Source organism: Trichocoleus sp. DQ-A2 (assembly GCF_039961915.1).
Taxonomy (GTDB): Bacteria; Cyanobacteriota; Cyanobacteriia; order Cyanobacteriales; family FACHB-T130; genus FACHB-T130.
In genome coordinates this window covers 115344-172414 of record NZ_JAMPKD010000012.1, presented here as the reverse complement: position 1 = coordinate 172414, position 57071 = coordinate 115344, and the positions used below count along the sequence as shown (strand labels likewise).

55 protein-coding genes, 1 other RNA gene and 4 pseudogenes (2 of these 60 cut by a window edge) are annotated in these 57071 nt (G+C 48.4%); 34 read left to right on the top strand and 26 right to left on the bottom strand.

Annotated features, from left to right (window positions below; translation table 11 throughout):
• Together NC997_RS14370 and rlmN are read left to right on the top strand one after the other, a co-directional pair.
• On the top strand, nt 1-2749 hold the 3' portion of the coding sequence (locus NC997_RS14370) for an ATP-binding protein (protein WP_190527718.1). The gene continues 161 nt to the left of window position 1, outside the view; only the last 2749 of its 2910 coding nucleotides appear in the window; its start codon lies off the left edge, out of view; its stop codon occupies nt 2747-2749.
• A gap of 28 nt (nt 2750-2777) precedes the next feature.
• Nucleotides 2778-3905 carry a 23S rRNA (adenine(2503)-C(2))-methyltransferase RlmN gene (rlmN, locus tag NC997_RS14365; RefSeq protein WP_190527720.1) on the top strand — a complete coding sequence of 376 codons (1128 nt, stop codon included), beginning with the start codon at nt 2778-2780 and terminating at the stop codon, nt 3903-3905.
• A 31-nt stretch (nt 3906-3936) separates the two neighbouring features.
• Here the strand turns inward: rlmN and NC997_RS14360 are convergent, their stop codons facing one another.
• A complete protein-coding gene (locus tag NC997_RS14360) occupies nt 3937-4119 on the bottom strand; it encodes a replication restart DNA helicase PriA (RefSeq protein ID WP_190414604.1) in 183 nt (60 codons plus the stop codon).
• A 693-nt stretch (nt 4120-4812) separates the two neighbouring features.
• Nucleotides 4813-7149, bottom strand: a complete 2337-nt coding sequence (locus NC997_RS14355) for a glycoside hydrolase family 31 protein (RefSeq protein WP_190527722.1) — start codon at nt 7147-7149, stop codon at nt 4813-4815.
• Between the two features lie 452 nt (nt 7150-7601).
• On the opposite strand from NC997_RS14355, the gene NC997_RS14350 reads away from it, so the two are divergent.
• The 3 genes from NC997_RS14350 to NC997_RS14340 all read left to right on the top strand — a co-directional run bounded on the left by NC997_RS14350 (nt 7602) and on the right by NC997_RS14340 (nt 9703).
• The gene (locus NC997_RS14350) at nt 7602-8438 is read left to right on the top strand and encodes a dienelactone hydrolase family protein (RefSeq protein ID WP_190527757.1); all 837 of its coding nucleotides are present in this window, start codon (nt 7602-7604) and stop codon (nt 8436-8438) included.
• A 305-nt stretch (nt 8439-8743) separates the two neighbouring features.
• The gene (locus tag NC997_RS14345; protein ID WP_190527724.1) at nt 8744-9226 is read left to right on the top strand and encodes a flavin reductase family protein; all 483 of its coding nucleotides are present in this window, start codon (nt 8744-8746) and stop codon (nt 9224-9226) included.
• A gap of 123 nt (nt 9227-9349) precedes the next feature.
• Nucleotides 9350-9703 carry a phenylpyruvate tautomerase MIF-related protein gene (locus tag NC997_RS14340; RefSeq protein ID WP_190435216.1) on the top strand — a complete coding sequence of 118 codons (354 nt, stop codon included), beginning with the start codon at nt 9350-9352 and terminating at the stop codon, nt 9701-9703.
• 221 nt (nt 9704-9924) lie between these two features.
• Here NC997_RS14340 and NC997_RS14335 read toward each other — a convergent pair whose 3' ends face one another.
• Both NC997_RS14335 and NC997_RS14330 read right to left on the bottom strand, forming a co-directional pair.
• Complete coding sequence (locus NC997_RS14335; protein ID WP_190527726.1) at nt 9925-11115, bottom strand: pentapeptide repeat-containing protein; 1191 nt, start codon at nt 11113-11115, stop codon at nt 9925-9927.
• Between the two features lie 4 nt (nt 11116-11119).
• Nucleotides 11120-12076 (bottom strand): type II secretion system F family protein, encoded by a 957-nt coding sequence (locus NC997_RS14330; protein WP_190527728.1) that lies wholly within the window; start codon nt 12074-12076, stop codon nt 11120-11122.
• 284 nt (nt 12077-12360) lie between these two features.
• On the opposite strand from NC997_RS14330, the gene coaD reads away from it, so the two are divergent.
• Both coaD and NC997_RS14320 read left to right on the top strand, forming a co-directional pair.
• On the top strand, nt 12361-12912 hold the full coding sequence (gene coaD / locus NC997_RS14325; protein ID WP_190414577.1) for a pantetheine-phosphate adenylyltransferase: 552 nt from the start codon (nt 12361-12363) through the stop codon (nt 12910-12912).
• Nucleotides 12822-13532, top strand: a complete 711-nt coding sequence (locus NC997_RS14320; protein ID WP_242031383.1) for a DivIVA domain-containing protein — start codon at nt 12822-12824, stop codon at nt 13530-13532. The genes coaD and NC997_RS14320 overlap by 91 nt, the downstream gene beginning before the upstream one ends.
• A 190-nt stretch (nt 13533-13722) precedes the next feature.
• Here the strand turns inward: NC997_RS14320 and cysC are convergent.
• A pseudogene (cysC, locus tag NC997_RS14315) lies at nt 13723-14255 on the bottom strand (adenylyl-sulfate kinase).
• Between the two features lie 121 nt (nt 14256-14376).
• Here cysC and gor point away from each other — a divergent pair.
• From gor to NC997_RS14290, 5 genes are all read left to right on the top strand, one after another.
• The gene (gor, locus tag NC997_RS14310; RefSeq protein WP_190527730.1) at nt 14377-15777 is read left to right on the top strand and encodes a glutathione-disulfide reductase; all 1401 of its coding nucleotides are present in this window, start codon (nt 14377-14379) and stop codon (nt 15775-15777) included.
• A gap of 292 nt (nt 15778-16069) precedes the next feature.
• Nucleotides 16070-16651 (top strand): sigma-70 family RNA polymerase sigma factor, encoded by a 582-nt coding sequence (locus NC997_RS14305; RefSeq protein ID WP_190527759.1) that lies wholly within the window; start codon nt 16070-16072, stop codon nt 16649-16651.
• Entirely contained in the window at nt 16648-17010 is a 363-nt protein-coding gene (locus NC997_RS14300; protein ID WP_190527732.1) for a hypothetical protein, read from the top strand. Before NC997_RS14305 ends, NC997_RS14300 begins: the two co-directional genes overlap by 4 nt.
• 129 nt (nt 17011-17139) lie before the next feature.
• Nucleotides 17140-17652: a Spy/CpxP family protein refolding chaperone gene (locus NC997_RS14295; protein WP_190414573.1), complete on the top strand. Its 513-nt coding sequence runs from the start codon at nt 17140-17142 to the stop codon at nt 17650-17652.
• Between the two features lie 33 nt (nt 17653-17685).
• On the top strand, nt 17686-18318 hold the full coding sequence (locus tag NC997_RS14290) for a YqiA/YcfP family alpha/beta fold hydrolase (RefSeq protein WP_190527734.1): 633 nt from the start codon (nt 17686-17688) through the stop codon (nt 18316-18318).
• Between the two features lie 580 nt (nt 18319-18898).
• On the opposite strand, the gene NC997_RS14285 is transcribed toward NC997_RS14290, so the two are convergent.
• From NC997_RS14285 to NC997_RS14255, 7 genes are all read right to left on the bottom strand, one after another.
• The gene (locus tag NC997_RS14285; RefSeq protein WP_190527735.1) at nt 18899-19921 is read right to left on the bottom strand and encodes a hypothetical protein; all 1023 of its coding nucleotides are present in this window, start codon (nt 19919-19921) and stop codon (nt 18899-18901) included.
• Between the two features lie 866 nt (nt 19922-20787).
• Nucleotides 20788-21609, bottom strand: a complete 822-nt coding sequence (locus NC997_RS14280; protein ID WP_190527738.1) for a peptidoglycan-binding protein — start codon at nt 21607-21609, stop codon at nt 20788-20790.
• 150 nt (nt 21610-21759) lie between these two features.
• A complete protein-coding gene (locus tag NC997_RS14275; RefSeq protein ID WP_190527740.1) occupies nt 21760-23040 on the bottom strand; it encodes a pitrilysin family protein in 1281 nt (426 codons plus the stop codon).
• A 111-nt stretch (nt 23041-23151) separates the two neighbouring features.
• Nucleotides 23152-24420, bottom strand: coding sequence for a pitrilysin family protein (locus NC997_RS14270; protein WP_348257798.1), 1269 nt, complete (start codon nt 24418-24420; stop codon nt 23152-23154).
• Nucleotides 24421-24616: 196 nt separating this feature from the next.
• Nucleotides 24617-24798, bottom strand: a non-coding RNA gene (gene ssrS, locus NC997_RS14265) — 6S RNA.
• Nucleotides 24799-24879: 81 nt separating this feature from the next.
• Nucleotides 24880-26043: a 5-(carboxyamino)imidazole ribonucleotide synthase gene (locus tag NC997_RS14260; RefSeq protein WP_190526378.1), complete on the bottom strand. Its 1164-nt coding sequence runs from the start codon at nt 26041-26043 to the stop codon at nt 24880-24882.
• Nucleotides 26040-26531, bottom strand: coding sequence for a pentapeptide repeat-containing protein (locus NC997_RS14255; protein WP_190526379.1), 492 nt, complete (start codon nt 26529-26531; stop codon nt 26040-26042). Before NC997_RS14255 ends, NC997_RS14260 begins: the two co-directional genes overlap by 4 nt.
• Nucleotides 26532-26652: 121 nt before the next feature.
• On the opposite strand from NC997_RS14255, the gene NC997_RS14250 reads away from it, so the two are divergent.
• Nucleotides 26653-27003, top strand: a complete 351-nt coding sequence (locus NC997_RS14250; protein WP_190412944.1) for a phage holin family protein — start codon at nt 26653-26655, stop codon at nt 27001-27003.
• A gap of 1 nt (nt 27004) precedes the next feature.
• Here the strand turns inward: NC997_RS14250 and cobJ are convergent, their stop codons facing one another.
• From cobJ to NC997_RS14230, 4 genes are all read right to left on the bottom strand, one after another.
• A complete protein-coding gene (cobJ, locus tag NC997_RS14245; protein WP_190526381.1) occupies nt 27005-28957 on the bottom strand; it encodes a precorrin-3B C(17)-methyltransferase in 1953 nt (650 codons plus the stop codon).
• An 89-nt stretch (nt 28958-29046) separates the two neighbouring features.
• Entirely contained in the window at nt 29047-30390 is a 1344-nt protein-coding gene (locus NC997_RS14240) for a C1 family peptidase (protein ID WP_190526383.1), read from the bottom strand.
• Between the two features lie 275 nt (nt 30391-30665).
• A complete protein-coding gene (locus NC997_RS14235; RefSeq protein ID WP_190412947.1) occupies nt 30666-32282 on the bottom strand; it encodes an NAD(P)H-quinone oxidoreductase subunit N in 1617 nt (538 codons plus the stop codon).
• A gap of 83 nt (nt 32283-32365) precedes the next feature.
• On the bottom strand, nt 32366-32563 hold the full coding sequence (locus NC997_RS14230; RefSeq protein ID WP_348257797.1) for a hypothetical protein: 198 nt from the start codon (nt 32561-32563) through the stop codon (nt 32366-32368).
• A 6-nt stretch (nt 32564-32569) separates the two neighbouring features.
• Between NC997_RS14230 and NC997_RS14225 the strand changes: the two genes are divergently transcribed.
• Nucleotides 32570-33130, top strand: coding sequence for a Uma2 family endonuclease (locus tag NC997_RS14225; protein ID WP_190526385.1), 561 nt, complete (start codon nt 32570-32572; stop codon nt 33128-33130).
• A gap of 85 nt (nt 33131-33215) precedes the next feature.
• Here NC997_RS14225 and NC997_RS14220 read toward each other — a convergent pair whose 3' ends face one another.
• From NC997_RS14220 to NC997_RS14210, 3 genes are read right to left on the bottom strand one after another with little or no spacing between them, the layout of a single operon-like run.
• Entirely contained in the window at nt 33216-34565 is a 1350-nt protein-coding gene (locus tag NC997_RS14220) for a GGDEF domain-containing protein (protein WP_190526387.1), read from the bottom strand.
• A 20-nt stretch (nt 34566-34585) separates the two neighbouring features.
• Nucleotides 34586-34714, bottom strand: coding sequence for a hypothetical protein (locus NC997_RS14215; protein WP_277878246.1), 129 nt, complete (start codon nt 34712-34714; stop codon nt 34586-34588).
• Nucleotides 34701-35012, bottom strand: coding sequence for a hypothetical protein (locus NC997_RS14210; RefSeq protein ID WP_190526389.1), 312 nt, complete (start codon nt 35010-35012; stop codon nt 34701-34703). Before NC997_RS14210 ends, NC997_RS14215 begins: the two co-directional genes overlap by 14 nt.
• Before the next feature lie 371 nt (nt 35013-35383).
• Here NC997_RS14210 and topA point away from each other — a divergent pair, with 371 nt between their 5' ends.
• The 3 genes from topA to NC997_RS14195 all read left to right on the top strand — a co-directional run bounded on the left by topA (nt 35384) and on the right by NC997_RS14195 (nt 39256).
• Nucleotides 35384-38053, top strand: a complete 2670-nt coding sequence (gene topA, locus NC997_RS14205; protein WP_348257796.1) for a type I DNA topoisomerase — start codon at nt 35384-35386, stop codon at nt 38051-38053.
• A gap of 316 nt (nt 38054-38369) precedes the next feature.
• On the top strand, nt 38370-38498 hold the full coding sequence (locus NC997_RS14200; RefSeq protein WP_348257795.1) for a hypothetical protein: 129 nt from the start codon (nt 38370-38372) through the stop codon (nt 38496-38498).
• 350 nt (nt 38499-38848) lie between these two features.
• Complete coding sequence (locus tag NC997_RS14195) at nt 38849-39256, top strand: hypothetical protein (RefSeq protein ID WP_190529273.1); 408 nt, start codon at nt 38849-38851, stop codon at nt 39254-39256.
• Nucleotides 39257-39485: 229 nt separating this feature from the next.
• On the opposite strand, the pseudogene NC997_RS14190 reads toward NC997_RS14195, so the two are convergent.
• The 3 genes and pseudogenes from NC997_RS14190 to NC997_RS14180 form a co-directional block, all read right to left on the bottom strand.
• Nucleotides 39486-39893: pseudogene (locus NC997_RS14190) on the bottom strand (branched-chain amino acid ABC transporter permease); the annotation flags it as partial.
• A gap of 11 nt (nt 39894-39904) precedes the next feature.
• The gene (locus tag NC997_RS14185) at nt 39905-41566 is read right to left on the bottom strand and encodes an ATP-binding protein (RefSeq protein WP_242031463.1); all 1662 of its coding nucleotides are present in this window, start codon (nt 41564-41566) and stop codon (nt 39905-39907) included.
• Between the two features lie 143 nt (nt 41567-41709).
• Nucleotides 41710-42684 carry an ABC transporter substrate-binding protein gene (locus tag NC997_RS14180; RefSeq protein WP_190529271.1) on the bottom strand — a complete coding sequence of 325 codons (975 nt, stop codon included), beginning with the start codon at nt 42682-42684 and terminating at the stop codon, nt 41710-41712.
• A 125-nt stretch (nt 42685-42809) separates the two neighbouring features.
• On the opposite strand from NC997_RS14180, the gene NC997_RS14175 reads away from it, so the two are divergent.
• Entirely contained in the window at nt 42810-43022 is a 213-nt protein-coding gene (locus tag NC997_RS14175) for a hypothetical protein (protein ID WP_190529269.1), read from the top strand.
• Here NC997_RS14175 and NC997_RS14170 read toward each other — a convergent pair.
• Nucleotides 42980-43505: pseudogene (locus NC997_RS14170) on the bottom strand (hypothetical protein). The gene NC997_RS14175 and the pseudogene NC997_RS14170 overlap by 43 nt on opposite strands.
• 102 nt (nt 43506-43607) lie before the next feature.
• The gene (locus NC997_RS14165) at nt 43608-44717 is read right to left on the bottom strand and encodes an ATP-binding protein (RefSeq protein ID WP_347276154.1); all 1110 of its coding nucleotides are present in this window, start codon (nt 44715-44717) and stop codon (nt 43608-43610) included.
• A 312-nt stretch (nt 44718-45029) separates the two neighbouring features.
• Here NC997_RS14165 and NC997_RS14160 point away from each other — a divergent pair, with 312 nt between their 5' ends.
• From NC997_RS14160 to NC997_RS14130, 7 genes are read left to right on the top strand one after another with little or no spacing between them, the layout of a single operon-like run.
• Nucleotides 45030-45365 (top strand): NADH-quinone oxidoreductase subunit K, encoded by a 336-nt coding sequence (locus NC997_RS14160; protein ID WP_190500058.1) that lies wholly within the window; start codon nt 45030-45032, stop codon nt 45363-45365.
• Nucleotides 45362-46795, top strand: a complete 1434-nt coding sequence (locus NC997_RS14155; RefSeq protein WP_190529265.1) for a cation:proton antiporter — start codon at nt 45362-45364, stop codon at nt 46793-46795. The genes NC997_RS14160 and NC997_RS14155 overlap by 4 nt, the downstream gene beginning before the upstream one ends.
• Nucleotides 46792-47181, top strand: coding sequence for a Na+/H+ antiporter subunit E (locus NC997_RS14150; protein ID WP_190435138.1), 390 nt, complete (start codon nt 46792-46794; stop codon nt 47179-47181). Before NC997_RS14155 ends, NC997_RS14150 begins: the two co-directional genes overlap by 4 nt.
• An 8-nt stretch (nt 47182-47189) precedes the next feature.
• Nucleotides 47190-47441, top strand: coding sequence for a hypothetical protein (locus NC997_RS14145; RefSeq protein WP_190435332.1), 252 nt, complete (start codon nt 47190-47192; stop codon nt 47439-47441).
• The gene (locus NC997_RS14140; protein WP_190529263.1) at nt 47438-47719 is read left to right on the top strand and encodes a monovalent cation/H(+) antiporter subunit G; all 282 of its coding nucleotides are present in this window, start codon (nt 47438-47440) and stop codon (nt 47717-47719) included. Before NC997_RS14145 ends, NC997_RS14140 begins: the two co-directional genes overlap by 4 nt.
• Nucleotides 47712-48326: a DUF4040 domain-containing protein gene (locus NC997_RS14135; protein WP_190529261.1), complete on the top strand. Its 615-nt coding sequence runs from the start codon at nt 47712-47714 to the stop codon at nt 48324-48326. The genes NC997_RS14140 and NC997_RS14135 overlap by 8 nt, the downstream gene beginning before the upstream one ends.
• Entirely contained in the window at nt 48323-48982 is a 660-nt protein-coding gene (locus NC997_RS14130) for a Na(+)/H(+) antiporter subunit B (protein ID WP_190529259.1), read from the top strand. The genes NC997_RS14135 and NC997_RS14130 overlap by 4 nt, the downstream gene beginning before the upstream one ends.
• 12 nt (nt 48983-48994) lie before the next feature.
• Here the strand turns inward: NC997_RS14130 and NC997_RS14125 are convergent, their stop codons facing one another.
• Nucleotides 48995-49726, bottom strand: coding sequence for a cytochrome b/b6 domain-containing protein (locus NC997_RS14125; RefSeq protein ID WP_242031462.1), 732 nt, complete (start codon nt 49724-49726; stop codon nt 48995-48997).
• Between the two features lie 232 nt (nt 49727-49958).
• Here NC997_RS14125 and NC997_RS14120 point away from each other — a divergent pair.
• From NC997_RS14120 to NC997_RS14110, 3 genes and pseudogenes are all read left to right on the top strand, one after another.
• Nucleotides 49959-50686: pseudogene (locus NC997_RS14120) on the top strand (STAS domain-containing protein); the annotation flags it as partial.
• A 119-nt stretch (nt 50687-50805) separates the two neighbouring features.
• A complete protein-coding gene (locus NC997_RS14115; RefSeq protein ID WP_190529256.1) occupies nt 50806-52242 on the top strand; it encodes a cation:proton antiporter in 1437 nt (478 codons plus the stop codon).
• Nucleotides 52220-52348: a hypothetical protein gene (locus NC997_RS14110; RefSeq protein WP_277878942.1), complete on the top strand. Its 129-nt coding sequence runs from the start codon at nt 52220-52222 to the stop codon at nt 52346-52348. The genes NC997_RS14115 and NC997_RS14110 overlap by 23 nt, the downstream gene beginning before the upstream one ends.
• Here the strand turns inward: NC997_RS14110 and ald are convergent.
• Nucleotides 52337-53425, bottom strand: coding sequence for an alanine dehydrogenase (ald, locus tag NC997_RS14105; RefSeq protein WP_190410949.1), 1089 nt, complete (start codon nt 53423-53425; stop codon nt 52337-52339). The genes NC997_RS14110 and ald overlap by 12 nt on opposite strands.
• A gap of 381 nt (nt 53426-53806) precedes the next feature.
• Between ald and NC997_RS14100 the strand changes: the two genes are divergently transcribed.
• The 6 genes from NC997_RS14100 to NC997_RS14075 form a co-directional block, all read left to right on the top strand.
• Nucleotides 53807-54025: a TOBE domain-containing protein gene (locus NC997_RS14100; RefSeq protein ID WP_190410950.1), complete on the top strand. Its 219-nt coding sequence runs from the start codon at nt 53807-53809 to the stop codon at nt 54023-54025.
• A 104-nt stretch (nt 54026-54129) separates the two neighbouring features.
• A complete protein-coding gene (locus NC997_RS14095) occupies nt 54130-54300 on the top strand; it encodes a hypothetical protein (RefSeq protein WP_190410951.1) in 171 nt (56 codons plus the stop codon).
• A gap of 247 nt (nt 54301-54547) precedes the next feature.
• Nucleotides 54548-54841, top strand: coding sequence for a hypothetical protein (locus NC997_RS14090; protein WP_190529254.1), 294 nt, complete (start codon nt 54548-54550; stop codon nt 54839-54841).
• A 27-nt stretch (nt 54842-54868) separates the two neighbouring features.
• Nucleotides 54869-55303 carry a heavy metal-responsive transcriptional regulator gene (locus tag NC997_RS14085; protein ID WP_190410953.1) on the top strand — a complete coding sequence of 145 codons (435 nt, stop codon included), beginning with the start codon at nt 54869-54871 and terminating at the stop codon, nt 55301-55303.
• Nucleotides 55300-56394: a WD40 repeat domain-containing protein gene (locus NC997_RS14080; protein WP_190529252.1), complete on the top strand. Its 1095-nt coding sequence runs from the start codon at nt 55300-55302 to the stop codon at nt 56392-56394. The genes NC997_RS14085 and NC997_RS14080 overlap by 4 nt, the downstream gene beginning before the upstream one ends.
• A gap of 92 nt (nt 56395-56486) precedes the next feature.
• Nucleotides 56487-57071 carry the beginning of a PAS domain S-box protein gene (locus NC997_RS14075; protein ID WP_190529250.1) on the top strand. Its footprint extends 5283 nt past the window's final position, so the window shows 585 of its 5868 coding nt (coding positions 1-585); its start codon is at nt 56487-56489; the stop codon falls past the right edge of the window.

Sequence of the window (57071 nt, the reverse complement as noted above, 5' to 3'; positions counted from 1 at the left end):
TCATGCAGCATTAGGAGCATCTGCCATCTTTGTGTGGTTGCCCGCAGCGATTGTGGGCATGCTGCTGAATCTGCAAGTGAAACGCTTAGGAGAACACTGGCCTGAAATATCGGGAGGAACTCCAAATTACACGACTAAGTTACTCAAAAACTATCCCGGTCTAGCTCGTTATGCGGCGATCGCGTACTTCATCGGCTGGGCAGGATATCTGCCAATCAACCCAATTATCCTGACGAATCTCATCAAGACTAATCTAGAACCTTTAGGGATTGATTGTCCAGAAACGGCTCTGAAAATAGGATTCACGCTGATTGCTTATATTGTCGCGTTCAGCGGCACGCGAGCTTTAGCAATCTTGCACACGTTTTTCATTCTTCCAGCAGTCGGATTCTTATTGGTGTTTTGTCTTCAAGGTCTAGGATGGTTAGCCTTCTCGCCCGCGAGTCCCGGATTTTTTCCTAGCACCTGGTCAACCTTAAACTTTGTGGATTGGGCAAAGTGGTCTTTTTTCGCAATCTACATTGCCTACGCCTGCGAGACAGCCTCCGCATTTGTCGCCGACAGCCGACGCCCTGGAGAAACGCTGCGATTTCTCAGCTTGGCAGCTTGGCTAATGCCGCCGGTCATTCTGGGCGGTTCTTGGGTACTCATGCGCTTGGCAACTGTACCAGACTTGGGCGAAGACACGTTCTTGAACTTTTTCACAGCAGCAAAGCCCTTCTGGGGCGAGTCAGCTTCCTTAATCGTGACCCTCCTGATCGTCTCTAGCTGCCTTCTCGCTTGCGCGACTGCGGTTTCTAATTCTCCCCGCATTTTGTACCAACTTGCCCTAGACGGACACCTTTCACCCGTCTTCGCGGTCGTCTCCCGGCAAGGCGTTCTGCAACCTGCCCTAATATTTTCCCTTGGCATCAGCTTGATCTATTTGCTTTGGGGAGATATTTCTCGAATTGTGGTAGTAACGGGTACTGGCTATCTTGTCGCCATTATGTCAATCCAGCTGGGCTTGTGGTTGCAGCGAGGCAAACCCGAAGTGCGCTGGCCTTGGTGGTCGCTGGGCTTCTTCGCCCTCGAGGCGGTTGTTCTGGTAGTGGGGGGTTTAAGTTGGAGCTGGCAAGATGTGCTAGTTGGGCTGCTGTCTCCCATCGCTGTTTTGGCTTGTGATGCAGCGATTCGTCGGATCGCATTTGAGCCTTTCCACCCAGCCTGGTGGATTGAGCGTTACCGGGTGAAAAGCTTTCAGGTCAAAGATTTTGTTGCCTTTCAGGTGATCGTCCTGATTCTATTGGTTTGTAGTGCGACGGCGATCGCCTGGGTGCTTCGGAACGGGATTGGGCAGATTTCTGGGAATGCCAGTAACAATCTTTTAGTCATTTTGCTGATGACGCTCGCTTTTGTAGCGATCGCAGTTGCCTGCTGGACTAGCTTGCCTCAAGTGGCTGCGATCGCTGAAGCACGGGAACACGCGGAAAATCTTTTTATCACTGCCCTAGACACGGTTCCGGATACCATTCTCGTTTTGGATGAGGGCGGCGCGATTCGTCAAGCCAACCCAGCCGCTGTTGCCCTTTTCGAGATGGACGCTCATCAGCTGATTGGGCGTCGCCTCAACGATTTCCTCCCTGGGTTAGCTGGGTCGCCTGAGATTTGGCAAAGTCGCAGCGAACAGACATTCCGGCAGGATGAAACAAGCTTACGCACGATCGAGGTGACGCTTTCCCACCGCTCAAATCGCCAACTTCAAGAATATATTGTCATCCTACGCGACATCACGGAGCGCAAGCTCTCAGAAGAAACATTGCAGCAATCGGAAGAGACTGCTAGAAAGCAAGCGATCGCTCTAGAACAAACCCTGCGAGACCTGCGGCAAACCCAAGCTCAATTAATTCAAACTGAGAAAATGTCTAGCCTCGGTCAACTCGTTGCGGGTGTTGCCCATGAGATTAATAACCCTGTCAACTTCATCTACGGAAACCTGACCCATGTGGGTAACTACACTCAGGATCTTCTCGGTTTAGTTAACTTTTACCAGCAGGGTTATTCCTACACTGATCCAAACATTCAAGGCTTGGTTGAAGAGATCGATCTTGATTTTCTAATTGAGGATTTGCCGAAAACTTTGTCTTCGATGAAAGTAGGGGCAAACCGCATTCGGGAGATTGTTCTGACTTTGCGTAACTTTTCTCGGTTAGATGAAGCCGAGATGAAACCTGTCAACATTCATGAGGGAATCGATAGTACCCTCGTGATTTTGCACAATCGCCTCAAGCATAAACCAGAGTTTCCGGCTATTCAGGTTATCAAGCAATATGGCAACTTGCCGCTGGTGGAATGTTATGCCGGACAAATGAATCAGGTATTTATGAATATCTTGAATAATTCGATTGATGCTTTGCAGGAGCAAGATAAAGCGCGAAGCTCAGAAGAAATTAAAAAGAAACCCAGCACTTTAACAATTTCTACCCAACTTTTAGACAAGAATTGGGTGAGAATCGGGATTAAAGATAATGGGCCGGGGATGAGTGCAAGTGTCCTAGGGCAACTGTTTGACCCGTTCTTTACAACAAAACCAGTCGGTCAAGGCACTGGACTGGGTTTATCGATTAGCTATCAAATTGTTGTAGAAAAGCATGGCGGAAAGATGAAGTGTCTATCTCGACCTGGGGAAGGTGCAGAGTTTCAAATTGAGATTCCGATCGGGCAAACTTATAAAGTGAACCCCAGCGTCGATCGAGAGGTTCTAGGATAGAGATCCTAGCGAAAACTTTTGATTATTTATGTCTGCTACGTCCCGCTCTCAGGTTCAGTCTTCTACAGACAGTCAGCATCAAAATCAGTTTGATGAAACTGCGCCCGTTGCTAAACAGGGGGTAACGAATAAAAACCCAGCCAGAACGATTCCTCCTCTTTTAGGGGCAAATTTAGCTGAATTAACCCAATGGGTGCTTGCTCAAGGACAACCGGCTTATCGGGGACAGCAACTGCATCAGTGGATTTATGAAAAAGGAGCGCGATCGCTTTCTGAAATTACTGTATTTTCTAAGCAGTGGCGCGACCAAGTAGCAGATGTCCCGATTGGACGCTCTACGATACATCATCGTTCTGTCGCCCCGGATGACACGGTGAAATATCTGCTGCGGTTGGCAGATGGTCAAATTATTGAAACAGTCGGCATTCCCACAGAAAAGCGCCTCACGGTGTGCGTGTCTTCCCAGGTGGGTTGTCCGATGGCTTGCGACTTCTGCGCTACGGGGAAGGGAGGTTTTACCCGCAATCTTGCACGCCACGAAATCGTCGATCAGGTGTTAACGGTTCAGGAAGACTTCAAGCGACGAGTCAGCCATATTGTGTTTATGGGGATGGGGGAACCGTTACTGAATACGGTAAATGTTCTGGGAGCGCTAGAGATCCTGAATAAAGATGTGGGAATTGGACAGCGTTCGATTACGCTCTCCACTGTGGGAGTACGCGATCGCATCCTCGATTTAGCGCAACATCACTTGCAAATCACCCTTGCAGTTAGCCTCCACGCACCCAATCAGGCACTTCGGGAAAAACTTATCCCCACGGCTCAGCGATATCCCCTGGAAGATTTGTTAGCAGAATGTCGGGAATATGTTCAATTAACAGGTCGCAGATTGACATTTGAATACGTCCTGCTTGCGGGTGTGAACGATCTTCCCCAACACGCGAATGAACTTGCATCCCGCCTGCGGGGATTCCAAACTCACGTCAATTTAATTCCCTACAATCCTATCCACGATGCTGACTATCAGCGTCCGGATTCTACTCGGATTCAAGCTTTTGTAGCAGCTCTGAAAAAACAGCATATTGCTGTTAGCGTTCGCTACTCTCGTGGTTTAGAAGCCAATGCTGCTTGCGGACAACTTCGAGCTTCTAAATAATTCAGTAAAAGCAATTCTTTGAGGATTGCTTCTACAGACGACTTGCATCAAGACCGGGTGCGTATGCTTCGATTACTCTCCCGGTTCGAGAACAAGTTACCATCAAGTAGTCACAAGTACGGCATTGTGTCCGCGTTAGCTGGCTGCTAGAAATGTAATGCCGTTCACCCGGACTGCCACAGTTAGGACAGCGAATTGCTTGGACGAGCTGCATTGTTAAAGTTTTCATGTCAGTAAGTTTTTTAAAACAAGAGAATTGCTAGATTTGACCCCGATACCATCCGGTAAAAGTGTAGCTAAAGTAACAATTTAGCTACATACAATGAGTGAAAAATCAATTTACCTTTCTAGACTATTATGGCAACCTTTTTGATAATTATCCATAATCAATTGAATGATTTATATGAATCATTCTTTAGGAATATGCGTCTATCTAGCTTTGATCCCCATTGTGAACTTATGCAAATGCGGGAGGTTTGCACAGGCATTTAACATCGTTTAGACATTTCTGACGTATTGATTTTGTAAAGTTGGGCAGTTCTTTAGCAATAATTTATAGAAGTTCTCAACATCTATCAGAATTAAATTTACAGCTAAAATAAAATTCTCTGGTTAAACTTTATGTGGATTTAAGGTTTAATAAAATTCTGGCATCTGTCTATAGAGATATTTCGTTTTTTACAAAATAGGGTTGAGCGAGAAGATTGCAGATAGGGGCATCAGCGATCGCTCTGATGGAACGTAAAGGATGCCAAAAAAAGCGATTCACCCTCAAGAGCAAATCGCTGACCGTTAAGGATTGAGATTAAATCCGGTTAATCGCGCCTCCCATTAGAAGCACCTCCTCACTCCGGCTCCCCTCTCCGTGAAGGTCGAGGGTCTGGGGGTGAGGTTCTATCAAGCCAATTTAAAAAGTCAGTTGACGCGCCGTACTATCGTCAACAAAACGCTGTTCGCCAACACCCACTAGCTGCACGATGGTTTCACGGGTCGAGAGCGTCCAATTGCCCTCTCGCGCTGGAATTTCAACCACCGTTTGTTGTCCTTGGGAATAAACGCGGTAGGTTGTGGTTGCAAAGGCACCCGTTTGATATTCAAACGTATGCCCATCATCTTCATAGAGCCTAAACTCGCCATTTCCAGGCCAGATGCGGAGGGTGAGTTCGTCAAGGGGACGCTCATCCGTGTATTGCATCACCGGCTGCATGGGGATTATCGCTCCCGCACGCACATATAGCGGCATTCGCTCTAACGGTGCATGAGCTAAGATATGCGTCGCGCCTTGGTAACGTTCTCCTGTCCACCAGTCGTACCAAGTGCCTTCGGGAAGATACACGGCCCGGTATTCCACTCCTGGTCGATAGATGGGTGCTGCCATGAGGGAAGAACCGAGCAATACTTGGTCGTAGAGTTTATAGGTTTTCGGGTCGTTGGGGAAATGATAGAGTAAGGGACGTAAAATCGGTGCGCCAGTAGTTGCAGCTTCCCAGAAAAGCGTGTAAACGTAGGGCAATAGCTGGTAGCGGAGATTAATATATTCGCGGCAGATAGCTTCAACGCGATCGCCAAAAACCCAAGGTTCGTGTCTTGCCGTACTCATCGCCGAGTGACCCCGCATCAACGGGTAAAGCATTCCCACTTGCATCCACCGGGCAAATAATTCCGCCGTGGCGTTGCCAGCAAAACCGCCAATATCGGAACCGACAAACGCCACACCCGATAGTCCCATATTGCAGAGCATCGGCAGGGACATTTCCAGATACTCCCACAGTGATTGATTATCGCCCATCCACACCGACGACCAACGCTGAATTCCGGCAAAACCGGAACGTGTCAGCACAAACGATCGCTCTGTAGAACGCAGCCGCTTCAGCCCTTCGCAAGCCGATTGAGCCATTGATTGCCCATACAGGTTGTGAGTTTCGGTATGGGTAGTGCGTTCTTCCGGCGAACCTTGGGGGGCATCTAAGGGAAAGGATATTTTATTCCCCGGATCTCCAAACGGGCGATCGTCTATCGCCGGTTCGTTCATATCGTTCCAGATACCCGCAACGCCGACTTCTGTCAGACTTTTGTGCAAGTCGCCCCACCACTGGCGCACTTCCGGACGCAGAAAATCGGGAAATACTGCTTTGTCGGGCCAAACGTAGCCGTGGAATAGCTCACCCTCTGCCTTACGGATAAAATAGTCATTTTCTATCCCTTGGTCGAAGACGTGGTAATCGGCTTCCGGCTCGTACTTGACGCCTGGATCGATAATTGTCACCGTCTTGAAGCCATCCTGCGCCAAGTCATTGACCAATTGGGCAGGATCGGGGAACCGTTTGGGACTCCAGGTAAACACCCGGTAGCCCTTCATGTAGTCGATATCGAGATGAATCACATCGCAAGGGATGCGACGGTTGCGGAATTCCTGGGCAAGTTCTCGCACCACCTCCTCAGATTCGTAACTCCAACGGCATTGGTGATAACCAAGCGACCATTTCGGCGGAAGTTGCATCCGACCAGTTAGTTGGGTGTAGGTGCTAAGAATTTGCGCCGGTTCGGGGCCGTAAATGATGTAATAATCCAGTTCATCGCCCCGCGTTTCCATCCGATAGACGCCCGGTTGTTCCGCACCGATGTCGAACTGGCTCCAAAAAGTAGTGTTAAAGAAGATACCGTAGGCGAGTTCTGGACGCAGCGCTATGAAAAATGGAATCGCCTGGTACATTTCATCGGTAAAAGAGCTGTAATCGAGGGCGTCAACTGTCCAGTTTGTTTGGACTTCGCTGAGTTTGTCGAGTAGCTTAGTGCGTTCGCCAAAACCGTAGAAATGTTCATCGGCTTCGATGCGCTTCCAGGCAGCGATCGCGCCCATGCGTCCAGCCATCCCCATTCCGGTGTCTTGCGCGAAAGGTCGCCCAGTTTTATCAAAACACTCGATCCGACACCCTTGGCGGTGGATGTACACGCGCATCTGCTCGGTTTCGATTTCTACCGCTGCGTCAGTCTCCCGAACTTGGAAGGGGACGATTGACCATTCTGGATCGTCTAAGGTGACTGCCCACGAACGACGCGGCATCAATTCGCCACTCGGTGCCCAGCGGACTCGGACTAAGTTTGGTGCCAGGATGCTAATGGCAAGGCGCGAATTCTCACAATCGCCGTAGATTCCTCGATCGTGGCGTTCTATGGTTTTTAGGGTTCCAATTGTTGACCAAGATGTCCCTGTCGTAGGCAGTTTTCCAAAATATTGCGGCATCACCCCTCCCGGTAAACTGTGAATTTGAGTAGAAGCGATTGATAAATTGCCCCTACAGCTAGCGATCGCTAATGAGCAAAATGCTTTTACTCACCTCGATCCAGCTTGTAACAGTTGATCGGCTGCGGCTTCTTCCAGGGGGAAGGTTTTGCTGCGGAGAAGCAGGGCTTTGAGAAGTCCGTTTAACATAGATCAGGACTTACGCTCTCGTTATGGAAAAACGAACCGCCAAGGACGCCAAGGACGCGAAGGAATAAGAGTTTTAGAGAGTTATTGCGTAAGTCCTCATAGGTGTCAGCATCAATTCAAAGCGTATGGGATATGATTGCGCGATCGCGTTAGCGAAGCGAGGCGTTAGCCTAGCGCTGAAGGCTGCTGCCGAGAACATCGGCGGTTATCCCCGCCCAACTGATGCACAATCTAGACTTGAAGAAGTTTTTTGGAGAAAACTGCTGATGAAATTCACGCGCCGCGAATTTATCATGGTCTCTACGCTGGCGGCAGGGTTTGCCGTAGCAGTTCGCCCCATTTCTGCCCAAGTCATCACGACCGATAAGAAAGGCTTGGTGGCGGGTGAAGTGAAGATACCCGTAGAAGATGGGCAAATCCCCGCTTATCGGGCGATGCCTGCCAGAGGTAAGAATTTCCCCGTCGTGCTAGTTGTGCAGGAAATCTTTGGCGTCCACGAACATTTGCAAGATATCTGTCGCCGCTTTGCAAAACTAGGTTATTTAGCGATCGCGCCGGAACTCTATGCGCGTCAAGGCGATGTTTCCCGGATGAGCGATATTCAAGAAATTATCACCAAAGTTGTCTCTAAAGTCCCCGATGCTCAAGTGATGTCAGATTTGGATGCAACGGTTGCTTGGGCAGCCAAATCCAGTCGGGGAAACACCGATAAACTGGGAATTACAGGCTTTTGCTGGGGTGGGCGAATCGTTTGGCTGTATGCGGCTCACAATCCCACGCTAAATGCTGGCGTTGCCTGGTACGGACGCTTAGTAGGCGAGTCTTTGCCCCTCATTCCCAAATATCCTCTCGACCTAGTTGATGAGCTGAAAGCGCCCGTACTGGGACTCTATGGCGGCAGCGATACCGGCATTCCGAACGAAACTGTCGAGAAGATGCAGGAGGCACTGAAAGCAGCAGACAATGCTTCGGAAATTATCCTTTATCCGGACACGCCCCACGGCTTTTTTGCCGACTACCGCCCCAGCTACCGCAAAGAGGAAGCAGAAGACGGCTGGAAACGCCTACAAGCTTGGTTTAAGAAGTACGGGGTTGCTTAAGAAGCGATCGCTCATTCTGCGCTTCGGTTGCTTTTAAGTCTACTTAAGCCCTGGCGATTGGAAATCGCGGCTATACAAACGAAGTCCGCCTTCGCGGACTAAGGAAAAATCATTCTTGAACCTGCGTTAGCGAAGCATGCCGAAGGCTAGGCAGGTTTTGTCTGTATAGCTGCGGTTTCAACCGCCAAATCTTAATTTGACACTGATGTGCAATGCCATGCCCCTATGGAACTATCTCCAGATTGATGTTTCTTCCCAAGACATTGATAAACTAAGCGATGTATCAGTAGCTGTCAGGTAAAACTTTGCTAGACGAACAAGCCAAAAAAACTATTCTGCGTAAGATTCCTCACGGACTCTATATCTGCGGTGTCAAAGATGGCGAAGAAGTTAACGGCTTCACATCCAGCTGGGTGATGCAAGGCTCGTTTAAGCCACCGCTGGTTGTGAATTGCGTTAAGCAGGATTCTAAATCCCACGCCATGATCAAAGCCAGTGGCGTCTTTGCACTTAGTTTCCTGGATGAGGGACAGCAAGACTTAGCGGAAAAATTCTTCAAGCCGCAGCGCCGCATCGGTAATAAATTTGAAGATGTGGAATTTTATCTAGGACAAGAAACCGGCTGTCCCATCATCTCCAACACCCTCGGTTATGTGGAGTGTAAGGTTGTCGGTGCTGTAGAACACGGCGATCATACCGTCTATGTCGGGGAAGCGATCGCTGCTGGCGTCCACCGCGAGGGTAAACCGCTTTTACTCGAAAATACCCCTTGGCAATATGGTGGGTAATTGGTAATTGGTAATCGGTAATTTGTAATTGGTAATTGGTTAGTAGCAAAGGACTAATAACGAATGACTAATAACGATTACCCATTACCTAATGCCTTTTGAAAGGATTTAGAGTAAAAGATTATGCCGCTAATCAAAGTTCAAACTTCTGTTGATTCTCCCGATCGGGGTGCTGTTGAGGGTCTGCTGAAAAGTCTTTCTGCTAAATTAGCGAAGCATACAGGCAAACCGGAATCCTATGTAATGACGGCTTTTGAGCCGAGTGTGGCGATGACATTTGGGGGGACTCTCGATCCCGTCTGCTATGTTGAAATTAAAAGTGTCGGTAGCATGAGTCCGTCGCAAACAAAGGCAATGAGCCAAGATTTTTGCCAGCAAATTAATGAGAAACTTGGTGTATCTACAAACCGGATTTACATTGAGTTTGCTGATGCCAAAGGTTCCATGTGGGGCTGGGATGGCTCAACATTTGGTTGATTAAATCCTACTTGATAATGCCCGCACCTAGAAGGCTGGGGCTACACAAATAAAGTCCGCCTGGGTGGGCTAAGAAATTGGAAATATTGGGGTTTGTAATTGGGTGCAGTACATTGTGACCTCTCCCCAACCCCTCTCCTCGTAGGAGAGGGGCTTTTCCCCTTACCTGCAAGGGAAGGGGGTAGGGGGTTAGGTTCTATATTTGATTCAAATAACAAGCATTATATTGGGGCGATCGCATCCGTCTTTCCCCCAGCTTGCGTCCAATGTGCAGGTCTTTCCACATTGTCCGGCAATACAGTTTTGCGATCTCCAAATGCTCTTTCGATTTGCTCGTATTCTAGGTTTTCGGCTGACCTGAGGTATACTCCTCGCAGGTTGGCTTCATCTAAGTCTGCCCCTTGCAGGTTGGTCTCACTCAAGTTTGCCTCTTGCAGATTAGCGTTATTGAGGTATGTCTCTTGTAGGTTAGCTCCCCTGAGAGCTGCCTCTTGCAGGTTAGCTCCCGTGAGAGCTGCCCGTTGTAGGTTAGCGTTAGACAGGTATGCCTCTTGCAGGTTAGCTCCAATGAGGTCTGCCCCTTGCAAGTTACCTCCAAAAAGGTCTGCCCCTTGCAAGTTAGCTCGCCTGAGGTTTGCCCCTTGCAAGTTAGCTCCAAAAAGGTTTGCCCCTTGTAGGTTAGCTCCAAAAAGGTTTGCCCCTTGTAGGTTAGCTGCACTGAGGTCTGCTCCATCAAGGTTGGTATGTTGTAAATTTAGCCGTTGATTTTCTGGGTCTTCATCTACGTCGCGCCGTCCGATAACTGTAAGTGCAGCTTGAATATCCGTAGGGATTTTTGGTAATTGCTCCTGCTGTATCTGTTCCTCCTTCAAAGGAGCCTTCTCTCGCACAAAAGCTGTTAGCACCTCCATAATTGTCCAATGGTCTTTTTCGGAATCGTTAGCAATTCGTTCTAGAGCATAAATTCCCCCTAAACGGATAGAGATATTATCAGAACCAAGCTGTTCAACTGCTTTAGTAAAGCGTTCTGTGATTTGCTTATCTTGTGCCGCTTCTGCATTTTTTAGAGCAGCTTTAGCATTATCTAGAGCTGCATCAGCGCTTTTATTGGCAGCGATCGCGCTATCATCCATCGCTTTAGCTCGCTTCGCTGCATAGAAAACGTTAAAGAGGATTGCGGCTCCTCCAAAGGTTGTTGCAACAATTTTTAAAGCTTCAATAACAGAGCTGATGCCTTGCCTTTTAAGCTCAATAAACTCCTTTGGAGTCAGGATTTTAGAAGAATTATTGAAGTGTTCAATGGGAACTACATAAAGTTGCCATAAACACCGGAAAGCTATCACTCCTATGGCAAAAAATGTAAGTGATAGAATGATAAGCCAGTTTTTTAATCCTTCTGTTTCATCACGCATAAAGTTATCCTGGCAGAGAGTTTATCAGCGAATTAATTGCTCGAATTGCGACTAAAAGCACTAAACCTCCAATCGCTAATAGACTCAAAGGACGCAAGATTCCCTCCAACTGCCTCAAACGTTTCTCTAAGTCGCTTTCGTAATATTGCTCCAATTTTCGCAGCGCCGCATCTAAATTTCCGGTTTCTTCACCAGTGCGAATATATTGGATTGCAAGTGGCGGTAACTTGGTTTGCAGACTCTCGGTGAGGCTTCTACCGAGACGAATTTGCCGAGCAGCTTTTGCTACGTGGGTTGCCATCTGAGGATCGGGGATGCGATCGCGCAACAATTCCAGCGCAGCGAGAATTGGTACCCCGCAACTTAAAGGCAAGGACAACTCGGTAAAGTAAAGGAGCGATCGCGCTTGCATGACTTTATCCAAACCGGGAAGTTGCGCCGCCAACCGCTGTAAACCGCGTCCGGGAAAGCGAGAATTCAGGATAGCTACCCCAACCAAAAGCACTGCCAATCCAAAACTGCACAGCCAGAAACCAGGATGGGTAAGCTTTTGAGGATTTCGCTTGAAAAGTGCGGCGACGAGTACCAACAGACTCCAAATCAGAGCGATCGCGGCGATTCCCACGGAACGATAGAGGCGTTCCCGTTTGACTTTCGCTTCCGCCGCCGTTGCCAATCTGCCAAAAGTCTCTGCTAGCGATCCGCTGTATTCTGCTAACCGAATTAGGCTAATCGTCCAACCATCAAAATATCGAGCGTCTAGTGTCAAAGCAGAAGCCAAATCTTGCCCAGAATCCACCGCTGCACCGACTGTTTGCAGATAGCGCCCGAAGGGAGAATTGCGATCGCGCTCAACCAAATTTAAGCTTTGCTGTACTGAAATGCCAGAATTTAGCAAAGTGGCGAACTGCTGAAAAAATTGAGCCTTTTCCTGGTTTTTCAACTTAATGTGTAGATTCACTAATCGGATTTTAGCTTTTGCTGATTTTCTAGCGACCCTCTTGAAAGTTAAGGAGTGGCGCTGGTTGCACTAATCTAGAGACTCTCTGCGATCGCAGCAGAGGGCGATTGCTGGCTCGTGTATGCCGCGAGAAGAGGGTGCTGAGGCGATGAATCGGATCTGGTTGCGATCGCTCTCGTTTAGTGGTTGGTGCTTCTCGCTAAAACCGGAGACTTTTAACAATTCGTAGTTTTAGGGGTACTGTATGAGTACAATTTCCTTAAGCTAGCTCACACACCTCTTCCGTGATTGCAATCTATCCTGGCAGCTTCGATCCAATTACTCTGGGACACCTCGACATCATTAAGCGCGGTTGTCGGCTTTTTGATGGGGTGATTGTTGCGGTGCTGCGGAACCCCAACAAAACGCCCCTGTTTACAGTACAGGAGCGCATCGAGCAGATTCGTCTATCGACGCGATCGCTGCCGAATGTAGAAGTTGACAGTTTTGACGGTTTGACAGTCAACTATGCCAGAATCCGAGAAGCGGGCGTGCTGCTGCGCGGTTTGCGGGTGCTTTCTGACTTTGAACACGAGCTACAGATGGCTCATACAAATAAAACTCTGGACGACCGGATTGAGACGGTTTTTCTAGCAACCTCTAACGAGTACAGTTTCTTAAGTAGTAGCTTAGTGAAAGAGATTGCCAGATTCGGCGGCTCTGTCGATCATCTTGTTCCCCAGCACGTCGCCTTAGATATCTACCGATGTTACGCCAAGACTCTTCCCGCCTCGAACCCGATAGTAATGGACGCTTCCCCGAAGGTGAATTACCCGACAGTGGATCGGGAAGTGTAGATATTCAGCGGGAACTCGACCGCATCGAAGAAATGATTCTTGATAGTACGCGCATTCCCTTGACTAGCCTGCGCTTAGTCGATGAGAATCCGTTACTCGATCAGCTGGATTTGGTGCGGATCAATCTGCCACCGGCTTTTCAGGAAGCTGAAGAAATTGTTCGCCAGAAGGAAGAAATTCTTTTGCAAGCGGAGGATTATGCACAGCAGATTATTGAGACAGCAGAACGCCGAGCCGATCAGATATTGGATGAAATGGGCTTGATTCGGCAAGCGGAACGGGAAGCTCAAGCGATTCGGCAGGCGGTGCAGCAGGAGTGCGACGCCATCCAAGAACAAACGATCGCAGAACTCGAACGGATGCGCCTACAAGCACAACAAGAGCTAGAGCAGATGCGATCGCTTGCTATCCAAGAATGCGAGGACATTCAAAACGGAGCGGATGATTACGCCGACCAAGTTCTCACCAATATCGAGCAGCAGCTTAACGATATGCTCAAGGTCATCCGCAACGGTCGGCAACAGTTACAAAATGACGCTCCTCCACCACCGTCGCCGCGTACTCCCACGATTAGAGAAGTGGAGGGGGACAGAGGCAGAGGCACAGATAAGAAGAAGTAGGTATTAGGTGGCGGTGCCTATCCACGATACTTTTGTGCTTTAGCTCTCAAACCTTCATATTAGATTTGTGTAATTATCCATAATAAAAGAACCCCACCCCCAGCCCCTCCCCGCAAGTGGAGAGGGGAGCCGGAGCCGGAGCCGCAGGTGAGGGCGGGGAGGGGTTCCTCTTAAGTGCGGTTTATCCTTACTAGAGGTAGCCCAGTTCTTCCAGCTTTCTCAAAACTTTCTCTGTGCTTTCCTCTATCGTTTCTTGGTCTGTGTGGCATTCGATTTGGGGATGCAGGGGCGATTCATAGGGGTCATCAATCCCAGTGAAGTTTTTGATTTCCCCAGACCGCGCTTTCTTATACAACCCCTTCACATCTCGCTGTTCGCAAACCGCTAACGGTGCATTCACATAAACCTCAACAAAATCTCCAATACGCGATCGCACTTCTTCTCGAATTTCCCGGTAAGGCGAAATTGCCGAAATGAGTACGACTACCCCGTTGCGAGTCAGGAGATGAGCCACAAAACCAATGCGCCGGATATTCTCATCCCGGTCTTCTTTACTAAACCCCAAACCTTTAGTCAGATTTTGGCGCATTACGTCTCCGTCGAGGATTCCACCTTGTCTCCGCGTTTCTGCAATTCTTGCGCCACTTCTTTGCTAATAGTGGTTTTTCCTGCACCACTTAAACCTGTAAACCACACGGTGACGCCACGCTGCTCTCGATCCATTATTCTTCGCTAAAACTGACGGTATTCTCATCCGACTTTAAGCGATCTGCGGAAAATGGGAAAGCAGGAGCATCATCGTTACATCTTTTAAACTAAATGAAGAAAGAGAGGACTTCCAGTCATGGCATTTGATTACGATTTGTTTGTCATTGGGGCGGGTTCAGGGGGATTAGCGGCTTCCAAACGCGCGGCTAGCTACGGAGCGAAGGTAGCGATCGCAGAAGGCGATTTAGTGGGTGGTACCTGCGTCATCCGGGGCTGTATTCCCAAAAAATTGATGGTTTACGCCTCTAAATTTTCTCATTTGTTTGAGGATGCCGCAGGCTATGGCTGGACTGTGGGCGAAAGGAGCTTAAACTGGGAACATCTGATAACGACTGTCGATAAGGAAGTCCACCGTCTCAGCCAGTTGCATATTGGGTTTTTGGAAAAAGCTGGGGTGGAGTTAATCAAGAGCCGCGCCACTTTATTAGATCCGCATACGGTAGAAGTGGATGGGCGCAAAGTCACGGCTGACAAGATTTTAATCGCCGTGGGTGGGGAAGCCATCAAGCCGAATTTACCAGGGATGGAACACACCATCACTTCCCGCGAGATATTTCTCCTCAAGGAACAGCCGAAGCACATCGTCATTATTGGCGCTGGCTATATTGCTGTGGAATTCGCTTGTATTATGCACGGACTGGGATCGAAAGTCAGTTTGTTGCTTCGCGGCGATCGCATTCTCAAAGGTTTTGATGACGATATTCGCATTGGCATTCAAGATGCGATGACGCATCACGGCATCAACATTATCACCAATGTTACCGGGAAAGGTGTTGAGCAAACCTCAGAGGGTCTGAAGGTTGCTTTTACCGAAAAAGGCAAAGACGCGGATACAACCCTCACCGCAGACCAAATTCTAGTCGCCATCGGTCGCGCACCTTTGTTAGGAAAACTTGGTTTGGTGAATGCGGGCGTTAAAGTTGTTAATTGTGAAGACGAAGATTTACCCAGATTGCACGGGTACAGCGTCAACTGTGCCATCGAAGTCGATGAATACAGCCGCACCAACCAGCCGAATATTTTCGCTGTAGGCGATTGCACCAACCGGATCAATTTAACCCCCGTCGCCATTGGCGAAGGTCGCGCTTTTGCTGATACTGAATTTGGCAACAATCGCCGGGTGTTTAATCACGAAAATGTTGCTTCCGCCGTATTCACTCAGCCAGAAGCCGCTACGGTGGGAATCAGCGAAGCCGATGCGCGGAAAAAGTTGGGCGATGACAACGTGCAAATTTATCGCGCCCGATTCCGTCCTCTGTTCCACAGTCTCACCGGCGCGGATGAGAAAGTCATGGTCAAGTTAGTCATTGACAAAAATACTGATCGCGTGCTGGGCGCTCACATGGTAGGCGAGTATTCAGCTGAGGTGATTCAAGGAATCGCGATCGCAGTCAATATGGGAGCCACCAAAAAAGACTTCGACGCCACCGTTGGCATTCATCCTTCCACCGCCGAAGAGTTCGTCACTCTGCGATAAATTACGCTTACTTGTGATTTTGTTAACCCGCTTCTAAAGCCTTTTTAGGGCGGGTTTTTGGGTAGCACTCGGTTGGCATCCTCCAAGCGCAGATCCTCGTCATCAAGAGTAGTGCGATCGCTCTTTTTTCTCATTTTCTCGATAGATGCGATCGCACTTTCTCTAGTGATTCACCGCATAGATGCGCTGCTTGCCTTTGAACCTTTTCCCTAGATGCCCAGTCTAAAGCATTAGAAATCCAACAGTGGTAAGAGAGAGCCAATCGGTGTCAGCTGTACCAATCAATGCGCTAATGGGCGATCAAGCCAAAGAAAAACCCGATCTCGACACCGATGCTTACTTGGTAAAGCGGTGTCAAGAAGGCAACAAGCAGAGCTTTCGGCAACTCTACCAGCGCCATCAGCAGCGTGTCAGATCGACTCTTTACCAACTCTGCGGTACCTCATGCTTAGATGATTTGGTGCAAGAAGTATTCTTACGCGCTTGGAAGGGATTACCAAAGTTGCGGGAAACCGCCCATTTTTCGACTTGGCTTTATCGGATTAGCTGGAATGTCGCGTCAGATCGACGGCGACAATTTGCTGTAGAAACCCGAAATTTCGCGTCTTTACAACAAAGCGCTACCAATGCCTTGCCAAGTCAACAAGAATCTCCCACTCTGATGCACTTACATTATGAAGATTTAGTGCAGCGCGGACTGCAACAGCTAAGTTTCGAGCATCGCGCCGTACTGGTTCTGCACGACTTAGAAGACGTTCCGCAAAAAGAGATTGCAAATATCTTGTCGATTCCAGTTGGCACAGTAAAATCGCGGCTCTTTCATGCTAGAACCTCCATGAGGCAATTTCTCCAGAAGCAAGGAGTCCAACTATGACTCAGTTCCCCGATGATGACAAACCCCTAGTAGAGTTTCTGCGCCAACACCGGGGTTATGTTCCCCCATCTGCACCCGATTTAGAGAGCCAGATTATGCAAGCAGTAGCATCTGCGCCTTCACAGCCGCAATGGCGGCGACAGAGGTGGATTTTACCTTCTGCCCTTGTTGCTAGTCTGTTAGTTAGCTGGGCAGGATACCGCGTGCTGGTGCCTAACACTGCATCGACTGCATCCACAAACACCGCCGAACTGGAAGCATTTCTGGCGACGAACTGGGATAGTGTTGTCGCGGGTGAAACGCCCGCGTCGTCGAGCAGCCAAGATGCAGAAGCTGATTGGTTGCTCTCAGAAAATTAGCTTTTTTAGGGAATCGGTAATGGTCAGTTATCTTTAATCAGCTCATTGCGACTACCTCATCAAGAATGGCTAATTGCGTCTTAACGAATTACTAATTACTAATTACTACTAACGACGGAGATTGTTTTCATGTCCCTAAATCGTATTTCTCTGTTAGCGGTTCTCATACTATCTATAGGGAGTGCGGTTGCTCTTGCCGATCCGAATCCCCAATCTTCTCAAACAATTGCCCAAAATTCGCCGGGTGCCCGTCCTCAAAGAGGCAACAAGGATGGACTCCTTCAGCAACTCAATCTTACCCCACAGCAAATGCAGCAAATGCAGGCGATTCGGCAGAAGTATAGAACCCAGATAGCGCCGCGCCAGCAAACTCTACGTCAAGCTCGGCAAGAGCTAGCGACACTGATGAATAGTACAGCTTCCGCCAGCCAAATTCGCTCTAAAAATCAGCAAGTTGAAGAGTTGCAGCAGCAGCTACAAAAGTTGCGGTTTGAAAGTATGTTAGAAATGCGAGAAGTTATGACTCCAGAGCAACGCGCCAAGTTTGTCCAACTGATGCAACAGCGACGACAACAAAAGGGGCAACGGGCGGGGAAAAATAGAGGACAAGGATTTCCAGGTTCGCTGGAGCGAAATTTTTAGCGGTTGATACGCCGGAAACTACTGCCCAATTGGATGCTTAATTATATTTATCTGCATGGATTTGCCTCTAGTCCCCAGTCAACGAAGGCGATCTATCTGCGCGATCGCTTATCTTCCCTGAAAATCCCCTTGACAATCCCCGATCTCAACCAAGGCGATTTTTCCCATCTGACAATAACTCGGCAAATAAAGCAAGTCGCCGCTGAATTTCCCCCAAACCCTATGCCTGTCACTGTCATAGGCTCCAGTTTGGGGGGTTTAACCGCAGCTTGGGTGGGAGAAAAATACCCCCAGGTTCAGCGGTTAGTTTTGCTAGCTCCGGCTTTTGAGTTTCTGACTCACTGGTTGCTCCGACTGGGGGAAGAACAACTGCAACAATGGCAGACAGAGCAATATTTGCCGGTATATCACTATGGCGAGAAGCGATCGCTTCCTCTGCATTACCAGTTCGTCACCGACGCCGCCCAATATCAAGACGAACAGCTACAGCGCCCCATTCCTACTCTGCTTCTGCATGGGCGTCACGATGAAGTGATTCCGATTGCTGCTAGCCGCAACTACGCCGCCTCACGCCCTTGGGTTAAATTCATCGAACTAGAGGACGATCACAGTTTAGGAAACGTCTTACCTGAAATTTGGGAATTGATCGAAGCTTTCTGCTATTAATACCTGTTTGTTTCGCCGCCCCTTTAAGCGTTCCACTGCCATATAAAAAACTAAAACCCGCCTAAGATACCGGCGGGTTCGTGAACGAGCGATAAATGGTCAGGTTACTCAAACGAAAGAGGAAAAATTCTAGGAAAGTTGACGAAACCAAAAACTAACTCTACTAGGGTGGACTTAATTCGCAACAAACCTTTTCTAACTATCTTGCATTCCCTACGCCGATTCAGGCAATGATCTAGATCCGCAACTTAACAGTTCAAATCAAAAAGAAGCGAATGAACTTCAGCGCGATCGCTACATTTATTAGAGAAATACAACCAAGATTCGGTGTTGCGTTGGATAAGAGCGGGAGACACAGGCTCGAATCCGAAAACTTGGTGTCGAAGGTTCTTACTTCGTTGTGCCTATATTTAAATTAGCACTTGATTCTCCAACCCAACTCGTTCGTTAAATTAAATTCATATCCCTTTATGTGTCGAAATCTTTAAAAATGCTAGTTCAAAAATGAAAGATTTGCGATACACCGATAACAAAGCCCCCTCCAATATTAGGAGGGGGCTAGATTGCAAAGTTTTAGTCGTTATTGACCCGTACTGCTTGACCCACCAGTTGTCGAACTGCTTCCCGGTGTGGTGCCGGTGGTTCCGTTGGTGGTCGAACTGCCTCCCGGTGTGGTGCCGGTGGTTCCATTGGTGGTCGAACTGCTTCCCGGTGTAGTGCCGGTGGTTCCGTTGGTGGTAGCACCGCTATTCGGTGTGGTGCCGGTGGTTCCATTGGTGGTCGAACTGCTCCCCGATGTGGTGCCGGTGGTTCCATTGGTGGTAGCACCGCTATTCGGTGTGGTGCCAGTTGGATTTTGGGTGCCTGGGGTGGTGCCAGAAGTATTCGTTCGAGTTGAGTTCTGACGCACTGAAGGCGCGGTTAGAGTTGTACTAGGACTTGATTGAGTAGTCCCAGAAGTATTCGTGCGAGTTGAGTTCGACGGTTGAGAAGGCGTTACGTTAATATTTGTCTGATTTCGAGTCGGTTGTTGCCCGGAACTCGGAGGAACTGTAATGTTTACATTTGGCGCTCTTTGAGCAGGCGGTGCGTTTTGTGTCTGAGGAACCTGAATCACTGTAGGAGCCTTCTCAACTGTGGTTCTTTCGATAATTCTCTCTTGTGTAGGCTGTTGAGAAGCGCCCGATGAAGACGTATCTGGTGCAGTTGAGTTCGGTGCAACAGAAGCTGAAGGTGAAGGGGAAGGTACGGGAACCACCACAGGCGCAGGCGCAGTGTACTCTTCTACCTGCTGATTTCGTTGGTTGAGGAAGTAGAGGGCACCGAGGGTCAACCCTAGCAGAGAGGTGAGGGCAATCCCTATCAACAAGCCTCTGGCGGCATTATTATTATCGCGGATTTCTTGTCCTTCCTCGTTGACGCGGCGCTCGGAAACGCGACCGTGGACATAACCATCTCGATAGGAGGTCACTTTGCCTGGGTCTACAGTGCCATTCCCGTGAACCGTGTTAGTTGGGCCAACCGGATTATGGGGAGAAACCGGCTGATTTGGGTTCTGGGGAACTTCACGGTTATCGTTATTGCGATTTTGTAGGTTAGACATGAGTATTACTACAACTCCTGAATGGTTTAAAGGCAGAAAAGGATGTTTAAAACTGTTTATGGTCAGTAGATTTGAGCAACGCTGTCTCAACCAAGCCTAGCTAGCAAGGTTAGGAGCCTACCTCGCGCAGAGTTAGAAACATTGTTTTCAATGTCCCCTGTCCTGCTTGTTATTGAGGTGCTGGAACGAGTTCCTGAATTTCCTGAATATTTATCTACAGTTCTTTCAAAGATGGTTGTCTTTTTCTCGATGCTTTGAGAGGGACTGTCATTGGGAACAGGCACAGAGGGTAGAGAAGATTCATTTCGCTGAGCAACGAAGAACAGAGTTCCAACGAGGAAACTTACAATCGATGTGAAAGCAAGATTCATCAGCAAATTAGTCAAGGCATTGGTATTCTCATCAACGAGATAGCTCTGTTCCTGAAAACGACGTTCAGAATTGCGACCTTTAAGGTACTCATTCTGGTAGGAAACCCGTTCAGAATTGCCTCTACCCTGATAGACCGATTTAGGCCTTTGATTGTTATCGGTTCTAGGGTGGTTGTACATGAATGTCGATCGAACTCTTTGTGTCAATCAGGAAACCGAGAAGACCCTGATTTTTTTAGATTGATTGGCAACTACAAGCTAAGGAAGTTAATACTCAGCTGTCTTGTCCTTATAAGCAATACGATATCCGTTAGTCTTGCCTGAATCTCTCTATCTGAGAATGGATTGTCTCCTCCATCCAAGGATTGAGATCGAAAAATCGAAAGGAAGAAGTCCGTGAAAACAGCACGCAGTTGTTCAAAAAAGCGTAAAAAAAACCGTTTTCATCAAGAAAACGGATTTGTGTCATTTTATTTTTTTATAATTGCTATTTAATTAACGCAGCAAAACGTTCCAAGTCGCTGGACCCACTACACCGTCGGCGTCTAGCTTAAATCTTTGTTGAGCAGCTTTGACCGCAGTTTGAGTCGTTTCACCAAAGACACCATTCACCGTTCCTTTGAAAAAGCCAAGGGTTCGCAGGCGCTGTTGCAAACTGGTAACGGCTGGGCCTTGCGTTCCCAGCCTCAGAACTGGAAAATCGAGCTGTCTGGGCTGCTGCGGGTTCGTCCGTGTCTGAGAGCTAGGAGCAGCAGTTGTGGAACGGTTAGCGGTGGTTCTGGCAGCGGTTGCCGGACGGTTGGGGGTTCTGGCAGTGGTTGCCGGACTGTTGGAGGCTGGAACATTCACACTGGGACGGGAAGTTGCCGCTGGTCTGGGATTGGCAGCGGTGTTTGTCGTAGTTGGGACGGGAAAAGATGCTGCCCCGGTGGTAGAAATTGTTGACGCTGAAGGAGACGGGATAACCAGTGGCGTCGCGGCTACTGTAGATTCCGATGGTGGGGCGACTGGAAATAAACGCTTCCAGGTTTCTGCACCCACGATTCCATCCGGTGCTAAACCAGCGGCTTGCTGAAAACGGGAAACTGCGATCGCGGTATTTTCCCCGTACACGCCATTTACGTCGCCATTATAGTAACCCAATAGTTTAAGAGCTGCCTGGAGTTCCGCTACTTCAGTCCCTTGGCTACCAGGTCGTAACGTTTGCCGAGTAACGGTTGCGGATGGAAATGTTTGAGCGATTTCTTTGGCATCACTGGGGATCGCCATAAAAGGCAAAAGTAAAAAGGCAAAAGGCAAAAGAATGTTTTTTTTCATTTTTACTTTTTCCTCTTGAGTTTACAAAAAGGCAAAAGGATGTTTTTTTCATCGCTTTTTCCTCTTGACTTTACAACGCGATTGGAAAAAGCGAAAAGGTTCAAGAAAAAATCTTTCATTTTTACTTTGTCTTTTTACTTTTTTCCTTTTTTAATTTTTAATGTCTAATTTTTCGGCTGGACCAACGAGAGAGACATAAGGTTCGGTAAAATACCGGGAAGCCACTTTTTGGATCAACTCTGGGGTGACGCTGGTAACTTTTTCCTGAAACTCGGTATCAAACTCAATTCCCAGCCCCAAAATTTCGTACCAGCCGAAAACTTGAGCCAGCTGAGCATTGGTTTGTTTGCCGAGAGCGTATTGACCAAGCAGCTTGTTTTTGGCAGCTTGTAGCTCCCGATCGCTCAGTTGAGTGGTGCAAAGGCGTTCCACTTCAGTTCGCAAGCCTTCATAGGCGATCGCGGTGTTTTCCGGTGCCGTGCCCATATATACCACAAACTGAGAGGTTTCTAGCCGAGTCGGATAAAAAGCTGAGACATCGTAAGCCAATCCCCGCTTCTCGCGCAGTTCCACAAACAAACGGCTAGAAAGACCGTTGCCCAAGTAAGTATTGAGCAGTTTCAGGCAGGCGTAGTCGGTTTCTTGCACGGATGGCGCGACGTAGCCTAGCATCACGATTGATTGTTGCGTATCTTGTGGGGTAGCGCAAGAGATGGGTTCAGAGGTGATTTGGGGCAGACTGAGGGTAGGTAGAGGGGTGGTTCCACTCTGCCAATCTCCAAACACTTGATTAACCAAATCAGTGGCGTCTTGGGGAGTCAGGCGACCGGCAATACTGATAACTAGGTTATCGGGACGGAAATACGTCTGATGGTAATGCTGGAGGTCAGCGCGGCTTAAACCAGAGACGGTAGCTTCGGTGCCCAGGCTGGAGAATCCGTAGGGATGATTCTGGTACATGGCTTGCCGCAGCTGGTCGAAGGCGATGGTGAACGGCTGTTCCTGCTGGGAGCGAATATCCTGCAAAGCGAGACGCCGTTCCAGTTCCACTTCGGCTTCTGGAAAGCTAGGCGATCGCAATAATTCTCCTGCCAGTTGCAACATCTCCGGAAAATCTGCGGATACTGTTTTGAGACTCAGCAAGAAATAATCCGCAGCCGCATCAGCACCGAGACTGGCTCCCACTGACTCTACTTGCTCGGCAATTTCTAGGGAAGAAAGGCGATCGGTTCCTTTGGTGAGTACCGTGGATAGCAGGTGAGAAAGTCCCGCTTTTTCTCGTGGCTCCCACCGACCTCCAACCCGTGCAAAAATTCGACCAGCAATAATATCAGCCGCTGGATTTTCCACCGTAATTAATACGATGCCGTTGTCCAAAACACTGCGGTGGATAGTTGGGTTGGCGAGCGATCGCGTCACACTTTGAGTCATTCGTTGTAGAGTCCTTAGTCATTGATCGTCGGTGATGAGTCATCGATCGTGAGTGGTACGAACAACTTACGACTCGCTAATGACGAATGACTCATCACTCCTCTCCTCAAGCTAACAAGGTTTGAGGATTGTGACCGCATAGCGGTACGGGGAGAGATACTGCTGCGCTAGCTGCTGAAGTTCTGTGTTCTCAAAAGACTGGATTTTTTCGGGATAAGTTGTGGCGACTTCAGCCGCTGCAATGGTGTTGTAATACCCATACAAACCCGCTAGTTGGCTAGGTGCTTCTGTGGAAAAAGCATAGTCATTCGACAGCAAGCGTTTACAGCGAGAAAGTTCTCCCTCGGAAACAGGAGCGTTTTGCAACTCGGAGATCGCATCGCCAATGATTGCCTCTACTCGATCTAAATTCTCTGGCCCGAGGCAGGCACTAATCGTAAACAAACTGGAATCCCGTTGTAGGGAGAAACTACTACTAATGTTCTGGACTAATTGCTGCTGTTCTCGCAAGTTCCTGATCAGCCGGGAAGACCGCCCTTCTGCCAACAGTACCGAGATCAAGTCTAAGCCGTAGGCATTTCGCAACTGCTCTACACCCGGCCCCACCCATGCCATCATCAGACGAGCTTGTTCTAGCCTAGGTAAGTGGATTTCCTGACGCCGAATTTCTATCATTGGAGGTTCGGCTTCGGCTTCAGCCAGGGGACAATACAGGGGCGGAGCGAAGTGCTGGAACGAGCGATTTACCAGTTCTAGTGCGGGTTCTTTCTCAACTCCCCCCACAATGACTACCGTCATATTTTCCGGCTGGTAGTGGGAGCGATGGAAGCGACGCATCTCGTCGGGCGATCGCTCCATCAGATGCGCTTCTGTTCCTAAGATGGGACGCCCGTAAGGATGGCGTTGGTAAATACTTTCTGTCAGCGCTTGGAATCCAATAAAATCAGGATCGTCATAACTCTGGCGAATTTCCTCCAAAACTACATCGCGTTCCCGGATAAATTCTTCTTCTGGGATCGCCGCGTTTAAGAGAATATCTGCCAGAGCCGGCAAGGTATTTTCTAAATACTGAGCGGCTGTAACAATAAAGAAATGGGCGTAGTCGTGGCTGGTCGCCGCGTTCGTCATGCCGCCGGTATTTTCAATTACTTGGTCAAATACACCGGGCGGCAGTCGGTCGGTGCCTTTGAAAATCATGTGTTCCAGAAAGTGAGCCATTCCCGACCACTCTTCTGTCTCAGCGATCGCTCCCGCCCTCACCCAAACATCCACTACAACCACTGGTGTCGCTGGGATGTGTTGATAAATCACTGTTAAGCCGTTGTCCAGCTTGAATACCTCAGCTGGAAATTTTGAAGTAGTATTTAGGAGTTGCAACAAACTTTTTATTTTCTAACTCTAGTTAGATGCGAATTCAATTATCCTAGCGCCTAACGCCAAAAAATTATCATTTGTCGATCCAAAGTTTGCAGCTATGGATCAATTATTTAAGAAATACAATCAAAATTTAAAACTTTCAGCCAAGTAAGATACAAAAATCCCCTTATCTCTTGGACAAGGGGATTTTAATTCTATTAGGTTCACCGCAACGCCGTTTTACCTCAGTTTATGACCTGGATAAACCAGGTGGGCACCGAATGTCTGACTTAAAGTTTCCGGGTACTTGCCCGGTCTACTGCTGTCAGAGCTTTTTGGTTCCCGTTAGAACAAGGCAAGATCAAAAAACGTTATTGGCAGTCACCAACGCCGCAGCTTAACCTAAAAATTATTATAGCAAAGGAGCTGAGGAGTCGGGGAGCGGAAGAATCTCATTCAGTTCCTCAGCTCTCAATCCTCTTTTTAGTACCAGATAGATTCAATCGTTTGAGCGATCGCTTCTGCCTCAGAACGGTCGGCTGTTTCTAGCAAAACGGTGACGTGACCGAGTTTTCGACCGGGACGAGATTCAGTTTTGCCATACCAGTGGACGTGAGTGTGAGGCAACTGAGTTAGCTGTTGCCGTTTGGCAAGATAATCGCTCTGGGAATGCTCGTAACCGAGTAAATTTACCATGACCGCACCCGCACTTTTGAGGGCAGGATTACCTAAGGGTAGACCGCTGACGGCTCTGAGTTGCTGTTCAAATTGGGAAGTTTCGCAGGCATCCAGGGTGAAGTGCCCGGAGTTGTGAGTGCGGGGAGCAATTTCATTGACCAACACTTTTCCGGCTGGGGTTAAAAATAGCTCAATGCCAAAGACGCCAACCGCTTGCAGGCTATCGAGAAGCGTATGTGCGATCGCTTTCACCTCTTGTTCCACCGTTGGCGTAATTGCCGCAGGCACCAAGACGCGCCGACACACTTGATCGACCTGCTGAGTTTCTACGACTGGGTAAGTCACCACCTCACCAGCAGCAGAACGAGCGGCAATAATCGCTAATTCTCGCTCAAAAGGGACAAATTCTTCTAACAACACTGGCGCATATTTCAGTCGCTGCCAAGTTGACTCTAGGGCGTGACTATCTTTAATAATGAAGGTGCCTTGACCATCGTAGCCGCCGCGTCGGGCTTTTAGAACGACGGGAAAATCCAGGTCTTTAAGGTTCAAGGGGTGAGTGAATGATTTGGGAAGATTGACTTCCTGATTCTCGGCGTCTCCCTCCAGCGTCGTAAAACTGGGAGTTGGCAAGCCGATATCTTCTAAATAGCAGCGCTGATCGTATTTATCTAACAGCGGCGCTAATACTTCCAGCTTAGGGCGAAAGCAGACGCCTTTCTGGACAAGAGAATCTAAAGCGTTCAGGTTAATAAATTCGTTTTCAAAAGTAATGACATCGCAGCGAGACGCTAACTCGGCTGTAGCGGCAGCATCATCAATAGGGGCAAAAACAGTGGAAGATGCGATCGCCACCGCTGGATCTCTCTGATTGGGCGTCTGCACCACCAATTCAATCCCCAACGCCTCCGCTGCACCTGCCATCATCCAGGCTAGCTGTCCGCCCCCAATTACTCCTACACGCTTCATCGACACCCCAAAGACTCACGAGTTGCGATACCAGTTTTAGAATTTACACCAGATGCTTTAATACAGAGTTCTTTTTTTTGCGCCCCATCTAAAATTGCATCGGTGAAGTCGGCACCAGCGATATTGACACCGTCAAATATAGTACGCAACAGGATACTTTCGACCAAAACGGCATCGCTTAAATCCGCGCCGTTGAGTTTTACCTGATCGACCATTGCATTGGTTAAATCTGCCCCGTGTAAATTAGCATTCGTCATCACCGATGCACTAAAAATCGCTCCTTTTAAGTCCGCCCCCTCAAAGTTAGCGAGTTCCATATTGGCATTGGAAAACTCAGCCACTTGCAAAATTTGACCGGAGAAATCTTTGGCTTTCAGTTCGGCATTGCTATAGGACAAGGGAGGCGGGTAGTATCCTGCTTGGGCTGGGAATGCCCAGATAACGAGAACGATTGTTAGTAGGAACGCAGCGAGTTGCCGAAAGATCATAGAAAAGCGTTTCAAAACACGCTATAGAGTTGGCTATCTTTCAGGTTAGTGTATTCTGGAATCCTTCTAGATGCGAACTAGACCCTTAAAATTGTGAGTGAGCGAGGTTTAAGGAAAGCTTATGCCATACTTTTTGGTGACTTGGCTGCTTACAGCGATCGCGCTAATGATTACTGCATACATTGTCCCCGGCTTTACAGTCACAAATTTTCTGGCTGCGCTGGTTGCTGCGATTGTTTTGGGCTTAGTGAATGCAATTGTCAAACCCCTTTTGGTAATTTTGACATTGCCGCTGACGCTCGTGACCCTAGGGTTGTTTCTGTTTGTGATTAACGCCATCACAATTTTGATTGCTGGAGCGATTACTCCCGGTTTTAGTATCGCTGGTTTTGGGCAGGCTTTGATAGGTTCAATCGTTCTGAGTCTAGTGGCTAGTGGGCTAAACTTTTTGTTCAACAGAGAAGCCGAATAAATTAATGGATTTTGGCGTCAAAACCAGCATCAAAACCTAAGTAGCCGCGTGGGGTAATCATCCAATCAGCGTGGGTGCGAGTGCTGCTATTGCCAATGAGTACCGTTGTCAGCATATCAATCGGAGTATCGAGTAATTTCTCAAGTGTAATCAGCGTAATTTGTTCGTCTTCTCGATAAGCTGATTTCACGATCGCTACCGGCGTTTGGCGATCGCGATATTGCAGAAAGATAGTTTGGGCGATCGCGATCTGTTGAGTTCGAGTTTGCGATCGCGGATTATAAAGTGCGGTGACAAAATCTGCTTGCGCGGCAGCTGTCAGGCGCTTTTCAATCACCTCCCAGGGAGTCAGCAAGTCGCTCAAACTAATCGCGCAGAAGTCGTGCATCAAAGGCGCACCCACTCGCGAGGCGGCAGCTTGTAGGGCGGTAATTCCCGGAAACACCTGCACTCCTGGCGTTTTGCCATCCCAGCCTTTGACTTGGAGTTCTTCCATGACTAACCCAGCCATGCCGTAGATGCCGCAATCTCCAGAAGAAACAACCGCTACGGTTAATCCCCAATTCGCTAATTCTATTGCTCGTTCTGCCCGTTGCCGTTCCTGGGTAATCGGTAACGCTTCTACAATCTGTCCTGGGTGCAGCAAAGGAGAAATCAGATCGATATAGAGAGAGTAACCAATGATGGCGTCAGCGCAGGATACGGCGGTTTGAGCCGCTGGAGTCATTTGGTCTAATTTCCCAGGTCCCGTACCTACTAGCAATAAACAGCCTGTGCGACCCGTATATTCTCGTTCGGATTGTGCGATCGCTACCGTCACCGCCCCTGGTTGCCCTTCTAATTTAAAAACTTGTTTTGCCACTTTCAGCGGCGCAATGTCTTCCGCCCCGACAGATGCTGCATGAATCGCTGCGGCTTCTGCGACGCTGGGCGTTCCGACTTCTGCTTCCACAACCGCTGAGGGAGTGGGAACGCTAACGGAACGCAGAATATCAGCCGGGAACGTTCGCAAAGGCAAGTGGCGATCGCGACATAATTCCACTAGCCCAACTTCATCGGCTTTAATGTCGATGGTGGCAATCCCGGCGATCGCTTCTTGGGCTAAGTGATTTTTCTCAAACACCTGCCCAATCGCTGTTTCTATCAATGCTTTCGAGGTTCCTCGTTCGCAGCCGATTCCCACCCACAAGACTCTAGGATGCCACTGGACTGTTGGCAGCCTTGATTCTGAGGAAAATCGTTGCTGGGTGGGGCTAATCCAAATCCTCGCCTGGGATGATTTTGAACGATCGGGTTCCTGGTTAGATTGAACCATCTCTGATTGGCTAGCGAGATATTCTGGAACCCTAAAATCAAATGGATGTTTCTCAGGAAGATGACTTTGCCATAAAGTAGAACCCGCTTCCTGAATGACTTGTACTCGTTCCCCTCTCGCCACTGCTGCACTAACGCCCGTCCAGTCTCCCTCGCCTCGATTCCAGCCAAAAGGAACGCCCAGCATATCCACTGCGGGTAGTCCTAAACCAGCGGAGGCACCCGTCAAGACTGGTGTTGCCCCAATCGTAAGGGCGATCGCTTGTGCCAACCGATCCGCCCCTCCCTGATGACCGCTACATAGACTAATAACAAACTGACTATTTTCATCTACCACGACCACTGCTGGATCGCTGGATTTATCTTGCAATAAGGGTGCAATCAAACGCACCACGGCTCCAGATGCCAAGCAGAAAACAAAGCCCCGATGTGTATTCCACAAGGTCGCTAGGTGGTCTTTGAGGGAACCGCGATAAACTTTGGCTGATGCGATCGCCCTTGTCTCTACAACATCGCTTAGAGACTCTGGAACCCAAAGAGTAGCACCCGTAGATTGACAAAGCGGCTGTAGTTTTTGGGCACCCGTGGGAGTAGTCGCGATCGCGGCTAGTGGCTGAAAATCACCTAACAGTAATACCATCGATTGTCTTGAGTTGTTTTGTGACGATTATTTTGCGCGATCGCAAAGCGTATGTCCAAAGGGCTATGGCACTACTCGCTCTCCGGATTTTACTCTTCTTCGAGGGTTTCTGAGTCGTACTCTTCGTCTAGCTCCTCGACATCTTCATCGTATTCCTCTACAGCTTCTTCGTCTTCGCCGTATTCCTCGTCTTCGTATTCTTCGTCTTCGTCTTCGGCGACGGCTTCTATATCCTCTTCATCTTCGACGTATTCTTCGTCTTCCTCTACAGCTTCTTCATCTTCGTCGTATTCCTCGCCTTCAGATTCTTCGTCTTCGTCTTCGGCGACGGCTTCTATATCCTCTTCGTCTTCGACGTATTCTTCATCTTCGGCGACGGCTTCTTCGTATTCTTCATCCTCGACGTATTCTTCGTCTTCGGCGACAGCTTCTATGTCTTCTTCGTCTTCGACGTATTCTTCATCTTCCTCTTCGACATATTCTTCGTCTTCGGCGACGGCTTCTTCGTACTCTTCCTCGTCACTGCCGATGTCGGCGTCTGAAATATCGAGAGCATCGCCAATCAGCGGGATAATGTCATCCAAAAAGGAGGCGTCATCATCACTCCAAACGCCTCGGCTATAGTCGAGGTCGGTGACGCTGCGAATCGTCCAGCAGTCATCACAATATTCGGGATTGGTCATGTAGTCGTAGGGAATGTAACAGTATCCCTTGTCTCCCCAGTGTGCGCCCCAAGAATTGCGAACCACAAATACCCGATCTTTGTCCGAGTAGCCGACGCACAACATCGCGTGACCGCCTTGAGACTCCTCTCGCTCCGGGTTGGGCATGGGAATCCCCTTATTTCCCTCCCTCATGAACGAATCGAAAAGCTGTAACCCAAAGGCAAACGGATAGCCCTCGGCTAGACAATGCTTCATGGCGTACAAATCCACGTCAATTCGCTCAGCATCGTCGATCAAGAACTGGGTTGCTTCCTCATAAGCTTGGTCGTGGGGACGGTGAAACAATCGCTCTGGGTGATAGGGCCAGGTTAACTCAGAACAAGCGCCCATCTTTCGCAATACCTGGATGCAATTGCGAAGTGTTGCTCCGGCGTCTTCTTCGATTTCTCCGGCGAGCGATCGCGCATTGTAATAAATAAACAACCGGCTTACATCCCCGGCGGTACCGAGTTGGCGCATTGCCAGGTACTCGTAAGCTCCCGCCATCGCATTCCCCGTGCAACTTCCCACGTCCCCCTGATCTTCTACCGGAGTCAGGTAGTGACGCAAATCGACTCTTGGCGGCAGCTTTTCGGCTTGAAATCGATGAGCCTCGTATTTCTTATCGTTCGCATCCTTTGTGTCGGGTCGATAGCCGCCTAATTTCAACTTTTTGCCGGTCGAATGCTGGACGTAAGCAAGTTTGGGCGAATAGCGAAGATTCGACATAAAACAACCTCTTGGGTCAGCTATCGTTTTATCTGCTCATCTATCTAGGGATAGATTTATGCGCTCATTCTAACTGTCCGCCTGATGAGCGTCCAGGGATGGGAAGCGCCAGTGGATGCGATCGCTCGAAAGCCGAAATACACGCTACATTTTGCCCAAATACCAGAAACCCGGCTTCTTCAAGAAGCCGGGTTTTCCTAAGATAAGGACTTTTTACGTTTTTTAGGCGATGAGGAGTCCTGCTTATCCCTTGTCTTAACCTTGACGCCAGGATGTTAAATCTTGGCGCTGGAATCAAGCTGAGGTTGAATTTGACTAACCGAGTCAGCCGCAGGAAGCATAGATTCTAAGGGAGCAAGGTCTTGCGTCGCTACTGTGTTATGCACCGATGCTTGCAGCATTGGCGTGCGGATAATTGAATTATTCGCCAGGGTAAACAACGGGTTAGACAAAATCCCTGCCAAGGATGTCACCACTAACGACACCACTAAAGTCACTTGCAAAGGACGCATTCCCGATATATTCCAGCGAATTTCTGGATAATTCTTCACGGCGTCAGACATTTCTTGGGGTTCTTTTACCACCATCATCTTGACGACACGGATGTAGTAGTAAATCGAGACGACGCTCGTGAGCAACCCTAGTAAGACTAAGCCGTAAACACCCGCCTGCCAACCTGCCCAGAACAGGTAGATTTTTCCGAAGAAGCCAGCCAAGGGCGGAATCCCTCCCAAGGACAGCAGACAAATACTCAAGCACAAGGTCAGAAGCGGGTCTTTTTGATACAGCCCCGCGTATTCGCTAATTTGATCCGTACCCGTTCGCAGGGTGAACAGAATCACGCAGGCGAAGCCTCCCAAGTTCATGAACAGGTAAACCAGCATATAAAACACCATGCTGGCATAACCTTCTTCGGTGCCGGTAATCAAACCGATCATGACGAATCCAGCTTGGGCAATGGAAGAGTAAGCCAGCAGACGTTTCATGCTGGTTTGGGTAAGAGCAACGACGTTACCCAGTATCATGCTCAAGACTGCAAGGGCGGTGAAGACAAAATGCCACTCTTGAGTGACGAGGGGGAAAGCTGTCACCATTAGGCGGATGGCGAGGGCAAATCCAGCGGCTTTTGAACCGACGGAGAGGAAGGCTACAACAGGTGTTGGCGAACCTTCGTAAACGTCGGGTGTCCATTGGTGGAAGGGAACGGCGGCAATTTTGAAGCCAATCCCGGCGATCGCAAAGACTAATGCAATCAGCAGTCCTAAGGATAAGTCAGCGTTCGCGCTGGAAATGCCAGTAGCGATCGCGCTCAACTTCGTTTCTCCTCCCGATAGTCCGTACAGCAGCGAGACACCGTAGAGGAAAATTGCTGTACTCGAAGCGCCAATCAGCAGGTATTTTAACGCTGCTTCATTGGAACGGGGGTCGCGCTTCATGTATCCCGTCATCAGGTAGGACGAGATACTGAGGGTTTCTAAGGCGACAAAAATCGTCACCAACTCATCTGCACCACACAGAATCATTCCCCCAATGGTGGCGCTGAGCATAATCCCAATAAATTCTGCCAGGGAGGTGCCGCTTTGCTCTACGTAGCGGATCGACATCAAAATGGTGACGGCGGTAGACAAGGCAACGATGCCGCGAAAGACGACGCTCATGGCATCGCCGTTGAAGCTACCCAAGAAGCCGATGGTGTTCGTGTTCCCCCATTGATAGTACAAGGCGACGATAGAGGCGAGTAGACCCGCGATCGCGATATAGGGGGTGAAGCGCGAGGACGACCGTCCGATAATCAAGTCAACGACGAGAACTGCCAAAAGGGTGACAATTAAAATCCCCTCAGGCCAGATTGTCCCAACATTCAACTGGGCTGCAAGTTCAGCAAAACTCATGAGATATATAGTTTTGGGTATTTAGGCAGAGAGACTGAGACTCTTAATATTATTTAATTTTATGGCGTTCGGGGTTGCTTGGATTATTGATGAGGGCGATCGCTTTTGGCGTCATGAACCCCAAAGACGCTAAGAACAAGGAAAAAAGGCAGGAAAGAGGCGAACTGACTTGTCAGCGCAACGCGCGATCGCGCTGTCGCTAAAATCTCAGTATGGCGATCGCGTGTCTTCGATTCTGTAACGATGACGCCATTGATTTTTTCGAGATTCTGCAAGGGCAAAAACCGATGGTACAGTCTTCTTGGGCTACTGTAACTGATGAAGAATTGATGCTCATCAGTTCTAAAAATCCAGATTTACAATTTGAGCGGAACGCTGACGGGTCATTGGTAATTATGCCGCCAACTGGAGGAATTTCTGGGAATCGAGAACTCAAAGCAGGAGCCTATCTGCTGAATTGGGTGGAAACTCACGATTTAGGAGATGTTTTTGGTCCCAGTACGGGGTTCAAGTTAGCAAATACAGCGATTAAATCGCCGGATGCTGCTTTTGTTGCTAAAGGACGCTTGGCAGAAGATTGGGATCGGCAAGAAGATAGGTTTTTAAATTTGGCTCCCGATTTTGTTATCGAAATTCGTTCTAAATCTGATAGTTTAGAAACGCTCCAGGCAAAGATGCGCGAGTATATCGATAACGGAGTACGTTTGGGATGGTTGTTTGACCGTCAAAATCAGCAAGCTTGGGTGTATCGTCCAGATGGCTCAGTTACCCAATATCCCGCTACAGCGGTTTTGAGTGGTGAGGATGTGGTGCCTGGATTTACGTTACCTGTGCGGAGTTTGCTGTAAGCGCGATCGCGTTTAGAGACATGAACCCCCAAGAAGCAAAACCCACATTTTGTAGAGAAGCGATTTCTCGCATCTGGAGAGGGTTTTAGGTTTGTACAGAAAATTCTTCAGGCTCGATTCCCCAATTCACCCAGCGAATTGCTTCACGCGCCGATTTCATATTAGGCGGAACGCGCAAGGCGTGAATGTGTCCGGTACTGGGGCAAGTCATTTTTAATAAATATATTGGCTCTACATCGAGCTTATTATCTATTTTTAATAAGGTATATTCTTGCCAAGAATCTAATTTAGTTGCTTGTAATTCTTGGCAGATTCGACTATAGCCAATTCCCTGAATTAATACTTGCCTCAGCTCAGCGTTGTCTTCTTCTAAAAGCCATTGCGCCTGCAACTGACTTGGGTGCAGTTTGCCGTATTCTTCTGGTAATGTTGCGCCGTGATAGGAGTAAAAATTATATCCATCAGCAAATTGGATTGCCGGTTCTCCTTCGGCATGGAGGCGATTTTGGCTATCGAAAGAGATTTTTATCGGGCGTTCGCTGACTATATTTTGTGTATCAAAGTAGCGCCAAGTCCATCCTGCAAACTGCTGTAACTGCCAATAGGCTTGTCTTTGGGTGTCTCGATCAATGCCATTCAAGGCAGCAATAGACTTAACCGTTTCCCTCGCTGATTCAAATTGAGAAGTTACAACTAAAATATCAATCTTTTCTGTAATTGGGCAGGTTTTCTGTAACAAGTTAACCGGATAATTCAAGAAATTAAGTTGGAGTAAAGTATATTCCTCCCAAGAATCTAATTCTGTAGCTCGTAAGTCTTGTAAAAATCCACTAGCGTCCTTGATTATTACTTCCTTTGATTCCGAATAAGTCTCTTCTAAAAAGGATTCGGTTCTCATAGAGAATTGGATGGGACCTTCCACGCGATCGCGTCCGTTGGATTTAGCCTTATCTGTCTCAATATCCGTTGCTTTAATTAATTCCTGCCAGTTTAATTCAGGCTCTGGAAAGCAAACTGCTACTCCCGCAGAGACAGTGCAACGATGAATGTAGTAATTCGGGTCTACGTATAGTAGCTTAGCTCCTTCCCTAAGTTGCTCGGCTAGTCGCCTACAATCTTCTAGGGAAGTTTCTGGCAAAATTACTGCAAATTCATCACCTCCTTTGCGGCAGGCTATCGCTGAGTTAGGAATATTTCTTTGTAAGAAGCTCCCCAATTCTTGCAGGAAGAAATTGCCTATTGAGAAACCAACCAAATTGTTGTACCTTTGAAACCAATCGATATTTAGCAGAATTAGACCTAATAATTGCTGACTTCTTTCTCGACACCCCTGCCATTGCAAGAATGCAAACATATAACGCTGATTAAATAAACCTGTGAGCGGGTCACGAAATATTTGGTTAAATTGCAAATCATCAATCAGGAGCTGGTTCATTTATTCGGTGTACGCTGCTTTTACCACTTCTGCGGCTTTTTGACGGTCGATTGGTTCGGTGGAAAGCGCGATCGCGCTTTCCACGTCTCCCGATAAACTGGAATCAGGGCTTCTTGTGACGTAAGTTTATCAATCTTAATCTGCGACATATCGCCATCCTTGAGGCTCGTATTCGCGCTGAATTCGCACCATCCATCTGCCTTGGGGAATAGAAATCGCCTTATGCTCCTCGTGGGTTAAAGTTGCCGTCTCTGAGAAGACGTGCAGATAAAGCGTGCCATCTTTCTCATATAGTTCCGCTTGTCCGTCGCTGATGCGGTGCTTGTGTCCCGTCACCTCGCCTTCGGCTAAAGTCAGATGAGGTAGCGGTGGGGTTTCCCTGCCCTTAGTTGCTTCGATTTGCCTCAGGGGAAGTAAAATCACATCGCCTTGTCGAATGGGTTGCATCGGTTCTCCTCCAAATGCTGCTAAGCTGTTTCAGCCTGATGTTGGCATCCATTCTGGCACAACTCGAATACTTAGGGAGGTCGCCATTGCAATCCTCCATAAGTTAAACATTGAGATAGCTTTAAATTAAGTCTGGCGCGAACAACTCTCTTGCGAGCGGCTCTAAAAAAGCGAGTTATCTTTGGGAGAGCGAATCGTCCCTAAATGGGATTGACCGCCATTCTTGGAACCGGCTCTCGTCAAGCTTGGTACGCCAGAATCGAGACTTCACTCGTCGGTTTTCCGCATAAAATCCTCTCAATCGCTCTTGACATCTGACATAAAGTATTTAAATTAACTGTTCAGCCCAGCTGCTATTTCTCCAAGCTCCCATGTCAACCCTCGTTATCGTCGAATCTCCCACCAAAGCACGCACCATCAGTAAATTCTTGCCTTCCAGCTACCGGGTCGAGGCGTCGATGGGTCATGTACGCGACCTGCCCCAATCCAGCAAAGAAATTCCCGAAGCCTACAAAGGGGAAAAATGGGCGCAGCTGGGAGTAAATGTGGATGCGGACTTTGAACCCTTGTATGTCGTCCCCAACGACAAAAAGAAGATTGTCACCGCCCTGAAAAATGCCCTGAAAGAGGCAGATGAATTGGTGTTGGCAACTGACGAAGACCGAGAAGGCGAAAGCATTAGCTGGCATCTGCTCCAGCTATTGAAGCCAAAGGTTCCCATCAAGCGAATGGTGTTCCACGAAATCACCAAAGAAGCCATCCGCGACGCTCTCAAGAACTGCCGTAATATTGATGAGCAGGTGGTTCGCGCTCAGGAGACGCGGCGGATATTAGACCGGCTGGTGGGATATACGCTGTCGCCGCTGTTGTGGAAGAAAATTTCCTATGGCTTATCGGCGGGACGGGTGCAGTCGGTAGCAGTGCGGCTGTTGGTAAATCGAGAGCGTCAACGTCGAGCCTTCCGCCAAGGCAGTTACTGGGATCTCAAGGCAAGTTTAAATAAAGACAAGACACCCTTTGAAGCGCGACTTGTCGCTCTCAAGGGGACGAGAATTGCCACTGGCAGCGATTTTGATGAAGCCACGGGACAAATTATTGCCGGACGGAATGTGATTCTGCTCTCGGAAGCGGAAGCGAGAAGTTTAGAGGCGCGACTGGCAGATAAAACCTGGACGGTGGCTGACTTAGAAGAGCGTCCGGTTACTCGCAAACCTTTACCGCCGTTTACCACCTCGACGCTCCAACAGGAGGCGAACCGGAAACTACATTTATCTGCCCGCGACACGATGCGAACTGCCCAGAGTTTGTACGAGCAGGGGTATATTACCTATATGCGGACAGATTCAGTGCATTTGTCGCAACAAGCGATCGCTGCGGCTCGCAGTTGTGTCGAGCAAATGTACGGCAAGCAATACCTCAGCCCCGAACCCCGCCAATACACGACGAAAAGCAAGGGCGCTCAAGAAGCTCACGAAGCCATTCGCCCCGCCGGTAGCAGCTTCCGCACTCCCCAGGAAACCGGCTTAAGCGGTCGGGAATTCGCTCTATATGACCTGATTTGGAAGCGCACTGTCGCCACCCAAATGGCAGAATCTCGCCAAACTCAAATTACCGTGCAGTTGCAAGTCGAAGATGCCGGTTTTCGGGCTAGCGGCAAACGGATTGACTTTCACGGCTTCTTACGCGCCTACGTGGAAGGATCGGACGATCCTCATGCAGCACTAGAAGACATGGAAGTTATCTTACCAACTCTCAAAAAAGGCGATCGCCCGACCTGCAAAAAGCTAGAATCCATCGGTCACGAAACTCAGCCACCAGCAAGATACACGGAAGCTTCCCTCGTTAAGACCCTGGAAAGCGAAGGCATCGGGCGTCCCAGCACCTACGCTAGCATCATCGGCACGATTATCGAGAAAGGCTATGCCCAAATGAATGGCAACGCCCTCGTTCCTACCTTCACCGCCTTTGCCGTTACCAGTCTGCTAGAACAACACTTTCCCGATTTGGTCGATCCCAGCTTCACCTCCAAGATGGAGCAAACCCTAGATGAAATTTCCACTGGGGAAGCCAAATGGCTGCCATACCTGAAAAAGTTCTATCTCGGAGAAATGGGTCTGGCAACCCAAGTCAAGGAAAGGGAAAAGGGGATTGATGCCGCATCTGCCCGTACTATCGAATTGGACGATCTCGGTGGGGCGAAAGTCCGGATTGGTCAATATGGGCCGTACATTGAAGCTGAAAATGACTCTGGGCCAGTAAAAGCCTCGTTGCCTAAGGATCTGACCCCCTCAGACATCCACGCTGAGCTAATTGAGACGCTGCTACAGCAGAAAACAGAAGGCCCCGATAAAGTCGGCTTGCATCCGGAAACCGGCGAACCGATTTACGTGCTGATTGGCACTTACGGCCCCTACGTCCAACTGGGTGATGCCACTGAGGAGAACAAAAAACCCAAACGCGCCTCTCTTCCTAAGGGGGTCACGATTGAGGACGTCACGCTGGATATGGCAGTTGGCTTGCTATCTCTGCCGCGGACTTTGGGCATTCACCCAGAAACTAACGGCAAAGTCCAGGCAGGATTGGGACGCTTTGGCCCTTACGTCGTCCACGACCAAGGCAAGGAAGGCAAAGAATATCGCTCCCTGAAAGCCAGTGACGATGTATTGACAATTGACATCGAACGTGCGATAGAGCTGCTAGCTGAACCGAAAAAGGGACGCGGCGCGACTCGCAGCAAGTCTAAGGCACCGTTACGAGAACTGGGGACTCACCCGACTGATGGGGAACCCGTGAATATCTACGATGGCCCTTATGGCCCTTACATCAAGCATGGGAAGACGAATGCTTCTGTGCCAGAAGGGGAATCTGTGGAAGGGTTGACGATGGAAAAAGCGCTGGAAGCATTGGCAGCGAAGGCAGGTTCCACAACAAAATCTAGTCGCAAATCCACTAAGAGTGGAACATCTGCCAAAAAGACCACCACTGGAAAGACAACCGCTAAAAAAACGACAGCAACCACTAGCACTAAGAAAAAATCTTAGTTTCTTGCCGGTGGTAGGAAGCGATCGCTCTTTTGAGAACATGAAAGCGATCGCTTCCTTCACCTCTCGGACACTTCTCTACGATGAGCTACTGTCAGGATGTATAAGGTGAAAGTTTCATCCTCAATGCTATATATCATCCGCTAATCCCCAACGCGCCACCAAGGAATGTGTTTCTTAGGAGTAAAAGCCTTCCGCCCTCTGCCTTCTTTAACTCAAGCGCTGGCGAAGCCACAACGCAAACAGAGGTAGAGCCAGTCGGTAGCCTTGTTATTGTATCCACCAACCCGAAACTGCGATCACTTCCCTTCAAAAAGTGTTAGACAAAATGCGATCGCTCTTATCGTTGCCTAAGAGAGGAGATGCGATCGCACATTGGGCGAATGTGAGGAACTTGACAACATTGGATGTTCAGATGGATAGCCCCATCTTACAAAGAAGATAGCAACTTATGAGTGATTATGTATTCACTGGGAGATTAGTACCAGACCTTTGTGACATTAACCTTGCTGTTCCTGTACCATTACAAATGCACGCTGTAGATGCTGGGTCATTATTTCAATTTGCAACTCTCAAGTATCAGCCACAATTAAGAATTTAAGTGGAAATTTCGACTTACTGTCCTTAAGAAACTATGTAAGAGACGCAATCAGGACTTTTGTAGATACGCTCAACTACATTCACGGGTATGGATACGATATTGAGATAATAACAGTTGTAGAACTCAATACTGGCCAATCGGTAGTATTTGGTGTTGGGATACGTGAACTCTTTGAAGTTCAAAGTGAACGTCCTTTGGCATTTGAGAAAGTGTGGTTGTTAGCACGCGATTCACAACCACTCCGCCGCGCTCTTGCAAACCTGAGAGAAGCTATTAGGGAACCGAATGATACGGGATTCTTTTGTTTTCGGGCAATTGAGAGCATTAGACAGCACTTTTACGAACCGCAAGATCGCGATACAGATAAACCAAGTTGGGAGCGATTGAGGAATTCACTGCGTATAGATAGAAGTTGGATCGATGCTTTGACTAAATCTTATGAAGCTGGGAATCAACGTCACGGAAAATCTCCTTACATGTCTGGAGAAAACCGTGTATCAGCCATGCTGCATACATGGAAAGTAGTAGATAGGTTTTGCCTCTATCTCGACAATGGCGCTGTTCAGTTGGCTGAAGAAATTGAAGAACTGAGGCTGAACTGATTCAGCAAAGGATTCTACAATCTCAAGACTTACAAACTTCATTCCACGCCTGTTCTGGCACAAATTCAAATTACGCAAGACAAACAACATTAGCACCAATGCAGAACAGCCATACCATAAACCTCAAACAGAGCAGCAAGAGAGCCACTGTTATCGCCTACCCTCTTTCCACTCTTCCCCACCTGGTAGCCGAACTAAATTCTCATCAATGATTGCTGGTAACATCTTTTTGAGATTGAAAGGGTTGAGGAATGGCAAAAATCCCCACAGCACCACCTGTAATCTCCAAGTTTAAAGCCAAAACTCGTAGAATTTCGACAAAGGCGATTGTGGCAATTGCTAAGAAAATTCCCCGCAATCAGAGAACTGGGATTCCCAGTGCGATCGCGAGGACTCCAGAGACTAAAGCTGCCACCAGCATTTCTAACAATAAAAATGGGACGGCGAATAAATTGCCGCTGAACTTAAACACCTGAATTGATAGAATTGCTGCTATATAACCCCCCAAAGCATAGAATCCCGGAGTCGCGAGAGATAGTTGACCCCCCATCAGCGGCAAGTAAACCGAAAGTCATAGAATTGCTCCTAAAATCATCGAAACGATTAAGAAGCCATAGTTATTAATAAAATCTGACATTTACTATTTCCTCATTCCCCCATTTTCCCAGCTTCTCTGCTTTTTTGTCGCACGGGAATTTCAATGATAAACTGCGCTCCTTCTCCGGGAGCAGAAATACATTTTAATTGACCGTTATGTTTTTCTACCACAAGCTGATAGCTAATAGATAATCCTAATCCCGTGCCTTTTCCTACTGGTTTCGTGGTAAAAAACGGGTCAAATATCCGCTGTTGTATTTCTTGGTTCATCCCTGATCCATTATCGGCGATCGCTACCACTACCCAATCTGATTCATTAATGGAAGTGCGAATAAAAATCTGTTTTTTTTCATTACCTGTTGCTTCTGATAAAGCATCAATACTATTATTGATAATATTCATAAACGCTTGATTCAACTGCCCAGCATAACACTCAATCTTGGGTAAGTTTCCATAAGCTTTAATAATTTCAATACTGGGAGAATCTCTCTCCCCATTCAATCGATGTTTTAAAATTAATAAAGTGCTATCAATACCTTCGTGAATATCAACTTTTTTAAGTTCTGACTCGTCGTGACGGGCAAAGTTCCGCAAACTAAGGACAATCTGACGGATGCGTTCGCTGCCAACTTTCATAGAAGCGAGCATCTTGGGTAAATCATCAGCCAGAAATTCCCACTCCATCTCTTCAGTCTGTTCGACAATTTCACGAACGGGATTCGGATAGTGTTGCTGATAGAGATGAACCAGGCTGAGTAAGTCTTGGGTGTAGTCATTGACATAAAGAAGATTGCCGTGAATGAAATTAACAGGATTGTTGATTTCATGAGCAACCCCCGCAACCAGTTGACCTAAGCTAGACATTTTCTCGGCGTGAATCAGTTGTGCTTGGGTTTGTTTTAGCTTGTCTAAAGCTTGTTTTAGTTCTTCATTTTGGCGCAGTGTTTCTGTATTCTTCTGAACTTCTTCAGCCATTCGATCGAAAGCGATTGAAATCTGACTCAGTTCATCAGAGCCTTTTAAATTAGCACGGACTTCTAAATTTCCTTGCGCTAAGCTGTTACTAGCTGCAACCAGTTTGCCTACTCGCAAGTTCAAGGTTTTGTAAAAGAAGAACCAGAGAATGCTACAAAGCACGGCAAGAGCAACACTGTAGGTTAGCGATCGCTCTAAAGCATCGTTGTATGCCTGAGCTTTTAGCGACGAAAGGTCATACTCCAACAACAACACAGCTACCCTCGACGGTAGGATTTCTCCAGGCGAAGCTCCCAAAAGCACTGGATAAATTGCCCTGAGGGTTTGTCTATCGTCCGAGAAAATTACCTGCTTTGACTGAGTTTGCTGGACTTCTTTGATCGCTGATAAGCTGGAGGCTGCTAGAGTGTTGCTGATTAAGCGATTTTGCAAGTCAAAACGAGTTGACAAGAGTACTCGCTCTTGTTCATCACAAAGCAAAGCTAACCGCAGATTAGGAGCTGGAGCAATCTGAGCGATCGCTAAATGGGCACCCTTACCTTGAGCCGTTCTGTACAAGTACTCTAGTAACGTTGCTGTTTGACTTGCAGAAAATTCAGCCTGCTGTCTGATAATCGTTTCGGTACGGGAGAAGGACTGAGAGACTTCCCGTTGAAACGAAACCAAACCTAACACACTGCCGAACACTAACAGAATCCCTGGAATCGAAAACCGCAGAGGAAAGGGGAAGCGATGCATAGGTAGACTTTTTGCAAAAATAGTTTTGCCTGGAGGCATGAACCACAGATTAACCCAGATAAACACAGATGAATCTGATATTAACTGTAGGCATCTGTGGTTTTTTCATAAAGGTATGTTGAGTGTTGCAATCGGTCTACGCTTTAGGGCTTGACATCTCTAACCAGTCTGTCATCGAGCAGAGGGTTAAGGTCTACGTCTTGTTTCAGTATGTTATTTTCAACCAAGAATTGGGATAACCGTTGGGTTCCCTTGAGCAACACAGAATTGGTTTTTCCCAAGAGTTTCTGGTTTTCCTCAAGGGTGACGAGCTGAAGCCCCTTGAGGGATGATAAGAATTGTTCGGGTGTGATTCCTTGTCGCCGTGCCATTCGACGAGCGGCATCTTCGGGATTTTTCTCAATATAATCGAGAGCGCGGAACCAACCCTGGATTAACACCTGCAATTGAGTAGCATGCGTCGTCAACAACGACTCACTGCCAATTAGCACATCGACTACTTCACCAGGAATCTGGCTGCTGTCAAAGAGTAACTTGGCTCCGGCGTTGAGTATATTGGAGCGGTATGGCTCAAAGGTGACAATGGCATCAACGTGGCCTTGCTTGAACCCCTCCTCCTGCTCCGATAGCTCCACAGGGACAATCTTGACATCTTTGAGTGACAGACCGACTTGTTCTAAGCCACGACTCAGGACAAATGGTGCCAGCATTGACCTGTCAAAGCCAACCCTGCGCCCTTTTAGACTTTGCAGATTCGCGATCGCTCCTTTAGCTACAATGGCGTCTGCACCATTAGAGATATCCATAATTAGCCAAGCACGGACATCTGGATGAGTCGGCGCTAATGGCAAAAACCCAGTCATCGGTGTGGCGCTCATTTCTACTTCACCGTTCCGGTAAGCTCTGTTTGGGTCGAAGTTGGGATACTCCACTAATTGAATCGGGGTTTTACCGTAGTATCCCAGTTCGCGAGCTAGAAATAGAGGTTCATACCCAGGCCAAACATTGGTACCAATCCGTAAGGGTTTCAGGGGTGCTGGGACACAACTGATTAGAATGAAGCTTGAGAGGGCGATCGCCACAATTAACAACTTCACAGGCAAAGTGAAACCTCTCATCTTTATTCCTCTGAGTGCAGTCCTAATAGAAAGCTCTTTTTACCTGAGTATTATCGAATACTTTTCAGGACTAGACTTTTCTGAGGAGCGATCGCCCCAGTAATCCTTGTGGTCGAACCAGAAGCATGATGAACAAGATAACCCTGCTCGGAGCCGTAAATCAAGCCTTGGTACTGCAATCGGGCGATCGCTCCTTAGAGACTGCCTCCTCTAGACAGGTAATGCTTGTGAGCGATCGCTGTTATTGTATCCACCAACCCGAAACAGCGATCGCTTCCCTTCAAAGAGTGTTATTTTATCGCCTACCCTCTTTCCACTCTTCCCCACCTGGTAGCTGAACTAAATTCTCATCAATGATTGCTGGTAAAGTTTTTGCCGAAGGTTCATACGTTAAATCGAGCAATCTCTGAGCCGTCATTATTAAATCTGTTCTATCCACCGACGCTGCAAGTTGGCAAGGATGATAAAAATAATCCATAGCTTCTATATTTGCCGGACGAAGTGCTGCCTCAATTGCCTCTTCTAGAAAAGGCTTCCATTCATCTTGCTCGATGTAGTAAGACGTTTTATTCTCTTTGAGATTTAATGTTTGAATTTGCTGGAGAGAATCTGAAATTAAAGCTGCCCAGGAATTAGTTAAACACTGGTCAACTTGGTTTTGAATCAAGTGAATCAGCATTGTGACCAGACACGCTTCGATATTACAAAGGATCGCTTGTTTACTCATGACTCATCCCCTCCAGCTCATGCACAATTGCCAAAGCATCTGCATAGGGTCCTTCTAAGATGCTAGTTCTTAGGTCGATTAGTTCTTGAGTTATAAATGCTACCTTCACAGATAGGCGTTGATAGGCTGAATATAGCATTCAGTCACCTGACATCTTGACTACCCCCTTAAGCGATCGCTCCCACACACTTTGGTATCAACTCAAGCGCTGGCGAAGCCACAAAGCAAACAGAGGCAGAGCCAGTCGATAGCCTTGTTCGGAGCCGTAAATCAAGCCTTTGTGCTGCAATCCCGCGATCGCGCCTTGGAGACTGCCCCCTCTGGACAGGCAATGCTTGTGAATGTAATCTCGACTTTGCGGCTTGTCAGTGGGGTCTAACGCCAGAGACTCCAACAGATGCGTCTGGTTAGCTGGAAGCAGCATCAGTAATGACTCGAAGACCATCGATAGGTCGGCTAGTAGTTCTTGGATTGCCTGCTGGACGTGCCAATCGCGAATTAGCCCGTCAGAAACTCGTACCGACTTTAGGCGTCGTACCAGTGCTGAAGCATCGCCTAAGTGTCCCTGCACCGCATTGACAAAGAGTTCCAGCGCTTGCGATCGCGGATCGAATGTCAACCCTTCGCCATGCAAAACTTCCTGAACCCAAGCAGCAACAACATCATTAGCTAAGGGAGCCAGCTTCACGATTTCCAAATGATTCCCCGGTTCATCAGCATGAAGACTGATTTCTGCAATCGTTGCCACCAGTACATAACTCACCTGAGTCTGGCGCTCGATTTCTTTCCGCAAAAATGTTTCCCACACCCCATTGCGATCCCAAGAGCGGATATGGGGAAAGCTTTCCAAAATCAGCACTACCCGTCCGCCCGAAGATTCGGCTAACCCTTGCAGGAGATCGAGTAATACCTCAAATGCGCTCCATTGCTGCTGTTGATCTTCTACCCGAACGGGTTTCAGCCGCTCTCTACCATTCCCTTCGTCTTGCAGGACAAATAATTCAGCGGCCTTGCGTTCAATCCACTCTCGCATGAAAGCTTGAGCCGTTGCACTTTGAAACGTCTGATCTATACTCTCGCACAGCAATTGCACGAAGCGCTGACCATCAGTAACCCGGATGCAGTCAACCTCCACGATTTTAATTCCAACTTCCTGAGCTGCGCGCCGTACCAGAGTCCGCCGTCCGCTTCCCGGCACTCCAGTAATTAGCAGGTCGCCATCACGCGCTAAAACCTGCGTAATTCGCTGGAATTGCCCTTGCCGCCCAACTAATTGAAACGGTGCTGATAAATCCACAAGATTCACGGCTTTAGCGTCCCGCTCCCAAGTGTAGAAACCTTCTGGCAGCACGCCTTGACTCGTTGGCAAGCCGCCACCTGTATCGGTGGACGAGCCAGGGCTGAGGTTAAGCATTGATTTGCCAATCGATTCTGTCATACCGCTATTGCTGCGTGTTTTATCCTACCCGATCGCAAGCTCAAACCAACAAGTTAGTGTGGCATGAGTCTATAGTTTACCCTGGCACTTTTCAATAGTGTTAATACTTTCCGGCACTATTAAAAAGTGCTATATATTTTTTAGCACCATTTAACAGGCATTTACTCATAGGCAATTCCCGTGTTAGAAGCATTCGTCTTCGCAACAATATTCTGCGGATTTCTCGGCATCATCCTTAAAAAGAACCTAGTTATGAAGATCATCTCTATGGATGTCATGAGCACAGGCGTTATCGCCTATTACGTGCTGATTGCATCGCGAGATGGTTTATTCACGCCCATTATTTCAGACGCGGCAAATGGGGCTTACGCCGATCCGGTTCCCCAGGCGGTCATCTTGACAGGGATTGTGATCGGCTTTTCGATTCAGTGCTTAATGCTGGTCGGTGTCATGAAGTTGGCACGGGATAATCCCACCCTGGAAACCAACGAGATTGAGAAGAGCAATACCCCATGAATACCATTACCCTCGCATGGATCGCACTACCGTTTTTCTTGGGGTTCACCATTTATCTGTTCCCCAAACTTGACAAAACTCTCGCACTGTTCACGGCATTTGCTTCGGCTGCATATGCGTTGCAGCTATTTGTCGAACAGTCGCCACTGAAACTAGAGTTACTCGATCATTTCAGCGTCACATTAATAGTCGATCAGTTAAGCGGCTACTTTATCTTGACCAATGCGCTGGTAACAGCCGCAGTCATCCTCTACTGTTGGCACAGCGATAAGACGACTTTCTTTTATGCACAAGCCATCATTTTGCATGGCAGCCTCAATGCCGCGTTCGCCTGTGCAGACTTTATCAGTTTATACGTGGCGTTAGAGGTCAGCGGGATTGCCGCGTTTCTCTTGATTACCTATACTCGCACCGATCGCTCGATTTGGGTTGGCTTGCGCTATCTGTTCATCAGCAACACGGCAATGCTGTTTTATCTGGTGGGCGCGGTGCTAGCCTATCAGACCAATCATTCGTTTAGTTTTGCAAGTTTGCGCGGGGCACCACCGGAGGCGCTAGCCCTTGTATTTCTGGGACTCTTGATTAAAGGGGGAATCTTTGTATCGGGATTGTGGCTACCGTTGACCCACTCTGAATCGGAGACACCAGTATCGGCGTTGCTGTCGGGAGTTGTGGTCAAAGCTGGAGTCTATCCGCTAGTGCGTTGTGCGCTAATGGTGGATGAACTCGATCCACTCATCCGGATTTTCGGAGTTGGGACAGCCCTGCTAGGCGTGTTCTATGCCGTCTTTGAAAAGGATGCCAAGCGGATGCTGGCGTTTCATACGGTTTCGCAGTTAGGCTTTATCCTCGCTGCCCCAGTCGTAGGTGGCTTTTATGCACTGACTCACGGACTGGTCAAATCGGCACTCTTCCTGATTGCAGGTGCTTTACCGAGCCGAAACTTCAAGGAACTGCAACATAAGCCAATCAATACAAAAGTCTGGATTGCTCTAGTTATCGCCAGCTTCTCGATCTCAGGATTTCCCTTGTTGTCCGGCTTTGGGGCGAAGGTATTGACGACGAAGAATCTTCTGCCCTGGCAAGCGATCGCCATGAACGTTGCGGCTTTGGGAACAGCAATCTCGTTTGCCAAATTCATATTCTTGCCGCATAAACCGGACGGCGAGGATGTAGTAAAGCCTGGTTTCTGGCTAGCAGTGAGCCTGCTGCTCGGCGGCCTGTTTGCCGCAAACGTTGTCTATTACGAGGCTTATACCCTTGAGAATATCGTGAAACCACTGGCAACCATAGGCATTGGTTGGTTGGCGTATCTGTTGATTTTCAAACGATCCGTACTCAAGCTGCCCCGTGTTATGGAGCAATTTGAGCATCTGATCGGTGGGATGAGTCTCATGTTAATCCTGCTCTTTTGGATGGTGTTGCCATGATTGGGTATTTGAATCTGATATTGCGACTGGCCATCTGGTTTTTGCTAACTGCTAATCTGAGTCCGGCAAATATCATCATTGGTATCAGCATCGCACTCCTTTTACCGGGACGCCCCAAAGCCCCAGGACGATTGAAGGACTGGCTGCGGGCGCTGTGGGAAACGCTCGTGGCGATTCCGCAGGCATATAAGGAAGCCTTTGAAATGATCCTCCGTCCCCATAATTACGAAGATGTGACGATGGAACAAGTCAAACCTGGACGGACACCTGGACTCATCTTCCTGGATATATTTCTGATCACCTTTACGCCCAAAACCATTGTCTTGAAGTACCACGAAAATGGCTGGTACGAAGTCCACTGGGTGCGACGGAGGAGAAAAGCATGAACTTGGCACTGAACTGGGCACTGGTTGCGATGATTCTGGCTATGCTCATACCCATGTACGAGGCTTGGCAGGATGATGATATTTGGCAAAAAATGTTGGCATTTTCCAGTGTCGCCAGCAAGACATCCATCATACTCCTGGTTGTATCGGTCTTACGAGATGATTGGATGCTCGGTGTTGTAGGAGTCATCATCCTGAGTGTGGGTAATGCCGGATTAATGTTGTTGGCACAAATCCTTAAACGACTGAATCAAGTATGATTACCGCACTTAGTTACGCCTGTATCGGTATCGGAATTTTCTTCTGGTTTTGGGGAACCTTCCCCCTAATCGGCGATCGCTCGGTATTATTCAAGCTGCATACTCTTTCAGTTGCAGATACACTCGGCTCGATGCTCATTATTGTTGGACTGCTCCTGCCGAAAGTACCTAGCGAATGGCCGCTGCTCATCCTTGGCATTATCACCTTAGCAATCTGGAATACAGTGCTGGGGTATGTATTGGCATACTCTTCCAGCACAGGAGGGAACGATGAATGATAGCTATATCTATGTCATAACCGCCCTGATGCCCTTGTCCTCGCTCATGCTGTTACTTCAGACCAATCCTTACCATGCCCTGGTAATTCAGGGAATATCGGGAGCGGTGGCGACATTGGTATTTGCGGTTTTGGGGGCGGCAGATGTTGCTTTGACACAAGCCTTGATGGGGACTCTACTGGCGATTACGCTTTATGCGATCGCAGTGCGTTCATCGCTAGTGATGCGTCTTGGTGTACTCGAAGACGGGGCGATTGTGCAAAGCGCAGTGCCAAAGGCGATCGAGACAGATGACGAGTCCCATTTAGGGCAACTGATGGATGAGTTACGAACAATTTTCGGCAAACACTATATGCGTCTTGAGGTAATCCCGTACACGAATACACAGGCTTTGCACCGGGCGCTGATGGAGAAAGAAGTCCATACGACCTGTGCCAGACGAGAGTACGATAATCAAGACCTCGTAGCGAGTGAGGACGAACAAGAACCCTATCACACCACAACTAGGGTTCGACGCCTCTATGACATCATGCGAACCGAACTTTCGTCACCAGCAACAAACCTAACTTATGTAAATGCATCAGACTTAGGGGAGGAACAGAAATGAAATGGGTCTACATTGCAGCGGGGATAGCGCTGTTCGTCAAATTCCTTGTCATGCCCAATCCGGCACCGGACTTATCGTTCTCGATCGTCCAAACGCTTGTACAAGAGAGTGGAGTACCTAATGCAGTTACGGCTGTCATTCTCAGGAATCGGTTGTATGACACGATCTTTGAAGTAGTGGTATTTACGATCGCGGTAATGGGTGCCCATTATCTACTGGCGAATGAAAGGCCGTTCTGCGCGATCTATCAGTTCACCGATCAACCATCCATTATTATGGCGCGTCTGGGAGCGACCATTGCCGCGTTGGTGGGTATCGAACTAGCGATTCGGGGGCATTTGAGTCCCGGCGGTGGTTTTGCGGCTGGAGTGGCGGGTGGAACAGCGATCGGTCTGGTTGCGATTACCTCATCAACCGAGTGGATGCAGGGGATCTACAGGCGCTGGCACGCCGCTACATGGGAGAAGGTTTCGGTTCTTATTTTCATTGTCCTGTCGGTTATCACTCTAGCCGGATTTGAATTACCGCACGGAGAGTTGGGCGCACTTTTCAGCGGCGGGGTGATTCCCCTGCTCAACATCTTGGTTGCAGTAAAAGTTGCGTTGGGTTCTTGGGCAGCTGTTTTGGTGTTTATTCATTATCGAGGATTGTTGTAAGAGATTATGCAGCTACTTAAAGAGTGGAACAATCCAAGCAGCAGTTAGGCTCATCAACACGAGAATCTCTAAAACTTTGAGAGGAAAGGACAGTTTCAACCACTCTTTAGCAAAAGTCGGTTGCAAACCAGACCACCATTGAAGAATATTTTCTCGCCACAAAGTGGGACTATCTTTAGGGCGGAACTGGTAACTTAATATTGACAAGAGAAGGGGAATTCCTCCTACCTTGGCACTCATTAAGAGATGCAAGGCGATACAGACAACCATCACTACCCATGAAATGAGGTGAGCATAATACCAACCATGATTAAGCTCTCCCCTTGGCAACCAATTTTCATCCATCATCTTGCCAGAGAAAACGGCAAAAGTCAGTGCCAAGATAGCAAGGGTGTTAATAACTCGATGCAGCGTGTACCACCATACAGGTTTACCCAACTGTCCAAGTTTTGCCACAAAATCCTGCTGGATAAGTCTTTTGTGTCCACGATGGAAAGCATATAGAGCAAATAGAGGAAATACAAGTAAGGCATATAGCCCAAACGTGCCATGAATTCCTTCTATTTCCTTTAACTCTGGCAAGGGAATTCTTCCCCATCGCCCATCGTAGACATCGTATGTCCAGAAAGCGGTCAAAATCGCAGCAATTACGAAAAGACCAGTAAAGCCATGCAGAATACGGAGAAGAAAAGGTTGATATGGCTCAGAGGGTTTTGCAGGCATGAACTGAAATTGTCCACTCATCTTCCACTCATTCAATTGTCTCACTCTGCGATCGCCTATCCAAAAAAAGCCATAACCTATCAATTTAGATAGTGGTTGACGGATGCTTGGCAGAGTTTGAGAATAGGAGATCGCCTATTCTCCCTAGTCATGATGCTCCCCTAATGAAAAATCCTTTGAGGTTATGGGTGATTTACTCAATGATTTGAGGAGCGATCGCCTTTGAAGTAGGTTGACCTAAAATCCTTTCGTTGCCACCTCAGCGTTATCAGGTTTAACACGGGCGTTGGTGCTGCTGGTTGTAGTTTTGGGGGCTGCCAGACTTACCGAACCGATTTCGATGGCAGTGTTAACGGGGATTGCCCTTAGGGTCGGGATTGATATTCTCGACTGGAGTTTCCCTGAAGCGATCGCACCAGCTATCCCTCAAGGGTTCCCCGATCATGTACGGGGTGTTGTTCTTGACAGTGTTTGTGGATCTGATCGTGGCGGTGAGTGTGGGTGTGTTTATTGCCAATATCCTCACCATCGAACGGTTGAGCAATTTGCAATCCAAGGAAGTCAAGCTGATTACCGATACAGATGATGACGTGCGGTTGAGCGCTGATCAGAAACAACTGCTGGATAAGGGCAACGGACGTGTCTTGCTGTTTTACGTGAGTGGCCCGATCATTTATTGGCTTGTCGAAGGCGATCGCACGGGAACACAACCCCATGAAGGAAGCCGATGCGTTAGTGATGGATCTCAGCGATGTGCCCATGCTGGGGGTAACGGCGTCGCTAGCAATCGAAAATGCGATTCGCGACGCCCACGATAAGGGGTTACAGGTCTATATCGTCGGTGCCAGCGAGAAAATTCAGAATCGCTTGCAAAAGTTAGGACTGTTCGATCTGGTGACTCCAGAGCATATCTTAAGCGATCGCACTGAAGCCCTGCTTCAAGCGGTTGATCTGGTTTACCGCAAAGAGATAGTTGCCTAATTCACCTGTTTGGAGGTTTGATGAATCGAGGCGATCTAATGCGTCAGAAAACTAGCTGGCAATCAATTGCCTCCCATTCAAATAAGGTTTGATTCATTTTTACCACCAAAACCTAACCCATGTTTTTGAACCATACAATGACAGCTTTAAGTTCTGGGATGGCATCTCTGATTGCTCCCATGCCCTTGTTAGCAACGGTAGAGGCAGAAAATTCACCGATTGTTCTGGCTGGAGTTCTGCTGAGTTTAGTCGTGATTTATATCGCCAGTAAACTCGGCGCGGAACTCGCTAAACAATTTGATTTTCCACCCGTTCTGGGTGAACTGGTGGCAGGGGTGATTGTCGGGGTATCTGCTTTACACCTGATCGTCTTTCCCGAAAGTGGACTGTCAGCCTCAGATTCAGCGGTGATGACCGTGCTGCAATGGATTAATCATCTGTCTCCCGCAGCCCTCACGAGCGTATATGAGTCCCAGAGTGAAGTCATTTCAGTGCTGGCTGAATTGGGCGTGATTATTCTGCTATTTGAAATTGGTCTGGAATCGGATCTCAAACAACTCAAAGAAGTGGGTTCTCAAGCTGCGATAGTCGCCTGCGTGGGGGTGGCAGTTCCGTTTGCCGCTGGTACCGCTGGCTTGATGATGTTCTTTCACACACCTGCAATTCCAGCAATTTTTGCAGGCGCTGCTTTGACGGCAACTAGCATCGGAATTACGTCCAAAGTGTTGTCTGAGTTAGGACAGCTTAAATCCAAAGAAGGTCAAATCATTGTTGGTGCGGCGGTGATTGATGATGTCCTGGGAATCATTGTCTTGGCTGTTGTCGCCAGTTTAGCCAAAACGGGTGAGATTGATGTTGCTAATGTCATCTACCTGATTGTGAGCGCAACAGCGTTTCTGCTCGGTTCCATTCTGTTGGGTGGCATCTTCAACAAAACCTTTGTTGCGGTTGTGGAGAAACTCAAAACTCGTGGCAACGTTGTCATACCAGCATTTATCTTTGCCTTCTTCATGGCATTTCTGGGCAGCGCGATTCATCTAGAAGCGATTTTGGGTGCTTTTGCCGCTGGCTTGGTTCTGGATGAAACCGATGCCCGCAACGAGTTGGATGAACTAGTAAAACCGATCGCCGATCTACTGGTACCCATCTTCTTTGTGACGGTGGGAGCGCGAGCCGATCTAGGCGTGTTGAATCCGACGGTGCCTGAGAATCGTGCCGGAATTTTGATTGCCGCATTTTTGATGGTAGTTGCCATTCTCGGCAAGGTAGTGACGGGTTGGGCGGTGTTTGGTCAGCCCGGAATTAATCGACTCGCGATCGGAGTTGGCATGATTCCACGGGGTGAAGTCGGGCTAGTGTTTGCCGGAATCGGTTCTGCGAGTGGGGTTCTGGATAAGCCGTTAGAGGTATCCATTATTATCATGGTGATTCTGACCACATTTCTGGCTCCACCGTTTCTGCGGATTGCCTTTGGTGAGCCAGTCGAACCCCCAAGCAAGGGCGAACCTGCCAGTGAGCAATCAATTTTGGTGAGTGAATCTCAGCCTACGCCGTGAGGACGCTGGGGGCGATCGCTGTACCATGAACGCCACAGATCGCGATCGCCCCACTACCAACCTCTCGCCTATTTCCTTACCCGTAATGTCACAGTTAATCAGCTAAATCGGGAAACACTTCGCGGACGGCAGGATGAACCAGGCGGTGATTCTGCACGTTGATACCCCTTGCTAAAGCCGGGTCGAGTTCTAGAGCTTTCATCCCCTGGTTCGCCAGCTTCAGGACGTAGGGTAAAGTGCTGTTGTTCAATCCCTGAGTGGCTGTCCAGGGAACGGCTCCCGGCATATTCGGGACGCCGTAGTGGACGACGCCTTCCTCGATGTAGATAGGATTGGTGTGGGTCGTTGGTCGCACCGTCTCGACACAACCGCCTTGATCAACTGCCACATCGACAATTACCGAACCGGGATGCATTTTTTGTACCAACTTCCGAGGGACTAAGATAGGGGCGCGACGCCCTGGAACTAAAACCGCCCCAACAAGTAAATCGGCTTCCGAAACGACCGCTTCTACTTGCAGGGAGTTACTGTAGAGCAGCTCAACTCTGGAGCCAAAGAGGGTTTCCAGATACGCCAAACGCTCGACATTCACATCCAAAATCTGGACGCGGGCACCCATGCCTACCGCCATTCGAGCTGCTTCGGTGCCAACGACACCGCCGCCTAAAATCACCACGTTACCCGGTCTGACACCGGGAATACCGCCCAGAAGAATCCCCCGACCTCCTTGCTGGCGCTCTAAAAACTGTGCCCCGAACTGTACGGAGAGGCGACCGGCGATAATGCTCATGGGGGTGAGCAGGGGCAATTTTCTATCGGGGAGTTCTACCGTTTCGTAAGCGATCGCGCTGACGCCACAATCAATTAGATGCTCGGTCAACCCCCGATCGGCTGCCAAGTGTAAATAAGTAAACAGCATCTGCCCTTTCTGGAGAAACTGGTACTCAGGCTTGAGCGGTTCTTTCACCTTAACCACCAGTTCTCGGTTCCAAGCGTCCTTCGCTTCTAGGACAATTTTTGCCCCGGCAAGAATATAATCTTCATCAGAGAAGCCAGCACCATTACCAGCCGCGGATTCTACAAAAATCGCGTGACCGTTTTCACTGAGTACCCGGACGCTACTAGGACTTAACCCTACCCGAAATTCACGATCTTTGGTTTCCTTGGGAACGCCAATTTCCATTTATATACCTCAAATTGCTCGGCTATCTATTGAATTGACTATAGGTGCCACACCTGGTGACTTGTTGCATTGGGAGTTACCTCCCTGAAGGAGCGAGTGAGAAATTGGACTGACAACTTCTCAAGTAAAACGGTTTTTGGTTTGGGTAATTCGCGCATCGATCGGGAGGGGCAGCCGATCGGGAATGAGGTATCGAATGAGGTATCGATCGCTCCCCTCTCCCTTTACTCCTGAAGTCTCTTTATTCCTGAAACTCTCTCTCGCCCCTGATCCCCATCATTACTTATTTATTTAGGAGTCCCAAAAATTTTCGGATTACTTCACAAAAATGCTGCAACAATCAAGACGGCTACCTTATCCAAAGGATTTGGAAACACCAATATGACGATGCAAATTAGCGGACGGAATCAACTCAGGGGTAAAGTGACTGCGATTCAACTGGGTGATATCCTCGCCGAGGTGACAATTCAGGTGGGAGATAACTTAATTGATGCGGTGATTACTCGTCGTTCGGCAGAAAATCTGCAAATTTCAGTTGGCGATGAAGTGAGTGCCCTGATCAAGGCGACCGAAGTCATGGTGATCAAAGAGGTTGATTAGCAACTGTGTTTGCTTTGCTCTTGACTCAAGGCTTAGCACCTCTACAATAGAAGACAATCTATAACGAATTGTAAACCTCTGAAGGGGCAAGGATTGCCAAAGCCATGACACAACTTCAACCTACGACCACTCCTAAGCTGGAAGAACCCAAGTTAGGCTTCAATGATTACGCAGAGCGATTGAATGGTCGAGCCGCAATGATCGGCTTTTTGCTAATGGTGCTCATTGAATATGTCACGGGTCAAGGAGTGCTATCCTGGCTGGGCTTGCAATAAAAAAGCGCTCTTCTTTTGTCTAGCCCTTCGGAATCGGCAACCCGTAAAGGCTTTCCTCGGTCTAGTACAACAAGTACAAGAATTTGTCTCAGGATACAGGATGTAGGGTTCTGCCCTTGCCGAAGGGTGGGATGAAGGATGAAGTTTAGAATCCAAAAATGATTCTGACTTCTGCCGCCTGACTCCTGACTCCTGAATGAGATAACCTGAAATTAGATTAAAGAATAACGGAATAGAGCAAGTCGTGATGAATGCTTTGTGGCCTAGATTTTTAAAGTCAGCCTATCGTAAAGAGCCAATTTCCAGCTTTGTGGTAATCGTTGGTACTGTAGATGCAGTGATTGGCGGCGTAGATGAAAGCTGGGGTTTGTTTAGTTTCGGAGTGTTGACAGTAGGGGCAGCGATCGCTCTGCGTTGGTGGCAAACCCAGGGTAAAGAAGTCGAACCAATCCCCCAAACGGCAAAACACTTTCTTCCCCCCCCAACCTCTCGTCCTGTCCTGCCCATGCTGAGTAACTCCAAACACCATCCAAAACCGTAACCCTTTGGGTGGGAGCTTCCGAAAACCATGATTGGCACTTCTGTTTCAATTGAATGGCTTAAAATCGGTGAAGTTGCCGCTCGGAGTGGTCTGCCTGTCAAAACCATTCGCTATTACGAAGATATTGGTCTGTTAGCACCGACGGTGAAGCGGACACCTTCCGGCTATCGTCTTTTTAATCGTGAGATTGTCAATCGGCTGGCATTCATTAAGCGATCGCAAGCACTCGGACTCACTCTCAGCGAGATTCAAGAAATTTTAACAGTTCACGATCGGGGGCAGTTACCCTGCGGTGCCTTGAAGCAGCTTCTGCACGCGAAAGTAGAGGCGATCGCAGAACAAATTGAATCGCTAGAAATCCTCAAGAGCGAGCTAGAAGGGTTAATCTCTGGTTGGCAAGACCGACCGCCCGCTCACCACATCGATCATACTATCTGCCCCAATATTCAATCAGCACCATGAAACCTCCGGCTCGGAAGGCAAAAGTCAAAAGGCATTTATACAAAGAAAAAATTCTGAGTTTTGCATTTTTACCTTTTAGCTTTTATTGTTTCGCCCTTGCCAGTCAGCCTCTCCCAGCCGCCGCCAAAACAATAATCCAGGAAGCTGAAGCTGTTCCGTCTGCCCCAGCCCAAATCCTGCCTCCTGAAGCTTGGAGAAACGTTCAACTCCTCCGCACTCTCAAGGGTCACAACGCGACAATTGATTCCTTGACCTTCACCCCTGATGGAAAATTTCTCATCAGCGGGGGGAGCGACAATGACGGCAGAATAAAATTTTGGTGGGTGAGAAGTTGGAAAGAAGTGGGTAGCCTCAGGGCGCATAGTCAGGCAGTGATGACCCTTGCGATGAGTCCTAATTCAGAAATTCTGGCGAGTTGCAGCAATGACTCCTCGCTGAATTTATGGAATTGGAAGACTGGAAAATATACCCGGACTTTTCTGGATCATACGAGTAATATTCTGTCAGCGGCGATTACCTCGGATAGTGAAATGCTGGTGACGGGTGCTTTGGATGGGATTCGAGTCTGGAATTTGAGAACGCAGCGCCCGATTTACAACCTGGTGCGTTTCGATAACCAAACTTATGCAGTTGCCCCAAATCCCAATGGGGAGATTCTAGCAAGCGGCGGCAAAGATACTGCGATTAAGGTCTGGGATCTCCAGAATGGAAGATTTCTTGACTCATTGTCGGGACATAGCGGTGCAATCAGTACTTTAGCGTTCACGCCGGATGGAAGTACGCTGATCAGTGGCAGCTACGATCGCACCATCAAAGTCTGGGATTTTAATAGCGGACGATTGCTTTACACCCTTTCAGGGCATACAGGTTGGATTCGGGCGATCGCGATCGCTCCTTCTGGACAAGTTATGGCGACTGCCAGTCAGGATGGAGTCCGCTTGTGGAACTTGAGAACGGGCGAACTGATTGCTTTGCTGGTCGGACATTCCGATTGGGTGAAATCGGTTGCCTTTAGTCCTGACGGGCGAACTCTGGCGAGTGGGGGGTTTGACAGAACCATTAAAATTTGGCAAGTCGGCTCTGTTCCCTAAACATTCATTAAGTGTGCGATCGCGGCAACTTTTAGTTCGGTTTATGGGAAAACTAAGTTCAGTTCCATCTGAGACGAAGGAAGTAAACCAAAGTGTTGACTCACAATCGCGACAAAGGAAAGAGCCTAAACGGATACGAGTGGGCAGAGGCGGGTTTCTTCAATCTCTCGCTGGATCTGCTTTGTATCGCCGGACTTGATGGCTACTTCAAGCACCTGAACCCTGCCTGGGAAAAAACTCTGGGTTTTACGAAGGAAGAACTCTTAAGCCAATCGTTTATGGAGTTGGTTCACCCGGAAGATTGGGAAGCAACCATCACCGAAGCGCAGAAGCTTGCTACAGGCGCGGAAACAATCTCTTTTGAGAACCGCTACCGATGCAAAGACGGCTCCTATAAATGGCTATTATGGACTTCTGCGGTCTCCACTGAAGAAGGTTTGCTGTATGCAGTGGCTCGTGACATTAGCGATCGCAAAGCGGCTGAAGAAAAACTCCTCAATTTAAGAGCTGTCTTGGAGAATGCCGTCGAAGGAATTTCCCGGCTAGACACTCAAGGGCGCTACGTTACCGTTAATAAAGCCTACGCCAATGCAGCGGGTTACGAACCTGAAGAAATGATTGGCATGGAATGGCAGCGAACGGTTCATCCGGAAGAGATCGACAAGCTGATCGCTGCT

Bases quoted from the DNA above. Each gene is read 5' to 3' on its own strand.
- rlmN (WP_190527720.1), top strand. From the start codon at position 2,778: ATGTCTGCTACGTCCCGCTCTCAGGTTCAGTCTTCTACAGACAGTCAG.
- NC997_RS14360 (WP_190414604.1), bottom strand. From the start codon at position 4,119: ATGCAGCTCGTCCAAGCAATTCGCTGTCCTAACTGTGGCAGTCCGGGT.
- NC997_RS14355 (WP_190527722.1), bottom strand. From the start codon at position 7,149: ATGCCGCAATATTTTGGAAAACTGCCTACGACAGGGACATCTTGGTCA.
- NC997_RS14340 (WP_190435216.1), top strand. From the start codon at position 9,350: ATGCCGCTAATCAAAGTTCAAACTTCTGTTGATTCTCCCGATCGGGGT.
- NC997_RS14335 (WP_190527726.1), bottom strand. From the start codon at position 11,115: ATGCGTGATGAAACAGAAGGATTAAAAAACTGGCTTATCATTCTATCA.
- NC997_RS14320 (WP_242031383.1), top strand. From the start codon at position 12,822: ATGTTACGCCAAGACTCTTCCCGCCTCGAACCCGATAGTAATGGACGC.
- gor (WP_190527730.1), top strand. From the start codon at position 14,377: ATGGCATTTGATTACGATTTGTTTGTCATTGGGGCGGGTTCAGGGGGA.
- NC997_RS14305 (WP_190527759.1), top strand. From the start codon at position 16,070: ATGGGCGATCAAGCCAAAGAAAAACCCGATCTCGACACCGATGCTTAC.
- NC997_RS14300 (WP_190527732.1), top strand. From the start codon at position 16,648: ATGACTCAGTTCCCCGATGATGACAAACCCCTAGTAGAGTTTCTGCGC.
- NC997_RS14295 (WP_190414573.1), top strand. From the start codon at position 17,140: ATGTCCCTAAATCGTATTTCTCTGTTAGCGGTTCTCATACTATCTATA.
- NC997_RS14290 (WP_190527734.1), top strand. From the start codon at position 17,686: ATGCTTAATTATATTTATCTGCATGGATTTGCCTCTAGTCCCCAGTCA.
- NC997_RS14285 (WP_190527735.1), bottom strand. From the start codon at position 19,921: ATGTCTAACCTACAAAATCGCAATAACGATAACCGTGAAGTTCCCCAG.
- NC997_RS14280 (WP_190527738.1), bottom strand. From the start codon at position 21,609: ATGAAAAAAAACATTCTTTTGCCTTTTGCCTTTTTACTTTTGCCTTTT.
- NC997_RS14275 (WP_190527740.1), bottom strand. From the start codon at position 23,040: ATGACTCAAAGTGTGACGCGATCGCTCGCCAACCCAACTATCCACCGC.
- NC997_RS14260 (WP_190526378.1), bottom strand. From the start codon at position 26,043: ATGAAGCGTGTAGGAGTAATTGGGGGCGGACAGCTAGCCTGGATGATG.
- NC997_RS14255 (WP_190526379.1), bottom strand. From the start codon at position 26,531: ATGATCTTTCGGCAACTCGCTGCGTTCCTACTAACAATCGTTCTCGTT.
- NC997_RS14250 (WP_190412944.1), top strand. From the start codon at position 26,653: ATGCCATACTTTTTGGTGACTTGGCTGCTTACAGCGATCGCGCTAATG.
- cobJ (WP_190526381.1), bottom strand. From the start codon at position 28,957: ATGGTATTACTGTTAGGTGATTTTCAGCCACTAGCCGCGATCGCGACT.
- NC997_RS14240 (WP_190526383.1), bottom strand. From the start codon at position 30,390: ATGTCGAATCTTCGCTATTCGCCCAAACTTGCTTACGTCCAGCATTCG.
- NC997_RS14235 (WP_190412947.1), bottom strand. From the start codon at position 32,282: ATGAGTTTTGCTGAACTTGCAGCCCAGTTGAATGTTGGGACAATCTGG.
- NC997_RS14225 (WP_190526385.1), top strand. From the start codon at position 32,570: ATGGTACAGTCTTCTTGGGCTACTGTAACTGATGAAGAATTGATGCTC.
- NC997_RS14220 (WP_190526387.1), bottom strand. From the start codon at position 34,565: ATGAACCAGCTCCTGATTGATGATTTGCAATTTAACCAAATATTTCGT.
- NC997_RS14215 (WP_277878246.1), bottom strand. From the start codon at position 34,714: ATGTCGCAGATTAAGATTGATAAACTTACGTCACAAGAAGCCCTGATT.
- NC997_RS14210 (WP_190526389.1), bottom strand. From the start codon at position 35,012: ATGCAACCCATTCGACAAGGCGATGTGATTTTACTTCCCCTGAGGCAA.
- topA (WP_348257796.1), top strand. From the start codon at position 35,384: ATGTCAACCCTCGTTATCGTCGAATCTCCCACCAAAGCACGCACCATC.
- NC997_RS14185 (WP_242031463.1), bottom strand. From the start codon at position 41,566: ATGCATCGCTTCCCCTTTCCTCTGCGGTTTTCGATTCCAGGGATTCTG.
- NC997_RS14180 (WP_190529271.1), bottom strand. From the start codon at position 42,684: ATGAGAGGTTTCACTTTGCCTGTGAAGTTGTTAATTGTGGCGATCGCC.
- NC997_RS14175 (WP_190529269.1), top strand. From the start codon at position 42,810: ATGATGAACAAGATAACCCTGCTCGGAGCCGTAAATCAAGCCTTGGTA.
- NC997_RS14155 (WP_190529265.1), top strand. From the start codon at position 45,362: ATGAATACCATTACCCTCGCATGGATCGCACTACCGTTTTTCTTGGGG.
- NC997_RS14150 (WP_190435138.1), top strand. From the start codon at position 46,792: ATGATTGGGTATTTGAATCTGATATTGCGACTGGCCATCTGGTTTTTG.
- NC997_RS14140 (WP_190529263.1), top strand. From the start codon at position 47,438: ATGATTACCGCACTTAGTTACGCCTGTATCGGTATCGGAATTTTCTTC.
- NC997_RS14135 (WP_190529261.1), top strand. From the start codon at position 47,712: ATGAATGATAGCTATATCTATGTCATAACCGCCCTGATGCCCTTGTCC.
- NC997_RS14130 (WP_190529259.1), top strand. From the start codon at position 48,323: ATGAAATGGGTCTACATTGCAGCGGGGATAGCGCTGTTCGTCAAATTC.
- NC997_RS14125 (WP_242031462.1), bottom strand. From the start codon at position 49,726: ATGAGTGGACAATTTCAGTTCATGCCTGCAAAACCCTCTGAGCCATAT.
- NC997_RS14115 (WP_190529256.1), top strand. From the start codon at position 50,806: ATGTTTTTGAACCATACAATGACAGCTTTAAGTTCTGGGATGGCATCT.
- ald (WP_190410949.1), bottom strand. From the start codon at position 53,425: ATGGAAATTGGCGTTCCCAAGGAAACCAAAGATCGTGAATTTCGGGTA.
- NC997_RS14100 (WP_190410950.1), top strand. From the start codon at position 53,807: ATGACGATGCAAATTAGCGGACGGAATCAACTCAGGGGTAAAGTGACT.
- NC997_RS14095 (WP_190410951.1), top strand. From the start codon at position 54,130: ATGACACAACTTCAACCTACGACCACTCCTAAGCTGGAAGAACCCAAG.
- NC997_RS14090 (WP_190529254.1), top strand. From the start codon at position 54,548: ATGAATGCTTTGTGGCCTAGATTTTTAAAGTCAGCCTATCGTAAAGAG.
- NC997_RS14085 (WP_190410953.1), top strand. From the start codon at position 54,869: ATGATTGGCACTTCTGTTTCAATTGAATGGCTTAAAATCGGTGAAGTT.
- NC997_RS14080 (WP_190529252.1), top strand. From the start codon at position 55,300: ATGAAACCTCCGGCTCGGAAGGCAAAAGTCAAAAGGCATTTATACAAA.